This is a genomic window from Kosakonia sp. AG348, assembly GCF_003337365.1.
In the GTDB taxonomy this organism is placed as follows: Bacteria; Pseudomonadota; Gammaproteobacteria; order Enterobacterales; family Enterobacteriaceae; genus Kosakonia.
On record NZ_QPJR01000007.1, the window covers coordinates 172,469 to 227,305 of the forward strand.

Genomic DNA, 54,837 nt, shown 5'->3' on the forward strand with positions numbered 1-54,837 from the left:
GTTTTATCTCCCTTACGATGGTTAACGTCCATTTAACCCGTCACTCCTTAACGACTTCTTAACGGGAAAAAAGATTATTTTCCGCTGTACATTGTCGACCAGCAGCGGTTTTACTGCCAATAACACGGAGTGAAAGGAGGCAAAATGCGCATTTTACTGGTGGAAGATGACACGCTCATCGGTGACGGTTTAAAAGCCGGGCTGGGCAAAAAAGGCTTCAGCGTCGACTGGTTTACCGATGGCAAACAAGGCAAGGCCGCCCTGTTTAGCGCGCCTTATGATGCAGTGATCCTCGACTTAACGCTGCCCGGCATCGACGGGCTGGATATTCTGCGCGACTGGCGCGAGCAAAAGCGCGTGGAACCAGTGTTAATCCTCACCGCACGCGATGCCATCGACCAGCGCGTTGAGGGACTGCGGCTGGGCGCAGATGATTATCTGTGCAAACCGTTCGCGCTGGTTGAAGTGGCGGCAAGGCTCGAAGTGCTTATTCGCCGCCGCCACGGGCAGACGCAAAGCGTGCTGCGCCACGGCAATGTCACGCTCGATCCCGGTAATCTGGTCGCCACACTTGACGGCGAAACGCTGGCGCTAAAACCGAAAGAGTTCGCCCTGCTGGAGCTGCTGCTGCGTAATGCCGGGCGCGTGCTGCCGCGTAAATTAATCGAAGAGAAGCTCTATACCTGGGACGACGAGGTCACCAGCAACGCGGTGGAAGTGCATGTACACCATTTACGCCGCAAGCTCGGTACGACGTTTATCCGCACCGTTCATGGCATCGGTTATACCCTGGGAGACGCATGAAACTGACCCGCCCGCTGAGTTTACGCCTGCGCCTGACGATGCTCTTTTTACTGCTGTCGATGATCGCCTGGCTCAGCGCCAGTCTGGTTGCTTGGCAGCAAACCCGCGATAAACTCGACAAACTGTTTGATACCCAGCAAACGCTGTTCGCCAAACGGCTGAGCGTGATGGAGTTTGAGCCGCTGAAAAACGCCGCGCCGTCGCTCGGTAAAAAGAAGATCAAACACGGCCATCTGGATGATGACGCGCTGGCTTTCGCTATCTACTCAACCGACGGCAACATGCTGCTGCACGATGGCGAAAACGGCAAAGCGATCCCCTATAACTACCGGCGGGAAGGGTTTGAGAACGGACAGCTACGTGATGACGACAACCAATGGCGTTTTCTGTGGCTTACTGCGCCGAACGGGAAATTCCGTGTGGTGGTCGGCCAGGAGTGGGATTATCGCCACGAGATGGCGCTGGAGATCATCACCTCGCAGCTCACACCGTGGCTTATCGCCCTGCCTCTGATGCTGGTGCTGTTAATCGTATTGCTGAGCCTTGAATTGCGTCCGCTGAAAAAACTGGCGCAGGCGCTGCGCTCACGGGCGCCGGATCGTGCCGATCCGCTCAGTAACGAGGGCGTTCCCAATGAAGTGCGCCCGTTAGTGGATGCGCTGAACCAACTCTTTGACCGCACGCACAGAATGATGCAGCGTGAACGGCGCTTTACGTCTGATGCCGCGCATGAGTTACGCAGCCCGCTGGCGGCGCTGAAAGTGCAAACCGAGGTCGCACAGCTTTCCGATGACGATCCCGCCGCACAGCAAAAAGCCCTTGCCCAGTTGCACGTGGGTATCGATCGCGCCACGCGTCTGGTGGATCAATTACTCACCCTTTCGCGGCTCGACTCGCTTGATGATCTCGACGATCTGCAAACGGTTTCTCTGGCGGAGCTACTGCAATCGGCGGTAATGGAGATTTACCCGACAGCGCAGCAAGCAGGTATTGATATACGCCTGCATCTCAATGCCCCTGCTGTCAGCCGCCAGGCGCAACCGCTTTTGCTTAGCCTGCTGGTGCGTAATCTGCTGGATAATGCTCTTCGCTACAGCCCGCCAGGCAGCGTGGTCGATGTAACGCTGGACGACACCGCCTTTAGCGTTCGCGATAATGGCCCCGGTATTGACGATGAAGCGCTGGCGCGCATTGGCGAGCGTTTTTATCGGCCGCCGGGACAAACGCAAACCGGCAGTGGGCTGGGGTTATCAATTGTGCAACGCATTGCCCGCCTGCATCACCTGCGCGTCACATTTGGCAATCATCCGCCAGGCGGTTTTATAGCGCACGTGAGCTGGTAGCGGCGTTTATTGCGGCTCAAGCAAAAGTCTTTGCACGTTTTGCCAATTTTTCCGCACCGTTGATACGGTTAAAATCGCGGTCAAACGCATTTAACCAAGGATTACTAATGAGCAATATCTTAATTATCAACGGTGCGAAGAGATTCGCGCACTCTAACGGTCAACTCAATGACACCCTGACCGAGGTCGCGGAAAGTTTTCTGCGCGACGCCGGGCATGATGTTAAAACCGTACGTACCGACGGCGATTACGACATCAAAGCGGAAGTGGAAAACTTCCTGTGGGCCGACACCATTATCTGGCAAATGCCAGGCTGGTGGATGGGCGCGCCGTGGACCGTTAAGAAATATATGGACGATGTGTTTACTGAAGGCCACGGTTCGCTGTACGCCAGCGACGGTCGCACGCGTTCTGACGCTTCGAAAAAATACGGTTCCGGCGGTTTGATTCAGGGCAAAACCTATATGCTGTCGCTGACCTGGAACGCGCCAATGGAAGCATTTACGGATAAAGAGCAGTTCTTCCACGGCGTCGGGGTTGACGGGGTTTATCTGCCATTCCATAAAGCGAACCAGTTCCTTGGCATGGAAGCGCTGCCGACTTTTATCGTTAACGACGTGATTAAAATGCCGGATGTGCCGCGCTATATCGCAGAATATCGCAAGCATCTCGGTGAGATTTTTGCTTAACTGTGAAGCTGGACTTATAGGGAGTAGGTTAATCATGTTGACAGTTATTGCAGAAATCCGTACCCGTCCAGGACAGCATCACCGCCAGGCGGTACTCGATGAGTTCGCGAAGATTGTGCCGGTCGTGTTGCAGGAAGCGGGTTGCCACGGCTACGCGCCGCTGGTCGATCACGTCGCGAATGTGAGTTTCCAGGCGACCGCGCCGGACTCGATCATGATGGTGGAACAGTGGGAAAGCGTGGCGCACCTTGAAGCGCACCTGCAAACACCGCATATGAAAGCGTGGAGCGAAGCGGTAAAAGGCGACGTGCTTGAGACGCATATCCGCATCCTGGAAGCGGGTCTCTAAGCGTTTGTCCCTCTCCGTTTAAAGAGAGGGACACTGCTTTTACCAGTAGAGTTTCCAGCTCTGCGAAAAGCGCATCAGCGCTTCCACATAGAAGTAATCCCCCCAGCTACTACACTCATCAACGCCTTTATTGCTCGCCAGATGATATACGGAATGTTTCAGCAGCCCGTTGGTCGGTTCGTTTTTCCCCGCCAGATAGTGCTTATTAAGCGATGACATTATGCGCATTGCCCATTGCTGGTAGCGTTCTCTGTCCGGATCGGTAACGGGCAGATGCTTAACCAGCTCCAGTAGCCCGCAGACAGCAATCGCCGCCGATGACGAATCGCGCAGCGCATCGGTGCCGACCAGCGCCAGATCCCAGTGGCACACCGCATCTTCCGGCAAACGGTTGAGAAAGTAGTTCGTCAGCCGTTTCGACAGCGCTACCATCGTTTGATCGCCGGTGTAGATAAAGCTCAGCAGAAAACCGTAAATCCCCCACGCCTGCCCGCGCGACCAGCAGGAATCATCCGCGTAGCCCTGCTGCGTATTGCCGTAACGCGGCGCACCGGTGTTGATATCCATATAGTACGTATGAAACGTGGAGGCATCTTCGCGAATCAGGTATTTCGCCGCCTGCCGCACATGGGCTTGCGCCGCATCGGCAAAGCGCCGATCCCCGGTCTGTTCAGTTGCCCAGTAGAGCAACGGCAGGTTCATATTGCAGTCGATGATCATCCGTCCGGCTTGTTCGGGATCGCGCAGATCGCCCCATGCCTGGATGATCTGCGCTTTGTGGTGGAAGCGTTCCAGCAGCGCTTCTGCCGCCAGCAGGGCGAAACCGCGCGCATCACGATTGCCGGTCAGCCGCCAGCTTGCCACGCACGAAAGCGTATATAAGAAGCCGAGATCGTGGGTGTTGGTGTCGCTGCGCCCGGCAATGCGCAGGCCGAACGAGCGCACATGGCGCTCTGCCAGCGCGCGGAACTGCTCATCACCGCTCATTTCCCACGCCAGCCAAAGCTGCCCGGTCCAGAAACTGGTAGTCCACTCAACATTGTCGGTTAACGGGTAATAACCCTGCACGCAGGTTTCGGCGGGAAAGCGTTCACCGAATTCCGTTAAATGACGGCGAATCAGTTCAAGGGTATGGCTACGCGCCGAATCAAGTTCATCTTTAAAGACCTGCGCATCCACAGGTGCGCCGGGATAATCGCGTAACGTTTCCTCAACGATTTTACTTAACATATTTCGGTTCCTTTTTGGTGCGTAATTTAAAATAGCCGTTAACGCGCTAGTTATTTCCCGCGATATCCAGTGCGCGATGCTGACGCCATTTACTTTGGCAGGCCGATAACGTAAACAGCGAAATCAATGTGAAGGTCAGTGCCACGCAGCCCATAATAATATAGGTATTTTCAAAACCGATGCGGTCATACAAAATACCGGCCGGGGAAGAGACCACGACATTACCGACATATAACATTGCCTGGTAGCCTAATAAATACATGGTGGCATTAACGCGTTTATCGAAATGCTCAGCAATATATTTAAAGACTGACACCAGCAGCAGACAAATCTCAAGACCGTATAACGGTTTTAATACTGAAATAAGCAGATGCGATTCGCACAGTCCGGAAATAATCAACCGCGCACCCACCACCAGCCCAACAATCAATAATCCGCGTTTCGCGCCGATGAAATTCACAAACAGCGGGATCACCATATACATGACGAATTCCATGCCGGATTGCACCGTGCCCAGGTAACCAAACACGGCGTTGCCCTGATGAACATCATCAAAGAAGGTGACGAAATAGCGGGAGAACTGCTGCTCGGCGATAAACATCATCCACGCCACACCGGCGACATAGAGACAGAATGCCCAGAATTTGCGGTTACGCAGCAGGGCGTAGACATCCGCCGGGGCGATTTTCTCTTTGGTCAGCACCTCGCTGGCGTTGGCGGCGTTAACGTTGACTTTCAGGCTCAGCAGCACCGCCAGCATGATAAGCGACGCGACCGATCCCATGATGAAGTTATACGCCGGTGAGAGGTTAAACAGCAGGCCGGAGAACGAGGATGCCACCGCCCAACCGAGCGAGCCCCACATCCTGATTTGACCAAACTCCATGCCGTTTAAGCGGCTGTAGCGGTCGGTATAAGATTCACAGGCGGCGACGCCCGCATACCAGGCAAAACTTAAATAGATAGCGCCAACAATAATGCCCAGCAGGGTATTTGAAATTAATAACGGCTGGTAAACGTAGATAAAAAAGGGTGCCATTAATGCCGACATCAGCACTACAAAATAGAGCAAATATTTGCTCATGCCGATTTTATCCAGAATGTAACCGTAAATGGGTTTTAAAATAACGGAAAAGATCCCATTAATAGCAAACACCGTACCAATAACCGTACCGCTAAGATTGGCTTTTTGCCCTAGCCAGATAGCCAGTAAGCCGATACTTGCCGACCAGGTAAAAAAATAGAGAAAGATAAAGCTACTGATTTTGTAATATTCGGCTTTATTATTTATCGCGATCTTTTCCATACTATCCTCGACGAAAGCATGTAGGGTTCAGAGTTTATAGCCCGGCCGTAGCCGGGAATTAAAAGGCAATAACAATATTATTTTTCTGCCCCGGTTTTTTAATCACCAGCGCCTGTTCTTCGATATTCAACTGCGGTAAGACAAAATCAAAAGCCTGCTCGGTAATCGCCGCCTGAACTGCACAGGCCAGCCACTGCCTGCCCGGCGCAATATTTCCACGCAGCAGCGGAATTGACGCGCAAGGAGAAAACATAATGCTACTGTTGGGCGGTGTGACTACGCTGTCGGCTTCACGCGGCGCGGTGGGAAGTAATTCAAAGATGCCGCTGACACCATTTTCCGCGCACACCAGGCTACCGCCCTGCTCGTTGCGATGCGGCGCTTTCAGCACCGCAAACCCACCCTCCACGCTTTGCAAATGACGGGCGGAATCAATGCGATGTACGCGCAAATGCCAGTCGCCGCACGGTATAAGCCAGCTTGCGATATGCACGTCTGACCATGGCGACCAGCGCGAGAAAATCGCCTGTTCTGTCACAACGACGTCGTCACACTCGCGGCGGCCACGAAAATAGTTATCCCCGTCGCTGAGCAAAAGCATTGAGTCGCAAGCGGCGTGTTTAATTCCGTAGCGCCCGCGTTCAATGGTGAAACCAAAACGGCTTGAGTAGGCAAACTTAGTGTATTTCGCCTCGGTATTGACGTAATTGTTCAGCTCCAGTTGGCCGGCGGTGAGCATCCAGACATGCCGCGAGCGATCGCTGTGGACAATAATCTGTCCGGCAGGCGCAATCGTGCGCTGCGTGTTTAGCGCAGGCAACGGCAGTTCTGGTGCTTGCCAGAAATCGTCTGATTGCGGCAGCGCCAGAATCAGGAAAACTTTCAGCGCCCAGTATGGTGAGCCCGGCGAATTGTAGTCTTCACACATCACAAGGTTCGGGTAGGCGAAACCGAGCGTTAAAATACCGTCGCGATCGAAAATCGGCTGCTGTAACCACCAGCGCAAATGGCGCAGGATAATCCCTTTCACCACGCCAGGAGAAAACACCGCCAGCCCGGAAAAGGCAACCGCGCTCCAGAAAGCGACCATTGCGAAACGGTACGTCAGGCTGCGGCCAAAAGGCACGGATTCGCCCCCCGCCGCTGACATATAGATAAAATCTTCGGCAAAAAGCGTTGCCCGCTCGTGGAGCGTCGCCGCGCGCGCTGCATCGTCTTCCGCGTTCAGCGTGGCGTAAATCAGCCCGTAAAAATGGAATGCCATCGAGATGTAGTAATCTTTTGGTCGGCCCGGGCCATCGGAATACCAGCCGTCACCCAGGTAGTAGGCATCCATCATGCGAAAACGGCGTTCGATGGCTGCGGCATCCCAGGGTAATCCGGCGCGTTTAAAACCGAGCTGCACCATGATGGCGAAAAAATTCCAGTTGCTGTCGGGCATCTGCGCGTCGGTGATTTGGTTCAGCCACTGGTGCAGATTGCGGATATCAGCTTCGCTCATTAACGTAGTGAATTTATCGCCCAACAGCGCCAGCCCCAGACCATAAGCCGCCATCTCCACCAGCCGCTGATCGTAGGGTTCCGTTGCGCCCCAGTAGCCCGCGCTGTGTGGATCGACACCGCGTTTGATCGCTGCCAGATATTTGTGGCTGAACGGTTCTGCGTCGCCGTTGACCATTAACGGAAACAGCCCCCACAACGCACGGGACAGCCCTTCCATTTCAGCAATCGCATCGCTGTAATGCGCGCTGGTGGCTCCCAGCGAGAAATGCGACGCCCCTTCAGGAAACTGTTTATCCAGCGCCGCCAGCATCTGCTTCAGCGCGCCGACCACATCGTCGCGGGATGACAATGGATTTGATGTTTTCACTTCCGCCACCTGCATAGCGTTCTCTCCTTCATGGTGTGGCTGAAGGATAGTGAATGAACAACCGCCGGAAATGTTAGCTTTGTCACATCGGCACGCTTTGCCTGAACCCGTTGTTGAAAAAATTTAAAACCGTGGTTTATAAATGGACCCTGCGGGTTAAAAATTGAGATGGGTTGCACTATGACGACACCATTGCAGAACGAACGGCTTGAATTGATCACGTTAAACGATGCGGTGGTGTCGTTTAGCCGCCTGTTCGCCAATACCGTGCGTTATCACCACTGGCACCAGTGTCTGGAGGTGCTGTACGTTGAAGAGGGTTTTGGCGTGGTGATGGTTGATAACCGCCAGTACACCATGCGCCCTGGGCGGCTCTTTTTCTTTCCGCCTTTCACCATCCATAAAGTGATGGTGGATGAGCAAGCGCAGGCCATTTATCGGCGCACCATTATTCACGTTGATCACCATGCCGTGCTGCAAAACCTGCGCGCGTTCCCGCACAATCACCAGCGTTTGCAGCATCTCGCTTTACGCGGTGGCGCGGCGGTGGTGATGGATGTCGCGGCTATTCACCCGCATATCGACCACCTGTTTAGCAGCTACGCGAGGCTTGCCGAAAACCACAGTCTGAATGGCGAGCAGGTCGCCTGTTTGTTGCTTAATCTGTTGAGTATGTTGCCGGAAGATAAGCAGAAATTGCCGGATGAACGCAACGGCATTGCCACGCCGGTGATGTTCTGGCTGGAGGAGAATTACCGGCAGAAATTCAGTCTTGCGCAGCTGGCGCAGGAGTTAGGAAAATCCCGCAGCTATGTCTCGCGCCGTTTCCATTTTGAGACCGGCGAACCTATCCACCAGTATCTGAACACCTTGCGCTTGCGCAAAGCCTGCGACTTGCTACTGCATAGCGCGCTGGCCATTCATCATATCGCCAGCGAAGTGGGGTTTTCCGATGTGACTTACTTTATCAGCGCGTTTAAGAAAGGCATTGGCGAAACGCCGCTGCAATACCGGAAAAATCGGGCTGACTGTCGGCGTAACGAGGGGGGTTAACGAAGCGGTAAATCAGTTCAACGACTTTTTGCCTCAACGTATTCAGCAAGCGTTAATGAAACTGTCGCAGTTGAAAACTGCATTGTCAGATGGGTTGCTCCACGCCAGCCCGGACGGCGGTCATGCGTTGGTGAATATCTATCGCTACGAGAAGAGCAACTATCCCAAACTGAACTGATGTTGAAAGTGGCTTCGTTGCAAACTTAACTGACTTACCCGACCCGCGCATTCGCGAGCCGGGCAAGCCTTCCAGACGGGATCAGGCTTCAATGTCCGCCATATCGCCTTTTTCCTGCAGCCAGTTGCGGCGATCTTCTGAACGCTTCTTCGCCAGCAACATATCCATCATCGCGTTGGTCTGCTGCTCGTCTTCGTCGTTAATGACCAATTGCACCAGGCGACGGGTATTCGGATCAAGCGTAGTTTCGCGCAACTGCATCGGGTTCATTTCGCCCAGCCCTTTAAAGCGCTGCACGTTCGGTTTGCCCTTTTTGCGTTTTAACTGCTCCAGCACACCGGTTTTTTCTTCTTCCGTGAGCGCGTAATAAACCTCTTTGCCAAGGTCGATACGGTACAACGGCGGCAACGCCACGTAGACGTGGCCGTTTTTCACCACGGAGCGGAAGTGCTTCACGAACAATGCGCACAGCAAAGTAGCGATGTGCAGACCATCGGAGTCCGCATCCGCGAGAATACAGATCTTGCCGTAACGCAACTGGCTCAGATCGTCGCTGTCCGGATCGATGCCGATCGCCACCGAAATGTCGTGCACCTCCTGCGAGGCCAGCACTTCATCCGAAGAGACTTCCCAGGTGTTCAGGATCTTACCTTTCAGCGGCATGATCGCCTGGTATTCACGATCGCGCGCCTGTTTCGCGGAGCCGCCCGCCGAGTCACCTTCCACGAGGAACAGTTCGGTGCGGTTCAGATCCTGCGCGGTGCAATCCGCCAGCTTGCCAGGCAACGCCGGGCCGCTGGTCAGCTTTTTACGCACCACTTTTTTGGCGGCGCGCATACGACGCTGGGCGCTGGAGATCGCCATCTCCGCCAGCAGTTCCGCCGTTTGAATATTCTGGTTCAACCACAGGCTGAATGCGTCTTTCACCACGCCAGAAACAAACGCGGCGCACTGACGGGAAGATAATCGCTCTTTGGTCTGCCCGGCGAATTGCGGATCCTGCATCTTCACTGACAGCACATAAGCGCAGCGATCCCAGATATCTTCCGCCGACAACTTCACGCCACGCGGCAGAATATTGCGGTATTCGCAAAACTCGCGCATCGCGTCCAGCAATCCCTGACGCAGACCGTTAACGTGCGTGCCGCCCTGCATGGTGGGGATCAGGTTGACGTAGCTTTCCGTCAGCAGCTCGCCGCCTTCCGGCAGCCACAGCAGCGCCCAATCCACCGCTTCCGTTTCCGCAGAGAAATTGCCGATAAACGGTTTCTCCGGCAGCGTCGGCAGGCCATTTACCGCTTCGCACAGATAATCGTTCAGGCCATCCTGGTAGCACCAGCGCTGCTCGGCGTTGTTCACCTCATCTTTAAAGGTGATCTCGACGCCCGGGCAAAGCACGGCTTTGGCTTTCAGCAAATGCGTCAAACGGGAAACGGAAAAACGCGGGCTATCAAAGAAGGATTCGTCCGGCCAGAAATGCACGCTGGTGCCGGTATTGCGTTTACCGCAGGTGCCGATCACTTGCAGATCCTGCACTTTTTCACCGTTTTCAAACGCGATGCTGTAGACCTGGCCGTCACGCTTGACGGTCACTTCCACGCGGCGGGACAAGGCGTTAACCACCGAGATGCCGACGCCGTGCAAGCCACCAGAGAACTGGTAGTTTTTATTGGAAAATTTACCGCCCGCGTGCAGACGACAGAGGATCAGCTCAACGGCCGGAACGCCCTCTTCCGGGTGGATATCCACCGGCATACCGCGCCCGTCATCGATAACTTCCAGCGACTGATCGGCGTGCAGGATCACGTCCACGCGCTTAGCGTGGCCCGCCAGCGCTTCATCGACGCTGTTATCAATAACTTCCTGGCCCAGATGGTTAGGGCGCGTGGTATCGGTGTACATCCCCGGACGGCGGCGAACCGGCTCAAGCCCGGTGAGTACCTCTATGGCATCAGCGTTGTAGGATTGCGTCATGGTTTGTTCGTAGATAGTGACCGCATCGTTTCCCTGATGGCTCAATGCAGCCCAAGGAAATCGATAATCTGTGTGAAATGATTCTCAAAGCCCACAAAGGCATGGTTTCCGCCCTCTTCCACTGTCTGACGGCAGGCATCGTAATATGCCACCGCCTGGCGGTAATCCAGCACTTCGTCCCCGGTTTGTTGTAGCAGCCAGATTAAATCCGGCGCTTCGAGCGGGTCAACTTGCATCACTTTGAGCTCGTAAATATGGCGAGACTCTAGCACATATTGCTGCCCTGTGTAGGGGTTCTCGTTATTGCCAAGATAATCTGCCAGCAATTCAAATGGTCGTACCGCGGGATTCACCACCACCGCAGGCAACATGAAACATTGCGAAAGCCAGGTGGCGTAATAGCCGCCGAGCGAAGAGCCGACGATACCGAGCTGTTTTCCGCCCTGCGCCAGCACCAGTGATTCCAGCAATTCTGCCGCCGCAGCGGGATAAGGTGGCAGTTGCGGCACAATCACGTTGATCTCCGGGTGATGCTGCGCCAGCCATTGCGAAAGCAGCGTCGCCTTGGCGGAACGCGGCGAGCTGTTAAACCCGTGCAGATAAAGGAGCGTGGACATCAGTAACCTTCTGAAGCGGTATCCGGCCTGAACTGGGTGCTTTCCAGACGGCAAACTTCTGTGTGCAACGTTCCGTCCGGGTAGAGATCCAGCCAGCGCCAGCCGGGCGCGATGGTATCAAGCGTAAAGTTGGCGCAGTGCGGTTTAAACTGGACGCAGGTCGATGGCGTCGCCAGCAGACGGCGGCCGTTCCAGTCGAGATCCAGCTCCTGGTGAATATGCCCGCACAACAGATACCGCACCTGCGGAAAACGCTGTAGCACGTTATCCAGCTCACCCGCGTTACGCAGGCTGTGTTGATCGAGCCAACTGCAGCCGGAAGGGAGTGGATGATGATGGAGCAGCAATAAGGTGTGGCGCTGCGGGCTGTCGGTGAGTTTCTTTTCCAGCCAGTCAAGCTGGAACTCGCTCAATTCACCGTGCGGTACGCCAAACACCTGGCTGTCCAGCAACAGAATTTGCCAGTGCTCGCCGACAAAAACGCGTTTCGCTGGCGAGATCCCCGCATCCTGCAGCGTGCTGTACATGGCGGGCTGGAAATCGTGGTTACCCGGCAGCCAAACACAAGGCGCGTCAAAGCTTGCGATGCCATCAGCGAAAAGCTGATAAGCCGCAGCGGTATGGTCCTGTGCCAGGTCGCCAGTGGCGACAATAAGATCGCATTCACGCTGCTGAGAGCGGATAGCCTCCAGTACCGCCTGATAGCTTTCCCAGGTATTCACCCCTAACAACGTTTCATGCTTTTCGGCAAACAGGTGAGAATCAGTTATTTGTAATACCCTCACTCTGGGCTCACCCGCCAGAGAGAGGTTTAACAGGCTTTCCAAATGGTGTCCTTAGGTTTCACGACGCTAACAAACCGGAATCGCCATTGCTCCATGTGCTAAACAGTAACGCAGCCAATCGGCCAAAAACTGGTTAATTTGATGCTTTTCGTCGCGTTGATGCAACTTTTTATTCGGATAATCATAACGCGCTTTGAAACGAAAGATCTGCTGACTCGAACACACTTCAGCCACCATCGCATCGTGATAAAGGCGCACCGTCATTGACGGCAAGCTCCAGTAACTAATTGATGGCGCGGTCTGTTCAATTTCCACAAGCGTAGTGTAGCGGGTGGACTCGACTATCGTTAACCGGTACTGCGCGTTGGTCACCTGATAGCTCACCGTTTCGCCCGCTGCGTCATTACGCGGCAGCAAGCGGCGCAGCTGGGCGAAATTGGTTTCGCACAGGCGCATCATTTCTGGGAAGTCAGGTGTATAACGCTTCATTTTTTCCACTCGTTTCGTAAGCTCTCATGATGCAGTTGCAGCCATTGCAGGGCAATGACAGACGCTGCGTTGTCGATTTTCCCCTCTTCTACCCACTGGTAAGCCTGTTCCCGGCTCACCACATGAACACGAATATCTTCGTTTTCATCCACCAGACCATGAATACCCGAGGCCTGCGTGGCATCCACTTCGCCCACCAACACGGCGGAACGCTCACTGGTGCCGCCAGGGCTTGCCAAATAACTCAACATTCTTTTCACACGACCAACGTGCAGACCGGCCTCTTCGATGGCTTCGCGACGCACAACATCTTCATCGCTTTCGCCCTCTTCAATCATGCCGGCCACCATTTCGAGTAACCATGGGGTTTCGCTGGTATCAAACGCCGCAATGCGGATCTGTTCGATCAGCACAACTTCGTCGCGCACTGGGTCAAAGGGTAGCAAGACTGCGGCATGACCGCGTTCAAAAATTTCACGGCGGACTTCACCGCTCATTTCGCCATTGAATAAACGGTGGCGAAAGCGGTATAGATCGAGCGAAAAAAAACCGCTATAGAGTGTTTCCCGTGCAATAATTTCTACATCGTTTTTTGTGAAAGTCACTGCGGATGTTACTGGCTTACTCATGGGCGGCGTCTCTTTTGAAATAATGACAAAACAGTTGATTTCAAGCCTGTATAGCTATCGTTTCAAGTGCTATGTGATAGATTGATGCATATTTACGCCGATGGCACGTTACGCCAAGCTGAAGCGGTGCCACTATCTGGTAGAATCGGCGATTATTTTTTCTAATTTAGACCAGCGCTAATACTGCTTCACAACAAGGAATGCAAATGAAGAAATTGCTCCCCCTCCTTATCGGCCTGAGCCTGACCGGCTTCAGCGCCATGAGCCAGGCAGAAAACCTGTTACAGGTTTATCAGCAGGCGCGTTTGAGCAACCCGGATCTGCGTAAATCCGCCGCTGACCGCGATGCTGCTTTTGAAAAGATTAACGAAGCGCGTAGCCCGTTACTGCCTCAGCTTGGTTTGGGTGCAGATTATGACTATTCCAATGGCTACCGTGACAGCAAAGGTGTCAATTCGAATGTCACCAGCGCTTCCCTGCAGTTAACGCAAACCATTTTTGATATGTCAAAATGGCGCGCCCTGACGCTGCAGGAAAAAACCGCGGGTATTCAGGACGTCACCTGGCAGACCGATCAGCAAACGTTGATTTTGAATACGGCCACCGCCTATTTCAACGTATTGAGCGCCATTGATACGCTTTCCTACACTGAAGCACAGAAACAGTCTATCTACCGCCAGTTGGATCAAACGACCCAACGCTTTAACGTTGGCCTGGTCGCCATCACCGACGTGCAAAACGCCCGCTCGCAGTACGATACCGTTCTGGCGAACGAAGTGACCGCGCGCAACAACCTCGACAACATGGTGGAAGCGCTGCGTCAGGTCACCGGGAATTACTACCCGCAACTGGCCTCGCTGAACGTCGACAACTTCAAGACCGATAAACCGCAAGCCGTTAATGCGCTGCTGAAGGAAGCGGAAAACCGTAACCTGACGCTGTTGCAGGCGCGTCTGAGCCAGGATCTGGCGCGCGAGCAAATTCGCCAGGCGCAGGATGGTCATTTGCCAACGCTGAATTTAACCGCCTCTACAGGTGTTTCTAACACCTCTTACAGCGGCTCCAAAAGTGCGCAAAACCCGGATGTTGACGCCGGCCAGAATAAAGTGGGTCTGAGCTTCTCCCTGCCGCTGTATCAGGGTGGCCAGGTGAGTTCGCAGGTCAAACAGGCGCAGTACAACTTTGTTGGCGCAAGCGAGCAACTGGAAAGCGCGCACCGCAACGTGGTGCAGACCGTGCGCTCCTCCTTTAACAACGTGAATGCCTCCATCAGCAGCATCAACGCCTACAAACAGGCAGTGGTTTCTGCCCAGAGCTCTCTGGATGCGATGGAAGCGGGTTACTCCGTGGGTACGCGTACTATCGTCGATGTGCTGGACGCGACCACCACGCTGTATAACGCCAAGCAGCAGCTCTCCAGCGCACGTTACAATTACCTGATCAACCAGCTGAACATCAAAGCCGCGCTGGGTTCGTTGAACGAGCAGGATCTGCTGGCGCTGAACAGCACGCTGGGTAAACCGGTCGATACCTCGCCGGAAAGCGTCGCGCCTGAAAATGCGCAGCAGGCAGCCAGCGTTGATAACTTCAACGGCAACGCGCAACCTGCCGCCGCACGCACCAGCGTGAAACGTTAAGCAGTACTTTTCGACAACGGGGGCATCCAGCCCCCGTTTTTACGTAAGGCAACGTAAAGGCCTCCCCTCCTTGCTTTAACTTCCCCCCCGCATCCTCTATCCTGAGCGTTTACTCATGCCTTTGGAGTCCAGGAATATTACAATGAAACGGACAAAAAACATCCAACACGCGACGTTCCGCAAAAGCTGGAGCGCGCGCCATCTGACGCCTGTCGCGCTGGCGGTTACCGCCGTTTTTATGCTGGCGGGTTGTGAAAAAAGTGACGAGACAGTTTCCCTGTATCAAAACGCGGATGATTGCTCATCGGCGAACCCGGGGAAAAGCGCGGAATGTACCGCCGCATATAACAACGCGCTGAAAGAAGCCGAGCGTACCGCACCGAAATATGCCACGCGTGAAGATTGCGTTGCCGAGTTCGGTGAAGGCCAGTGCCAGGCTGCACCGGTGCAGGCTGGCGTAGCGCCGGAGAACCAGGCACAGGCGCAGTCCAGCGGCAGCTTCTGGATGCCGCTGATGGCCGGTTACATGATGGGCCGTATGATGGGTGGCGGCGCAGGCTTTGCGCAGCAGCCACTGTTCAGCTCGCGTAACCCGGCCAGCCCGGCTTACGGTCAGTACACCGATGCTTCCGGTAAAGGCTATGGCGCAGCGCAGCCTGGCCGTACCATTAACGTGCCGAAAACGGCGATGGCACCGAAACCGGCGACCACTACCACGGTAACGCGCGGCGGCTTTGGTGAGTCTGTGGCGAAACAGAACACCATGCAGCGTAGCGCCAGCGGTACAACCACCCGTTCAATGGGCGGCTAAGCGCCATGGAAAGAATCAGTATTACCGAGCGCCCGGACTGGCGCGAAAAAGCCACCGAGTACGGCTTCAACTTTCACACCATGTACGGCGAGCCGTACTGGTGTGAAGATGCCTATTACAAGCTGACGCTTGCACAGGTTGAAAAGCTGGAAGAGGTCACCGCAGAATTGCACCAGATGTGCCTGAAGGTGGTGGAGAAAGTCGTTGCCAGTGATGAGCTGATGGCGAAGTTTCGCATTCCTAAGCACACCTGGAGTTTTGTGCGCCAGTCATGGGCCACGCATCAGCCCTCTTTGTATTCGCGCCTCGATCTCGCCTGGGATGGCGTGGGCGAACCTAAGCTGCTGGAAAACAATGCTGATACGCCGACTTCGCTGTATGAAGCAGCGTTTTTTCAGTGGATCTGGCTGGAAGATCAGCTCAACGCCGGCAACCTGCCGCAAGGCAGCGATCAGTTCAATAGCCTGCAAGAGAAGCTGATTGAGCGCTTTGCCGAGCTGCGTGAGCAGCACGGTTTTCAGCTGCTGCATTTCACCTGCTGCCGCGATACGGTCGAAGATCGCGGTACGGTGCAATATTTGCAGGATTGTGCGGCCGAAGCAGAGCTGGCCTCCGAATTCCTTTATATCGAAGATATTGGTCTCGGGGAAAAAGGCCAGTTCACGGACTTGCAAGACCAGGTGATTGGTAACCTGTTTAAGCTCTATCCGTGGGAATATATGCTGCGCGAAATGTTCTCGACCAAGCTGGAAGACGCAGGCGTACGCTGGCTGGAACCCGCCTGGAAAAGCATTATTTCCAACAAGGCCCTGTTGCCGATGTTGTGGGAAATGTTCCCGGATCACCCGAACTTGCTGCCGGCTTATTTTGCCGAAGACGCGCACCCGGAGATGGAAAAATACGTTGTTAAACCTATTTTTTCCCGCGAAGGCGCTAATGTATCGATCATTGAAAATGGCAAAACGGTCGAAGCCGTTGAAGGACCGTATGGCGAAGAAGGCATGATCGTGCAACAGTTCTGCCCGCTACCCAAATTCGGCGACAGCTATACGCTGATTGGCAGCTGGCTTATCAACGATCAACCCGCCGGGATCGGCATTCGCGAAGATCGCGCATTGATAACGCAGGATCTCTCCCGCTTCTATCCGCATATCTTTGTGGAATAAGAGAAAACCCGGCAACGCAGGCCGGGTTTTTTATTGCCTTACAACACGCCAAACAGCTTCGGCAGGAACAGCGAGATCGCCGGAATATAGGTCACCAATAGCAATACAAGGAACAGGATCAGATAGAACGGCAACATCGCTTTTACCACCTGTTCGATCTTCTGCTTACTGACCGCACTGGCGACAAACAGCACCGATCCGACAGGCGGGGTGATCAATCCAATTCCCAGGTTCACCAGCATGATCATGCCAAAATGTACCGGATCGATGCCCAGCGCATTGGTCACCGGCAGCAGCACCGGCGTCAGGATCAAAATCAGCGGTGCCATATCCATCAGCGTGCCAAGCAACAGCAGCATGATGTTAATGCACATCAAAATAACGTATTTGTTATCCGAAATTTGGGTAAAGGCTTCCGTAATGCGAGCGGGCAACTGCATATAGGTCATTACCGCCCCGAACGCGGCCGCAAAGCCAATCAGGATCATCACGATCGTCACCGTTTTAACGGTGCGGTACATCAGTTTAGGCAGTTCCGACCATTTGTAATCGCGGTAAATAAACATGGTGACGAAAAAGGCCCACAGGCAGGCGATCGCCGCTGACTCTGTCGCAGTGAAAACCCCGGACAGAATGCCGCCCATGATGATCACCACAGTCATCAGCCCCCACAGCGTATCCACGAAGATCTTCAACGCCTGGCGAAACGGCACGCGCTCCCCTTTTGGATAGCCGCGTTTATGGGCGAATGCTACGCACATCACCATCAGTGTAAAACTGAGCAACAGCCCCGGCAGGATCCCGGCGATAAACAGCGCGGCAATAGAAACCGTACCGCCCGTCGCCAGCGAGTAGATCACCGAGTTATGGCTCGGCGGCGTTAAGATCGCCTGTACCGAGCCGCTGGCGGTGACCGCGGCGGCAAAATCACGCGGATATCCTTTTTTGTCCATTTCCGGGATCATCACCGAACCGATCGAGGCGGTATCTGCCACGGACGATCCGGAAATTGCGCCGAAAAATGTGGAAGCGACAATATTTACTAACGACAGCCCGCCGCGAATAAAGCCGACAAAGATATAGGCGAAATTTACCAACCGCCGGGCGATCCCCCCTTCGGCCATGATCGCGCCCGCGAGAATAAAAAACGGGATCGCCAGCAGCGAGAACTTATTCACGCCGTTCGTCAACTGGATCATCACCGCTTCCAGCGGAATATCGATATACCACGCGCCCAGCACCGCGCTAATGCCCACGGCGTAAGCCACCGGTACACCCACCGCCAGCATAATAGCCAGCGTAAAGAGCAGAATAAATGCATCCATAAACGTTCCTTACGGGATGTGATCGGGGATTAGCTCGACGAACCCAGCATCACCACCGGGCGGTGATATTGCGCGCCAAAAAGCATTTTTTCGATAATAAACAAGATGGTAATGGCAGAACCGACAGGCAGCGGCAAATAGCTTTCTCCTGCGGTAAAGAGCGGGAATTCGGCGACCGGTTGTTCCCATAATTCCGCGCATAACGCAGTGCTGTACCAGAGAATAAAAATGCTGATCGCCAGCAGCATCACCTCCGCAATCACAAAGCAGATTTTGCGCAGCGGTTCGCTTAAACGATCGGTAACCATACTGACTGCAATATGCGAACCCGCGCGGTAACTCACGGCGGCGCCAATAAAGGTAAAGGTCACCATGCAAATAATGGCGACCGGCTCCGGCCAGGATAAAGCGCTGTTCATGACGTAGCGGGCGAAAATGCCCACCGGAATAATCGCCACCATAATTAACAGCGCCAGACCTGCAATCCACATCGATATCCGGTACAGAATATCCATCAACAACGAATAGCGTTCAGCCATAGCAGTTTTCCCGGTGAAAGTTGCAAGTGGGCAGAACACAAAACGCGCCTGCCCGGCAAAAGTTATTGCACTTGTTGAATACGGGTAATCAGCTCCTGATGCTCTTTGCCGTATTTATCACGAACCGGTTGTGTCGCTTCAAAAAACGCTTTGGTATCGATGTCATGGAATTGCACGCCGCCCGTTTTCATCGCTTCCAGCGATTTTTCGTTATAGGTTTTCCATAATTCTCGCTGCTCAGCTTGGGCCTCTTTCGCCAGTTTCAGAATTAATTCCTGATCCTCTTTTTTCAGCTTGTCCCATTTGGCTTTTGAGAACAAAAACAGCTCGGGAATAATAAAATGCTTACTCCAGGTATAATTTTTGACGACCGGTAAATAGTTATGCGCAACGAAAGTAGGCGGGTTATTTTCCGTGCCATCGATCACGCCGGTTTGCATTCCGCTGAACACTTCACTAACCCCCATCGCCACCGAGTTAGCGCCCATCGCTTTCAGGGTATCGAGCGCAATTGGGCTGCCCTGCACGCGGATCTTCATACCCTTAAGATCTTCCGGCTTAGTGACTGGCGCTTTGGTGATCAGGTTACGCGTCCCGGCGTCCATCCAGCCCAGGAAGATCAGCCGTGATTTGCTGCTCTCCGACAGGCGGTTACCAATTTCCTGGCCAATCATGCCATCCAGCACTTTGTGCATATGGTCTTCATCGCGGAAAATATAGGGCAGCGTAAAGACATTTATCTCCGGTAATATCGCCGCCACTGGCGTCATAGAGACACGAATAATATCAATGGCGCCAATTTGTGCCTGTTCAATCACTTGCTTCTCATCGCCTAATACGCCGCCTGGAAAGGTCTTAATATCCAGCCGACCGTCTGTCGCCTTACTGAGCTTTTCCCCCATATGTTTTACCGCCACCACATTGGGGTAGTCGGCGGGGTGAACATCGGCAGCGCGAAAGGTTTGGGCGACAGAGGCGTGGGAGATAAACAGCAGAGCGGAACTAATACAGACTTTCAGTAAGGTTTTCGCTGAGTTCATATTTCCGTGTCTCCAGAGGGTTTATTTTTTAGGCGCAAAAGACCGACCGCGAACAGAATGTTCGTGGCATTGCACCGGATTGTTTTTATGGGTATGTCTGAAAAACAGACATTCTGAAGCGTAGTCACTCAGGTGGGTTATTGCGACGATGATGTTCACAAAAAGAGCCGAAATTCAGCACGGCGTTTCATTTTTGTAGCGAAGCTCTTTTTATTTTCAAAAAAACCGTATTTCAGGTGCTTTTTTTTGCGATCCTCCTCGAAGTTTTCCATTTTCAGGCAAAAAAAATGGCGCATAACGCGCCATTCATTTAGCCAACCTGCACCGAGAGCATACTGAGCGATCCCATCTCGAGACCATCAACCGGTATCGACACAGGTTCCCTGCCATCCCAGGCGCCAAGCACATACAGCAACGGCAGGAAGTGATCCGGCGTCGGGTTAGAGAGCGAACCACCTTCATGGTCAAGATAATTGACTAACGGATGCTGCTCGGCTGGCCCCTGCCAGGTCAGGTTCTCTTTCACATAATCATTGAACGCAATGGCCCACGGATACGGCGTATTTTCGCCATGCCAGCGCGCAGTACGCAGGTTATGTACCACATTACCGCTGGCCACCAGCATAATACCTTCATCGCGAAGTGCCGCCAGTTTGCGCCCCATTTCGAAGTGCCATGCCGCTGGTTTGGTGCTGTCGATACTGAGCTGCACCATCGGAATATCCGCGTTCGGGTACATTTTAATCAACACGCCCCATGAACCGTGGTCAAAACCCCAGGCTTCTTTATCCAGCGTTACCGGCACTGGCGAGAGTAATTCCACCAGGCGTTGCGCCAGTTCCGGCGAGCCCGGAGCAGGGTAATGCGTATCGTATAACGCCTGCGGGAAACCGCCGAAATCATGGATAGTTTTCGGCGCTTCCATAGCGGTCACGCCGGTTCCGCGAGTAAACCAGTGCGCGGATACCACCACAATCGCTTTCGGGCGTGGCAGCGTCTCGCCCAGAGCGCTCCAGGCGCGGGTATAAACGTTATCTTCCAGCACATTCATTGGGCTGCCGTGGCCCAAAAACAGTGCAGGCATGCGAGGTGCTGACATGGTGATATCCTTACTGAGTGTGTCTATTTTGATAAACGTAGATTACGCTTTTTCGGCGGGTGAAGAACTCAGATAACCATGATGAAGATCATCAGTAATTTTGAATGTAAGGAATGCGTAAAGGTCGCCACTCCGTCTCGCTTTTTTTGCAACAAAATCTTAGATTAATGAGAATGATTATCATAAAGGAGTAACTTATGTCAGTACCTTTGATTCTGACCATCCTGGCAGGCGCGGCGACGTTTATTGGCGCGCTTCTTGGTGTTATCGGCCAGAAGCCCTCAAACCGCGTACTGGCGTTTTCACTCGGCTTTGCCGCCGGGATCATGCTGCTTATTTCACTGATGGAGATGCTGCCCGCCGCGCTGGCAACGGAAAATATGTCGCCCATGCTCGGCTACGGCATGTTTGTGGTCGGGTTGCTGGGCTATTTCGCACTGGATCGCCTGCTGCCGCACGCGCATCCGCAAGATTTAATGCAGGGCACACAGCAAACTTTTCCGCGCGGCATTCGCCGTACCGCCATTTTGCTGACGCTTGGTATCAGCCTGCATAATTTTCCCGAAGGGATCGCCACTTACGTTACCGCCAGTAACGACCTGGAACTCGGCTTTGGCATCGCTTTTGCGGTCGCATTACACAATATTCCTGAAGGACTGGCGGTTGCAGGGCCGGTCTATGCGGCGACCGGGTCAAAACGCAGTGCGGTTTTCTGGGCGGGTATTTCAGGTATGGCGGAAATCCTTGGTGGGGTGCTGGCGTGGCTGATTCTGGGAAGCCTGGTATCACCGGTAGTGATGGCGGCGATTATGGCTGCAGTCGCCGGGATCATGGTAGCGCTGTCGGTCGATGAGCTGATGCCGCTGGCAAAAGAGATCGATCCCAATAACAACCCAAGCTATGGCGTGCTGTGCGGCATGTCGGTGATGGGATTAAGCCTGGTGGCGTTACAGGCGATGGGGTTTGGCGGGTAAGTCAGAGTGATGACGGGCAGCGGTGTATTAATCGCCCTGCCCAACGCGCCGGTGTTTTTTCAACTCCTCCACCACGCGTAAATAACCTTTATATATCGCTTCCCGATCATGACGGCAGGCTTTGCAATTACGTTTAAGCACGTGGATATAACCAAAGACAATCACAACAACAGCCACAATCCAATACCAGGAAATGAACACATTGCCTCCGTCATATATTCGGCAAAAATTGCTTCACAAATTAATTACAAAGCCGCTTAAATTGAACGAGTTAGAAAAATCTCAAATCCCTTTTAATACTCGCCGCAACGCTTACCACTTTATAAGTAGAACAATTCATTTTCAATGCGTGATGACCAGAAGCGCGCCAAACTTTGATGCAGGACAGGCAAAAAAAATCCGCAGCTCTTGGCTGCGGATTTTTACGGAGAAGGTTAACTGTTAGCTGGCTTTGCGCTCATGTTCCTGCCGATAAGCCACCAGGTCTTCAATCGTCACTACCGCCATATTGTGCTGTTTCGCAAACGCGATGCATTCCGGGGCGCGCGCCATTGAACCATCATCATTGGTTAATTCACACAGCACACCCGCCGGTTTGAAGCCTGCCAGCGTCACTAAATCGATAGTCGCTTCTGTGTGACCACCACGGGTCAGCACGCCACCCGGCTGCGCGCGCAGCGGGAACACGTGGCCTGGACGGTTCAAATCGGACGGTTTTGCGCCATCGGCAATCGCCGCACGAACAGTAGTAATACGGTCAGCCGCCGAAACGCCGGTGGTTACGCCATGCGCCGCTTCAATGGTCACAGTAAAACCGGTGCCAAATGCGCTGGTGTTGTTCTCTACCATCATTGGCAGATCGAGTTGTTTACGGCGTTCGTCGGTCAGGCACAGGCAAACAATGCCGCTACCGTGGCGAATGGTCAGTGCCATCTGCTCAACGGTCATGGTTTCGGCGGCGAAAATCATGTCGCCTTCGTTTTCGCGGTTCTCGTCATCGAGCACCATCACACCGCGGCCTTCGCGCAGCGCGGCAAGCGCGTGTTCAATACGTTGGAAAGGCGTGCCAAAAGAAGAAAGCAGCGTCTGATTCATGGTAAAAGACCTCAATAAAGTTATGGTTACCAGAATCAGGGCAGTCTTAGGAGTGTCGCAATGCGGCAAAAAAATAACGCGAGCGGGCGTCATTGCCCGACAGATTCGTTACTCTCTCCCATCCGGACTTTAACCGTCGGCCCCGGAATTACACCGGATCTGCTGACCTTCAGGCGTTAACCTGAAGCGCTCGCGGGCTTTCAGCATGCGCTGATTTACCGCCGGTGGGGAATTTCGCCCCGCCCTGAGAATAAGCGCGATAACTATAACGCCATTGATAATCTTCGGCAATGCATAAGCTTCAAACAATTCTGGTTTATCACCTGGGGTTATCACACTACAATAACCCTATGAGCCTATCCGAACAGGGACCCCAACATGATTGATCCGAAGAAAATTGAACAGATTGCGCGACAGGTTCACGAATCCATGCCGAAAGGGATCCGTGAGTTTGGGGAAGACGTTGAAAAGAAAATCCGTCAGACGCTGCAATCGCAGTTAACCCGCCTCGATCTGGTGAGCCGCGAAGAGTTTGACGTGCAGACGCAGGTTCTGCTGCGCACCCGCGAAAAACTGGCGTTGCTGGAACAGCGCCTCAGCGAGCTGGAAAGCCGCAGCAGCGGCAACGTCACCGAAGTGAAACCGGCCCCCGCCATTCCACCGGTTGATGAACAATAGTAAAAAGCCCTCATAAAGAGGGCTTTTTCTTTTCACCATTCACCAGCAGCGCCGTTATTGGCTGTCTTTCTGGATCTTTTTGATGATGTTGGTGGTTGAGCAGCCGTCTTCAAAGTTGAGCACCAGCACTTCCCCGCCGTTCGCCCACACCTCTTCGCTGCCCGCGATCTGTTCGGGTTTGTAATCACCACCTTTCACCAGCAGATCCGGCAGGATCCCGGCAATCAGGCGCTGCGGCGTATCCTCTTCAAACGATACCACCCAGTCCACCGCTTCCAGCGCGCTCAGTACAATCATGCGCTGCTCCAGCGGGTTCACCGGACGGGTTTCCCCTTTCAGGCGTTTGGTGGACGCATCACTGTTAACCGCAACAATCAGGCGATCGCCCAGTTTGCGCGCATTCGCCAGATAAGAGACATGCCCTGCATGCAGAATGTCGAACACGCCGTTGGTCATCACCACTTTCTCGCCGCGCTTACGCGCCGCCGCGACAGCGACTTTCAGTTCGTCTTCCGTCATCACACCGAAGCCGGTTTCCGCACGGCCACGCACGGCATTTTCAAGCTCGATTGGCGACACGGTTGAGGTACCGAGTTTACCGACCACCACGCCTGCGGCCGCGTTGGCGAAGTAGCACGCCTCTTCCAGCGAATTCCCGGCCGCCAGCGTCGCCGCCAGCACGCCAATCACCGTATCGCCCGCACCGGTGACGTCATACACTTCCTGCGCCTGAGTCGGCATATGCAGCGGCGCTTTGCCCGGCTGCAGTAGCGTCATCCCCTGCTCGGAACGGGTAACCAGCAGCGCAGAGAGCTCGTAATCGGCAATCAATTTCATGCCGCGTTCCACGATCTCATCTTCGCTTTTGCACTTCCCGGCCACCGCTTCAAACTCGGACAGGTTCGGAGTCAGCAGCGTGGCCCCGCGATAGCGTTCAAAATCCGTGCCTTTCGGATCGATAAGCACCGGCACACCGGCTTTGCGGGCCAGCGCGATCATCTGCTGAACACTTGCCAGCGCCCCTTTGGCGTAATCGGACAGCACCAGCGCGCCAATGTTGCCAAGCGCCTGGCTGATGCGTTCATGCAGCGGTTGCGGATCAACCCCTTCAAAACCCTCTTCAAAATCCAGGCGAATCAGCTGCTGGTTGCGCGACAGCACGCGCAACTTAGTGATGGTTGGATGCGTCGGAACAGAAACGAAGTCACATTTAACGTTAACATCCGCCAGCGCTTTGCTCAGCGCGCGCGCCGCATCGTCAATGCCAGTCAGACCAACCAGACGCGCCGTTGCGCCCAGCGAGGCAATGTTCATCGCCACGTTTGCCGCACCGCCCGGTCGCTCTTCAATGGTATCGACTTTCACAACCGGGACTGGCGCTTCCGGAGAGATACGGCTGGTTGGACCGTACCAGTAACGATCCAGCATCACATCACCCACCACCATTACACCGGCTTGCTTAAACTCTGGCAGCGTCACTTTCATTCCTGTCTCCTGAGAGATACAAAATTTGCGCGCGATGATATCACACTTACGCCGGGGCGCACGGTTCCACCAGCCACTTGTTCCAGCTGGTTTTGATAAGCGCACGCTCAGCGACAAAACAGGAGCGCGCCACATGTCCCGGCAACTCTTGCAGCGCCAGGTGGTGCAGCTCATCACGCAATGTGGTGTACGCCAGCGTCAATGCCTGCGCTTCCTGCTCATCCATGATGCCGTTTTGCGCCAGCCCTTCAAGGATGCGCACGTTATCCGACCAGCGCGTCAGTTTCGGCTTGTCATGGGCAAAACGCAGCACCAGATATTGGGCGATAAACTCAATGTCGGTGATACCGCCTTCATCGGCTTTCAGATCGAAGCGATCTTTGTGTTTGTTGCCAAGATGGGCACGCATTTTTTCGCGCATTTCGCGCACTTCAGTTTGCAGCGTAGTGGCGTCGCGCGGCGTCATCAGGATATCGCGGCGAATGGCATCAAACTCGGCGGTCAGTTGCGGATCGCCATACACCACGCGCGCGCGGGCCAGCGCCTGATGTTCCCACGTCCATGCTTCGTTTTTCTGATAATCAGCGAACGATTCCGCAGTGGTCACCAGCATTCCCGCAGCGCCAGATGGGCGCAAACGCGCGTCGACTTCATAAAGGATACCGGACGATGTGCGCGTGCTGAACAAGTGCATCACGCGCTGCGCAAGTCGCAGATAGAACTGGCGGCCATCGATTTCACGCTCGCCATCAGTCATCACATCCATCGGGCAGTCGTGCAGGAACACCAGATCCAGATCGGAACTGTAACCCAGCTCCCAGCCGCCCAGTTTGCCATAACCGACGACCGCGAAACCGCGCCCTTCGCGATCGTGCAGATGCGTCGGCTGGCCGTAACGCGCCACCATCTGCCCCCAGGCTTGCTGCACCACCGCATCAATAATCGCTTCCGCAAGCCAGGTTAAGTGATCGCTCACTTTCATTACTGGTAACGTACCGGCGATATCCGCCGCCGCCACGCGCAGCAACTGCGCCTGCTTAAACTGCCGCAGCGCCTCAAGCTGTTGCTCTTCATCCTCTTCCGGCACGCGCAGCAGGTATTGGCGCAGCTCATCGCGATAGGCGTTCATCGCCGTCGGTTGATAGAGCGTGTTCGGGTCGAGCAGTTCATCGAGCAGGATCGGGTAGCGCGCCAGTTGGCTGGCAACCATCGGCGACGCGGCGCACAGGGAAATGAGGTGTTTCAGTGCGCCGGGGAATTCACTCAGCAGCTCAAGGTATGTGGTGCGGGTAATAATCCCGGTAAGCAGCGGGGTCAGGCGCGACAGCGGCACTGGCGCATCGTCACGCGAGCATACATCGCTGAGCAGATGCGGCATTAAGTGATCGAGCACCTGCCGCCCGCGCGGGCCGATAGTGCGTTTATCCATCTCTTTGCGAAAATCGGCAATCAGCGCCACTACGCGGCGGCGATCGTCCTCTGCGAGATGCGCCAGCACAGGCGTAGAATCCTCTTCCTGCAACGCATCCTGCCACAGTTCGCGCCAGCTCTCAGAGAGGGCATCTTCCGGCGAATCCGTTTCATCATCGCCAATCAGTTCGTTAAAGATCCGGCGCACCGCCGACATATGCGCTTCCAGCGTTTCGTTCAGCGCTTCCCAGCTCTCTTTACCCATTCCCCAGGCGAGGCGCGCGCGATTCAGTTCATCGCCCGGCAGCGTCTGTGTCTGTTCGTCATTGATGCTCTGCAGCAGGTTTTCCAGCCGTCGCAGCCACAAATACGCCTCGCGCAGTCGGGTTGCATCACCATCCGGCAACAGATGCAGTTGATCAATGGCCGCAAGCGTCGGCAACAGCGAACGCGATTGCAGCGCAGGCTCGCGACCGCCGCGAATCAGCTGGAAAACCTGGACGATAAATTCAATTTCGCGGATCCCGCCCGCGCCAAGTTTTATGTTGTCCTTCAGGCCACGGCGACGCACTTCGCGGGCAATCATGCCTTTCATGTTGCGCAGGGACTGGATCACGCTGAAGTCGATATAGCGGCGGAAAACAAACGGGCGCAGCATTGCACGCAACTCTCGCGCATGGTCGCCGTCGTTGTCGCCCATAATGCGCGCTTTCACCATCGCGTAGCGCTCCCAGTCGCGCCCCTGCTCCTGGTAGTAATCTTCCAGCGCGGCAAAGCTCAGCACCAGCGGGCCGCTGTCGCCAAACGGGCGCAAGCGCATATCGACGCGGTAGACAAAGCCATCCTGCGTTGGCTGGTCGAGGACTTTAATCAGCCGTTGACCAAGGCGGGTAAAAAACTGTGCGTTATCCAGTTCACGGCGTCCGCCGCGCGTTGCGCCATTTTCCGGCCAGGCAAAAATCAAATCGATATCGGATGAGAAATTGAGTTCGCCGCCGCCCAGTTTGCCCATACCGAGCACCAGCATCGGCTGCGGCACGCCTTGCGGATTGCACGGCGTTCCCCACTCACGGCAGCAGGCGTCATAGAGCCAGTCGCGCGCGGCGACAATCAGGGTTTCCGCCAGCACGCTAAGCTGTTGCAGGATATCCTCTTCCGCCACCAACTGGAGCGCCTGGCTCCAGGCGATGCGCACCATGATGCGACGGCGAAACAACCGCAGCGCGCGCATCAGCGAGGCTTCATCGGTGATACCCTCCAGCGCCGTCTGCAGCCATTGCGCATAGTGTTGCCACTCATTCGCCGGCGGCGGCGCGCTTTCAAGCTCTGCCAGCCACTCAGGATGCGCGATGATGCTATCCTGAACAAAATCACTAAAAGTGAGCACTGACTGCGCCTGCGCGCTCAGTGGCTGCGCGGTGAGCGCTTCCGGCAGACGAGAAAAAACCGTTTGCCAGTGTTGCGACAATCCTGCGTGGTGCGGCATGCGAAATATCCTTTCGTTAACGTTTTCCGCTGTGCAACCAGAACGGCTCCTGGGTAATCGCGGTATTACGGAAATGTTCGATTTCGACTCTCTGGCGCGTTTCAATGGCGTGCTGAAGCCCCTGCCAGTTTTCCAGCCACTCCACGGCGCGTGCGCGATCGTAATGCCCGGCCATCAGTAACACGCTGTCGATATCACGTGCCAGGCGCGGCAACTGGTCGCGATAGCTGTCGCCCAGCGGTTGGGCAAAGGCTTTTTTCAGCTCGGCGGCGCAGCGTGACAGATGGACATCGGCAAAGCGTTTAAAGGAGTCGGCGAATTTGGCCTGCGCTTTTTCATCAAGGAAGGTTCGCCAGCCCTGCGTCACTAACCACTCGGTGAGCACCAGTTTCGCCAGGGCTGACTGCGCGCTCCACACCGCCGTATTCGCTGAAACGGCAGACGTAATGGTCGCTTCAGACTGGGTCAGCAGATCACGTAAGTGAGCGCTCGCTTTGCGTGGGACAATACCGCCAAACAGCGCCAGCGTGTGGCGCAGCAAGGCAATGGCGCTCAGAACATCGGCTTTCGCTTTCTCATTTCCTCGCACCCACAGCTCTTCATGGTATTGCCATTGCGACAACGCCAGTTCCAGCGCGGCGGCAAAAGCCTGCTCAACGCTGGCCTTGGCGGGGGTTTGCAGAATCGCTGTTGGGCGGCGTTCACGCACGGCATTGCCCTGCGCCAGGTGGTAACCGCGCGCCGCTTTGCTCAGGCTACCCTGACGCAGCCCGGAGACATTCACCAGCTGGCGCGCCAGCTTGAGGATATCCGCCGGAGAACCGCTCAGCAGTTCCAGCTCCAGTTCGCAAATCGGCTCAACAAATTCACCCGCTTTGACTTCGCCTAAATCAAGGCCAATCTCAATGCGGCTCTCGCCAACGTTAACCAGCCATTTTTCACGGTAAAAATCGGTGCTAAACAGCGGCTGCACTCGCGCCTGTAAATCTTGCGGAAGTACGCCATCAGGCCATACTTCCGCCGGGAAGCGCGCCAGATCGAGTTCCGGTTGGGTAAGCGGAATATTGTATTCAGGCCGCTGATGCAAACCGCCAATTACCCGCCCGGCGATTTTCATCGTCATCTCGTACTGACCGTCAAAACCGCGGATGCGCAGCCCCATATCGTGGCCGCGCAGCCAGTTATCCGGCGTCTCGTAATAGATGTTGAGTAACTGGCTGGACGCGATATGTTCTTCGGTCAGCGTGTGCAGATGTTGACGAAGCGTTTCCACGCTATCGCTCTTCACGATAAACTTTAATTCGATTTCCTGAGCCATGGCCTTGCACTTATGGTTATGTCACATCAGTGAAAATTTCGGCGAACTAACGCGCCCGATGTTTGTCAGTAGATAGTATTTTGCGTCAAATTGCCATGCAATGCGCAATCTGACGGGTGCAAAAGTTCGCGTAAGTGCGCAGTTTGACCTGGAAGATTCCGATTGATGCCAGCAGCCGGGTGTCGTCAGACTGTTGCCACTGTTTATCACTCACGTTTAATGAAAATAATGACTGCCTGATGCCAAAATTACGCCTGATTGGATTAACCCTTTTTGCACTTAGCGTGTCTGTTGGTACCCACGCCGAAGAAAAACGTTATGTTTCCGATGAACTGAATACCTGGGTACGTAGCGGCCCGGGCGATAATTATCGCCTTGTCGGCACGGTAAATGCCGGCGAGGAAGTCACGCTGTTGCAGGAAAACAGTGATTACGGCCAGGTGCGCGATAGCACCGGGCGTACCGCGTGGATCCCACTGAAAGAGCTGAACAGCCAGCCAAGTCTGCGCACCCGCGTGCCAGAGCTGGAAAACCAGGTGAAAACGCTGACCGATAAACTGAGCAATATCGACAATACCTGGAACCAGAAAACCGCTGAGATGCAGCAGAAAGTCGCCCAGAGCGATGGCGTGATTAGCGGTCTGAAAGATGAAAATCAAAAGCTCAAAAACGAGTTAATCGTGGCGCAGAAGAAGGTGAATGCCGCGAACCTGCAACTCGATGACAAACAGCGCACCATCATTATGCAGTGGTTTATGTATGGCGGCGGCGTGCTGGGCGCGGGCCTGATCCTCGGCCTGTTGTTACCGCATATGATCCCCACCCGTAAACGCAAAGATCGCTGGATGAACTAAGCAGATTCGCCATCTTCTCTACACTTACGTATTATCTGTCGGCAAATGTGTAGAGGAGAGTGGCGGCGTGAAGAGTTATCTGGTCGGTGGTGCAGTTCGTGATACGTTGTTGGGCCTGCCGGTCAAAGACAAAGATTGGGTTGTTGTCGGCACGACGCCGCAAGAGATGCTCGACGCGGGCTACCAGCAGGTAGGCCGCGACTTTCCTGTATTCCTCCACCCGCAAAGCCACGAAGAGTATGCGCTGGCGCGTACCGAGCGCAAATCTGGATCCGGCTATACCGGTTTCACCTGTTATGCCGCGCCAGATGTGACGCTGGAGCAGGATCTGCTGCGCCGTGATTTAACCGTGAACGCGCTGGCGCAAGATAGCCAGGGCGAGATTATCGATCCCTATGGCGGCCAGCAGGATCTGCGTAACCGCATTCTGCGCCACGTCTCCCCGGCTTTTGGTGAAGATCCGCTGCGCGTATTACGCGTCGCGCGCTTTGCCGCCCGTTACGCGCACCTTAGCTTCCGTATCGCCGATGAAACGCTGGCTCTGATGCGCGCGATGACCGATGCGGGTGAACTTGAACACCTGACACCCGAACGGGTGTGGAAAGAGACCGAGAGCGCGCTGCAAACCCGCAATCCGCAGGTTTATTTCCAGGTGCTACGCGATTGCGGTGCGCTGAAAGTGCTGTTCCCGGAGATCGACGCCCTGTTTGGCGTCCCGGCACCGGCGAAATGGCATCCGGAGATCGATACAGGTGTGCACACGTTAATGACGCTCTCGATGGCGGCGATGCTCAGCCCGCATGTTGATGTGCGCTTCGCCACATTGTGCCACGATTTAGGCAAAGCGCTGACGCCAAAATCGCTCTGGCCGCGCCATCATGGGCACGGCCCGGCGGGCGTTAAACTGGTCGAGGGGTTGTGCCAGCGGCTGCGCGTACCCAACGAGATCCGCGATTTAGCCAAACTGGTGGCGGAGTTTCACGACCTGATCCATACCTTCCCCATTTTGCAGCCGAAAACCATCGTCAAATTGTTCGATTCCATCGACGCATGGCGCAAACCGCAGCGTGTCGAGCAAATCGCACTGACCAGCGAAGCGGACGTGCGTGGGCGCACCGGTTTTGAAGCCTGCGACTATTCGCAGGGGCGTTTACTGCGTGAAGCCTGGGAAGTGGCGCGCGCCGTGCCAACGAAAGCAGTCATAGAGGCAGGGTTTACGGGAGCAGAAGTGCGGGAAGAGCTGACGCGTCGGCGGATTGCAGCGCTGGCGGTCTGGAAGGAACATCGTTGCCCTCAGCCGAAAGACTGAGGGCGCAAGTCTTAGAAGAAGACCAGATAAACCGCTGCTGCGACCACAAAACGGTAAATCGCAAACGGAATAAAGGAGATGTGTTTAATCAGCTCCAGGAAGGTTTTGATAGCGATCAGCGCAACGATAAATGCGGTGATAAAGCCCACGGCGAACATCGGGATATCACCCACGGTGAGAAAGCCCATGCTCTTGTAGAGATCCAGTACCGTCGCGCCCATCATCATCGGCACCGCCAGCAGGAAAGAGAACTCGGACGCCGCATAGCGGCTAACGCCCATCAACATGCCGCCGGAGATCGTCGCCCCGGAGCGGGAAAAACCCGGCCACAGCGCCAGACACTGGAAACAACCAATCATAAACGCCTGGCGATAGGTCATATCATCCACGCCCTGCGCGCGCGGGACTTTCGGCTTCAGCACTTCGGCGGCAATCAGCAAGAACCCCCCGACTACCAGCGCATAGGTCACATTGAGCGGGTTAAATAGCGATTTGATGGTATCGTGGAATACCAGCCCCAGCACCACCGCCGGGATCATGCCTAACAGGATATGAATCAGCGTCAGGCGGCCGGTGCCAGTCCCTTCATGCGGCTGCCTGCCGAAATGAATGCCAATCAGGCCAAACAAACGCCGCCAGAACATCACCACCACCGCGAGGATCGAACCTAACTGGATCACCACCTCGAACGTTTTTGCCGTATCACCTTCAAAGCCTAATAAATGCCCCACGATGATCATGTGGCCGGTACTGGATACGGGCAGAAATTCTGTGAGACCTTCAACGACACCCAGAATGGCTGCTACCAGCAATGAATGCATATCGCCCATCAAATAAACCCCTAAAAAGATATAAAAAACGGCTTATCCCGTGGAGAAGCCGCGAAAGACCGAGATCTATGACCTGAATACTAGCGCTTGGTTTAACTATTATGAATTTAAATACTTTCTTTCAGATTTAGGCCACGTTCGATAACCACACCCACATTCAGCGCGCGCGCAACCGCGCCTGGTTTACTCAATTTGATACGTACCCAGGGCGAATTAAAACGAGCCAGCAACAGCTCAGCGACTTCCTCCGCAACGCGTTCAACCAGTGCAAAACGCCCGCCTTCGACGTGGCCGATAATCACATCAGCGATATCCGCGTAGCTCAGACAATCATTCACATCGTCGCTTTTCGCCGCCACGCGGTTATCCCAGGCCATTTCGATATCGAACACCAGCTTCTGCTCAATGGTCTGTTCCCAGTCGTAAACACCAATGGTGGTGATAACCGAAAGTTGCTCTATAAATACAATGTCCATTTCACCTCGCCTGCTATATGCCCCGCCATTGCCGCCGCCAGGCCGCATCTTTATTGGCTACCTGTCAGATTTTGCGCAAAACCTGGATACCACTTTCCATCATTTATGCGTATTATCCATGGATGCAGAGAATAAAACGACATTTTCACAACGGAACAGCGTTATGAGTGCAATCGCGCCTGGGATGATTCTCCTTGCATACCTTTGTGGCTCTATTTCCAGCGCCATTCTGGTCTGCCGCATCGCCGGTCTGCCCGATCCGCGCGAGAGTGGCTCCGGTAATCCCGGAGCGACCAACGTATTACGCATTGGTGGCAAAGGTGCCGCGCTAAAGGTACTGATTTTTGACGTCTTAAAAGGCATGCTGCCAGTGTGGGGCGCGTATGCGCTTGGCGTCACACCATTCTGGCTCGGCCTTATCGCGATTGCCGCCTGTCTGGGTCATATCTGGCCGGTTTTCTTTAAGTTTCAAGGCGGTAAAGGCGTGGCGACGGCATTCGGCGCTATCGCACCTATCGGCTGGGATTTAACGGGCGTGATGGCGGGAACCTGGCTGTTAACAGTACTGCTGAGCGGCTATTCATCGTTGGGGGCGATTGTCAGCGCGTTGATCGCGCCATTTTACGTCTGGTGGTTCAAACCGCAGTTCACTTTCCCGGTCGCGATGCTGTCCTGCCTGATCCTGCTACGCCATCACGACAATATTCAGCGCCTGTGGCGACATCAGGAAGGCAAAATCTGGTCGAAGCTGAAGAAGAAAAAAGAAGAGAAAGGAAAAGCGTCATAATATCGCCCGGCGCACAGTGTGCTACCGGGCCATCACGGTTTACGCCGCAGGCAACTCCGCCAGTGGCCAGCGTGGACGCACAGTCACCCCCAGCCCTGCATCATTACCCGCTTTCAGACGCACCATTCCCGCATAGGCGATCATCGCGCCGTTATCGGTGCAAAACTCCGGGCGTGCATAGAATACTTCGCCACGACGCTTGTGCATCATTTCCGCCAGTTTCGCGCGCAGCGTACGGTTGGCGCTCACGCCACCGGCCATAACCAGACGCGTAAAACCGGTTTGATCCAGCGCACGCTTGCATTTGATCATCAGCGTATCGACTACGGCGTCTTCAAACGCACGCGCAATATCGGCGCGGGTTTGATCGTCAGAACCGTTGTTACGAATGGTGTTCGCCGCGAAAGTTTTCAGACCGGAGAAGCTAAAATCCAGCCCCGGACGATCGGTCATCGGACGCGGGAAAACAAAACGGCCTTCCGTGCCCTGAGCCGCCAGTTTTGAGAGCATCGGCCCGCCCGGGTAATCAAGCCCCAGCAGCTTAGCCGTTTTATCAAAAGCTTCCCCGGCGGCATCATCAATCGACTCACCAAGCAGCTCATAATGTCCGATGCCGGTTACGCTGATAAGCTGCGTATGCCCACCGGAAACCAGCAGCGCAACGAATGGAAACGCCGGTGGATTCTCTTCCAGCATTGGCGCCAGCAAGTGCCCTTCCATATGGTGAACCGGGATGGCGGGAACGTCCCAGGCGAAAGCGAGCGAACGACCAACCGTCGCGCCAACCAGCAGTGCACCGACAAGACCAGGCCCTGCGGTGTAAGCCACTGCATCGATATCTTTCGCAGTTAATCCGGACTCTTTCAACGCGGCCTGAATCAGCGGTACGGTTTTACGCACGTGATCGCGCGAAGCCAGCTCTGGCACAACACCGCCGTAATCGGCGTGAAGTTTTACCTGACTATACAGTTGGTTGGCTAACAGCCCTTGTTGATCGTCATAGATTGCGATGCCGGTTTCATCGCAGGATGTTTCAATGCCCAGTATGCGCATGACTCTGTTTACCTCTTTGCAATAGCGCGCAGTGTAGGGCGAATGCGGGTCGAAGTAAAACTTTGCTCACTCCTGCAGCGGAGTTCGTGTATACTCCTCACCCTTACAAAAGTCCCCTTTCAAAAAGGGCGGCGGTGCTTTACAAAGCAGCAGCACTTGCAGTAAAATTCCGCACCATTTTGAAATAAGCTGGCGTGAACGCCAGCGGCAAACCGAATTAATCAAAGGTGAGAGGCACATGCCGGTAATTAAAGTACGTGAAAACGAGCCGTTCGACGTAGCTCTGCGTCGCTTCAAACGTTCCTGCGAGAAAGCAGGTGTTCTGGCGGAAGTTCGTCGTCGTGAGTTCTATGAAAAACCGACTACCGAACGTAAACGCGCTAAAGCATCCGCAGTGAAACGTCACGCGAAGAAACTGGCTCGCGAAAACGCACGCCGTACTCGTCTGTACTAATCTGTCAGGGCAAGCGCCCTTTCGTTTAGACCGAGTTGTAGTTGTAAGGCCGTGCTTCCGAAAGGAATGCGCGGCTTATTTTCGTTTATAACCTGATATAACCTGCGGATTTCGGTCGCATTATGTTGGCCCGGAAAACAACGGCTATAAAAGATCAAAACGGGGCTTATGGCTGGACGAATTCCACGTGTCTTTATTAATGACCTGCTGGCGCGCACCGACATCGTCGATCTCATCGACGCGCGTGTAAAGCTGAAAAAGCAGGGCAAGAACTATCACGCGTGTTGTCCTTTCCATAACGAAAAAACGCCCTCTTTCACCGTGAACGGTGAAAAACAGTTTTACCACTGCTTTGGCTGCGGCGCGCATGGCAACGCCCTCGACTTCCTGATGAACTACGACAAGCTCGAGTTTGTCGAAAGCATCGAAGAACTGGCGGCAATGCACAACCTTGACGTGCCATTTGAAGCAGGCAGTGGACCCAGCCTGATAGAGCGCCATCAACGGCAAACGCTCTATCAATTAATGGATGGGCTAAACGCGTTTTATCAGCAATCGTTGACACAACCTGCCGCAGAGCCTGCACGCCAGTATCTGTCCAGACGCGGTTTGAGCAGCGAAATCATTGAGCGGTTCGCCATTGGTTACGCGCCACCCGGCTGGGACAACGTATTAAAGCGTTTTGGCGGCAACAGCGAAAACCGTAAATCATTGATTGATGCGGGCATGCTGGTCACAAACGATCAGGGACGCAGTTACGATCGTTTCCGCGAACGGGTCATGTTTCCCATTCGTGACAAACGTGGCCGGGTGATTGGTTTTGGTGGGCGCGTTCTGGGTAACGATACGCCTAAGTACCTGAACTCCCCGGAAACAGATATTTTCCATAAGGGCCGTCAGCTGTATGGCCTTTATGAAGCGCAGCAGGACAATGACGAGCCTCAGCGACTGCTAGTCGTCGAAGGCTATATGGACGTGGTGGCGCTGGCGCAATACGGCATCAACTACGCGGTGGCGTCGCTTGGAACGTCAACAACGGCGGATCATATTCAGTTACTTTTTCGCGTAACTAAAAATGTTATCTGTTGTTACGACGGTGACCGTGCTGGCCGTGATGCCGCATGGCGAGCGCTGGAAACCGCGCTGCCTTATATGAGCGATGGCCGTCAGCTGCGTTTTATGTTTTTACCGGATGGCGAAGATCCGGACACGCTGGTGCGTAAAGAGGGCAAAGAGGCGTTCGAAGCGCGGATGGAGCAGGCACTGCCGCTCTCCACGTTTCTGTTCAACAGCCTGTTGCCGCAGGCGGATTTAACCACACCGGATGGTACAACGCAGCTTGCCGCATTAGCGCTGCCGTTAATCAACCAGGTGCCGGGTGAAACGCTACGCATCCAGCTGCGCCAGCTGTTGGGGAATAAAATTGGCATATTCGACGATGCGCAACTTGATCGATTAATGCCAAAACAGGTGGAAAGCGCAACGCCGCGCCCCGCTCCGCAGCTAAAACGCACAACCATGCGTATACTGATAGGGTTATTGATCCAGAACCCGGAACTGGCTCCGAAGGTGCCGCCGTTAGAGGGTTTGGATCACTCAAGGCTTGCCGGGCTTGGCTTATTTACAGAACTGGTCAACACTTGTTTGTCACAGCCAGGCCTGACTACGGGCCAGTTGCTTGAGCACTATCGCGGCACAAAAGAGGCCGCAACCCTTGAAAAACTGTCGATGTGGGACGATATAGCAGATAAAGACATCGCTGAAAAAACGTTCACCGACGCGCTCAATCATATGTTTGATTCGATGCTTGAACGGCGGCAAGAAGAGTTAATAGCTCGTGACCGCACACATGGTTTAAGCAGCGAAGAACGCCGGGAACTCTGGCAATTGAACCAGGAACTGGCAAAAAAGTGAATTCAACGGCTTAAGTGCCGATAACCGATCGGGAAGATCCCGACAGCCGCGATGAGGGCCAGCGGCAAAAATATAAATACACCCTCGCGTTAAATGTTGGCGGTTTATTTCGCCGACCGACACCAACCCTCATGAATTAAGTGTGGATACCGTCTTATGGAGCAAAACCCGCAGTCACAGCTGAAGCTTCTTGTCACCCGTGGTAAGGAGCAAGGCTATCTGACCTATGCCGAGGTCAATGACCATCTGCCGGAAGATATCGTCGACTCCGATCAGATCGAAGACATCATCCAAATGATCAACGACATGGGCATCCAGGTGATGGAAGAAGCACCGGACGCCGATGATCTGTTGCTGGCCGAAAACTCCAACAACACTGACGAAGATGCGGAAGAAGCCGCCGCACAAGTGCTTTCCAGCGTTGAATCTGAAATCGGGCGAACCACTGACCCGGTGCGCATGTACATGCGCGAAATGGGCACCGTTGAGCTGCTGACCCGCGAAGGCGAAATCGACATCGCTAAACGCATCGAAGACGGCATCAACCAGGTTCAGTGCTCCGTTGCCGAATACCCGGAAGCGATCACCTATCTGCTGGAGCAGTATGATCGCGTTGAAGCTGAACAGGCTCGCCTCTCAGATTTGATCACCGGCTTTGTCGATCCAAACGCTGAAGAAGACATGGCGCCAACTGCGACCCACGTCGGTTCTGAACTCTCCAGCGAAGAGATGGATGATGATGAAGACGAAGAAGATGAAGAAGACGACGACAGCGATGATGACAACAGCATCGATCCTGAACTGGCGCGTGAAAAATTCGCTGAGCTACGTACCCAGTACGAACTGACTCGCGACACTATCAAAGCCAAAGGACGCAGCCACGTTGCCGCACAGGAAGAGATCCTGAAGCTGTCTGAAGTTTTCAAACAGTTCCGTCTGGTGCCAAAACAGTTCGATTACCTGGTCAACAGCATGCGAGTCATGATGGATCGCGTACGTACCCAGGAACGCATCATTATGAAACTGTGTGTTGAACAGTGCAAAATGCCGAAGAAAAACTTCATTACGCTGTTCACCGGCAACGAAACCAACGAAACCTGGTTCAACGCTGCGCTGGCCATGAACAAACCGTGGTCGGAAAAACTGCATGAAGTGGCAGAAGAAGTTCAACGCAGCCTGATGAAACTGCAACAGATTGAAGAAGAAACCGGCCTGACCATTGAGCAGGTAAAAGACATCAACCGTCGTATGTCTATCGGCGAAGCGAAAGCGCGTCGTGCGAAGAAAGAGATGGTGGAAGCGAACTTGCGTCTGGTTATTTCTATCGCCAAGAAATACACCAACCGCGGTCTGCAGTTCCTCGATCTGATTCAGGAAGGCAACATCGGTCTGATGAAAGCGGTTGATAAGTTCGAATACCGCCGTGGTTACAAATTCTCCACCTATGCAACCTGGTGGATCCGTCAGGCGATCACCCGTTCCATCGCGGATCAGGCGCGCACCATTCGTATTCCGGTACATATGATTGAGACTATCAACAAGCTCAACCGTATCTCCCGCCAGATGTTGCAGGAAATGGGCCGTGAACCCACGCCGGAAGAGCTGGCTGAGCGTATGCTGATGCCGGAAGATAAGATCCGTAAGGTGCTGAAAATCGCGAAAGAGCCTATCTCCATGGAAACACCAATCGGTGATGATGAAGATTCGCATCTGGGTGATTTCATCGAGGATACCACCCTCGAGCTGCCGCTGGACTCTGCAACCACTGAAAGTCTGCGCGCCGCAACGCACGACGTTCTGGCTGGCCTGACCGCTCGTGAAGCGAAAGTTCTGCGTATGCGTTTCGGTATCGATATGAACACCGACCACACGCTGGAAGAAGTGGGTAAACAGTTTGACGTGACCCGCGAACGTATCCGTCAGATCGAAGCGAAAGCGCTGCGTAAACTGCGCCATCCGAGCCGTTCTGAAGTGCTGCGTAGCTTCCTCGACGATTAATTCGTCAGGCGATAAAAAAGCTCCCGCACGGGAGCTTTTTTTTGCCCGCTAGTTGCCGTTACAGGCCGCGCGTCACCAGTGCCTCGTCCAGTTCACGATACGCTTCCACCAGCTTATCCAGCGTTGCACGATTAAGCCCACTGGGATTTGGCAGCACCCAGACCTGCGTCACGCCGATCGTCATATTTTGCTTACCCCAGTTAGCACCGCGTACACTAAACGCCTGCTCAAAGGCTTGCTTTCCTAACACCGCCAGCGCAGCGGGCTGATAATCCTCAATTTTCTTGACCAGTTCCCTGCCGCCGTTCCGCAGCTCATGCAACCCGACTTCCGTGGCCTGCACTGTTGGGCGCTCAACCAGCATAGTGATACCACAGCGGGTATCCAGCAGATGCCGCTCATCTTCGGGGCGCAGTTGCTGGTCGGTAAAACCGGCCTGATGGATAACTTTCCAGAAACGATTCCCCGGATGGGCAAAATGGAAACCGGTATGGGCAGATGATTTACCCGGATTGATGCCACAAAACACCACCCGCAGTCCCGGCGCCAGAATATCGTGGATCATGCTTAACTCCCGAACAAAAGCGATAAACTCCAGTATAAGAGATTGAAAATGCGTTGTTTATAAAAACATCAGCCAGGTGATTCCTGCTGGATTGCAGGGGTAAGTTACTTTATAATTCCCCGCCACGGCCCCTTAGCTCAGTGGTTAGAGCAGGCGACTCATAATCGCTTGGTCGTTGGTTCAAACCCAACAGGGGCCACCAAATTTTAGCCTTAAAATCATGTAATTAGGCCACTTTCGCGAGTGGCTTTTTTGTTTTCAGATCACTGAGTGTCGCAAAAGTGTCGCACCAGTTTTTTGGCAATCCCGCGATAGGTACGATTTCGAGGTTTTTTGCGATATAAAAAAACCCGCGCGAGGCGGGTAATTTTAGAGCCATAACTGGCGTTGTCCGGTTTGATTTGGATGGGGTGGCGCAGGATCAATTTTGCCAGGCGTCACAATGTAGCGCTCTATTGATTCCATTGTCACAAAGGTACAACTGCAATTGATATTGGTGCATTGGTGATAGCGTTCTTTTGTGTTCTCGCTTAGATAGCGGCTTGTACGTGCATGTGCAGCATGCTTGCATTGTGGACAATGGAACATGATCGCCTCTAATTTCTCTAAAAGAGAATTTATTATATCTATAAATTCGCATAATGAGAATTACAAAAATTCACTTAGTGCGAGACATCATCTATCACTCCATCGTCGTCGGACTCCGCATCATACTCAACATCAGAAAGTTTAACCTCCAGTTCTAACGCTGTCGTATAGCCGCTGCTGCTGAGCGCGTGGGTCACTTTGGTAATTATCCATGCCTGCTCATCGATAATGCTCTTAAACCCTGAGACTTTCACCGGCGTTTCCGGGTAGAGATCGGCGCGCCCGACGGCCAGATTTATCGAGAACTCCGCCACCCCGCGCTGTAACTTGTCCCACTTTGCTTTTGCTGCCCGCATCGCCTGGGCTTTTGTTGAATAGACCGTGGTTAGGGCGAATACGTTATCAGCCTCACCGGCCATGTATTCCCCTTCGCGTGCTTCCGGCTCTTTGGCCTCTTTCTTTTTCGCTGCCTTGGCTTTCGGGTGTTGCAGTGCGCGCAGGTGCTGCTCTTTCGGCTTGCGCTTCACTTTCACTTTTTTAGGCTTCGGCTCTTTGGTATGCAGCCATTGCGCCGTTACGCCGGTATAAGCGCCCCGGTCGGCAATCGCAAACTGATGCCGGTCGCCGTCGCTGCGGATAATGGTCACCTGCGGGATGGGTTTACCGCTGGCGCTGACCGCATTGCCCGGTTTGAGAAACAGCAGTTTCCCCGCTTTGACAGACACCTCGCCGCCGTTCCGGTCGGCCAGCCGGGTCAGGAATTTGGCGTCGGATTCCTGCGACTGGTCGATGTGCGGGATCACGATTTTTGCCAGCTCCGGCGCAACGGCCGCCGTCAGTTTGTTGCGCGTCGCGATGGTCTCGACAATCATACCGAGCGTTTTGGCGTGCCATGACTCCTCGCGTCGGGAATTCAGGGAGCCACGAAAATCGGCGCTCCGTGCCCGGATGGTCACGGTATCCGGTGCGCCCCGGTGTTCAACCTCATCCACGGTGAAACTGCCCTTGCCGATAAGCGCCGAACCTTTCCACCCCAGAAACAGCGTCAGCACCGCCCCGCGCACCGGCAGGACGACACGCCCGTCGGCGTCGTTGAGCTCGATATCGAGCTGGTCGGCTTCAAACCCCCTGTTATCGGTCATGGTCAGGCTAATCAGGCGGTCGCTGATATTGCCGGTAATATCTTTGCTGTCAATTTTCAGCATAAACGCGGGGGTGAGCGTGCTCCCCGCTTCGCTATACAGTATTTCTGACATCAGAACCCCAGGCTTGACGTTAATTTTGTAGCGGCTTCTTTTGCCTTACCGACGAGACTGTCGGCCTGTTTATTCAGGTCGCCATACACCGCCGCGAGCGACTCATCGACGCGGGTCAGTGTCATGGTGAAGGTGATTTTCCGGGGCGAGCCGTCCGCAAAAAACTCGGTGCCGGTCTCGCTGATGCTGTTGATAACGTACATCCCGTAAATTAGGCCAGTTCCTGCCAGTAACGGCCAGGCACGCCCCTCCTCCGCCATCAGGCGCAGCGCGGTCAGCGTCAGATGCCCGCCGGTGAGCTCCGGGAACAGCTCGCCGCTGAGCGTGATTTTCTCCTCACCGACACCGAGAAACTGAAAGGCATCGCGCTTGCCGACGCGGTTGTTTGACGGCCAGCGGTATTCCGCGTCGCGCTGCATATTCTGAAACGGCAGCGTCTGACGCATAAAAACGAAAAAGCCAAGTGCAAGCATCATTTCAGTGTTTCCTTATCCGTCGGTTCGCATACTGGCGCGTTCGCGGGCGCGCTTCTCCCGGTCGGCTTTCTCAACGGCATCCTGCAACTGACGTCCGAGGTCGCCGCCCGGTGCGCCGCCGTTTTGTACCGTGATGTTGTAATGGCTCTGCCGGTTGTCGGTGTACGCTTTCCCGGCACCGGGAGCGGTAACAGGCTGATACGCCTGATAACCGCCGTACGTGCTGGTTGCAGGGATATACCCGCCATTACTGATGGCCGGGTTTTGCGTTGCACCGGCTTTCGCAGCACCGGCTTTTTCCGCCGTTTTATCGAGGTCGCCCGATTCCTTGTTAATGACGCCGAGCTTTTCCAGTACCCACTCGATCCCCGCGCGCAGCTTGTTGAACGCCTTAAGCGGAAACATCAGCGCATCAGCCAGCCCCTGGCCGAATCGCATCCCGGCATCCTTACAGGCGTTGAGTTGCTCCTGAGACGATTTCACCGGCTCAAGCAGGTTGGTAAACCAGTCCCACGCGGCTTTGAGTTTTTCCCCCAGCCAGTCAAACATCGGTTTCAGCGGTGAGAACAGTTCCCCGACCGGCGCAAACGCCGCCTTAAGCCCTTCGATCACCCCTTCAAAAAATGCCGAAATCGGCTCCCAGTATTTGCGAATCAGCAATGCCCCGGCGACGATGGCGACGCCAATCGCGACAATCGGCCAGGTGAGCGCGCCGAGTACCGTCATGATCGCGCCACCCACGACGCTGAAGACAGTGCCGAGCACCCCGGCAATCGCAATGATGGCGTTGATGCCGCTGATAACCGGGAACGCCACCAGGCCGATTGCACCAACGACACCAATAACCCCGACGGCCACCGCCGCAATGGTGCTGATGGTCTGTGCCAGTCCCTTGTTTTTCTGGATCCAGCCGTCGAGCTTGAGCACGTACCCGGTCGCGGTTTGTACCAGTTTGCGAAGAGAGGATTCCTGCTGGTCAAAAAGGTCGGTGCCGACCGCCTCATAAGCCGACTGGAATTCTTTGAAGTCGCCGCCGAGGTTGTCCTGCATGACTTTGACCAGTTCCTCGGTTTTGCCATCGGACGCCTTTAATGCCGCTGTCAGCGCGTCGAGTCTGCCGGATGCCGCGCCCTGCAACAGGGCGTTGGCGGATTTCAGCGCCTCCTCGCCAAAAATGGTTTTCAGGTATTCACCCTGCTGGGCGTTACCCAGCTTGTGCTTAGCAAAGCTGGCGCTGATTTCTTTCAGAATGGTAAAGACAGGCCGCATATTGCCTTTGCTGTCTGACGTCTTGATGCCAAGCTCTTTCAGGGCGGTGAAAGCCTGCCCGGTGGGAGCCTGTAAACGACTGACAACCGCCGAGCTGCCCGTCCCCGCCATTGACCCGGTGATGTTGTTATCGTGCAGAACACCGGTCATCGCTGCCGCTTCTTCGAGGCTTACGCCCGCCGCGCGGGCAACGGGCGCCAGATACGTCATGGCGTCACTGAGACCCTGAAAATCGGCGGCTGATTTATTCATCGTCGCTGACAGGACATCCCCGATGTGACCCACTTTGTCATTGGATAGCTGAAAGGCGCTTTTCGTCCCCAGGAGTAATTTTGCGTTCTCCTCCATCGTCTGCCGGTTGGCGAGCGACATATTCAGCGTGACGGGGGTCGCTGCCTGAATGGCTGCCGCATCGCCGCCCGCTTTGGCGATGATGATTTGCGCCCCGGCGGCATCGTCAGCCGAGGCGGCAGTATTGTCGCCGAGCTGACGCGCCTGTTTGCGCAGGGCGGTCATTTCTGCCGAATCTTTCGTTACACCTAACGTCGCCTGAAGCTCAGAGTTTTTCTGCGCAAAATCAAATCCCGGTTTTAACAGCGCCGTACCGGCCAGCGTGGCGGTCGTCGCAATCCCGACACCGGCAGCGCCGACCGCCGCCGATTTACCGGCGAGCTCTTTTCCCGCCTGATAACGCTGCTTGACCGCGCTCAGTTTGGCCTGTTGCGCACTGACGCGCGCCAGCGCCCCGCGCTGCCGGTGCAACTGCGAGGTCGTTTCACCAATACTGGTTTTCAGGCGGCGCTCATCAGCGGCCAGCGTGCGCGTGTTGATGCCCGCCCGGCTGAGTTCCTGCCGTGTCCGCTGTACCGCTTCACGCAGGCTGTTATGTTTAAGCTGGAGCGCGGCAGCATTTTTGCGCGCGGCTTCCATTGCGGCGGCCTGTGCGCGGGTCGGGCTTTCGGTCTGTTTAAACGCCACGGCCAGCGCAGCGGCTTCCTGTTTCGCTTTCGCCAGCGACTGGCTGGTCACGGCAAGCTGTGCGCTGGTCTTGCGAAACCCCTCGATTCTGGATGCCTGGCTGTTGAGCTCACGTAATGTGGTTTGCGTCGCCCGGATATCGCCGGCCAGCGTTTTGCTGGCCTTTTCGATGGATTTTAACGGGCGGGTCGCCTGGTCAACAGCCCTGAGCAATACCTGTAATTTCACATCACTCATTCGTGTTTCCGCTTCGCTGGAGCGCTTTTTCGCGCCATGTAACGAGCTCGGTCAGGCTCAGGGGAAATAACTCCGATGGCGGCCAGTGAAAAATCACCGCGATATCCGCCATCAGGTCATCGACTGAAAGATTTGGCGGGAAGGTTACTGCGCCGAATTCGGCGACAAAAAACCAATCACCTTACCGGCCAGCGCCACAAGGTCAGGCAGCTCCAGCGCGGCGACTTCCTGCTCGGTCAGTGACGGCGCAGTCACGCGCGGCAGCACTTTAATCAGCGCGTCGACGTCGGAGTTTGCCACCGAGGCCAGGCTGACGCCGCGCAGCGTACCGGCGTTAGGTTTCATCAGCGTAATCTGGTCGATGACCTGCTCGCCGCGTTTGACGGGGTTTTCCAGGGTGATCACATTTTCGTTTTTCATGGTGTTCTCGTCTTAATCGGGAATGGGGTTAACCGGCCAGCCTCGCTGACCGTGTGAAAATTACAGACCGATATTGCGGCGGTGCTGTTCGAGGCGGTCGGTGCCGTTCACTTTCTCAATCATGTTGAGCGTATCGATTTCAACCAGCTCTTTACCGTCCATCGTCAGTTTGAAGTACGTGCAGATAACCGAGATTTTTGACTCGCTGTCTTCGCCCTGCTTACCTTCGCCGGTGTCGATCTCTTTCTGACGTCCACGCATGACCACTTCGACGGCGACCGTTTCGCCGGTGTCGTCGCGCTGGTAGGATCCCGCAAAACGAATTGGCACAGCATCGACGCTGGTTGCGCCGTACAGCTCCCAGATAGCGGAATCCGGGAAACCGCCGAGCGACCATTCCATCGACAGGGCATCATCATCGAGCCCCATATCAATCGGCGCGACGCCGTTCATTCCCGCGCCGCGATAGTTCTCCAGCTTACGGGTCAGCTTCGGCAGGGTGATGGATTTGGCGATCCCCTGATAGCTGTAGCCATTCAGGAACACATTCATGTATTTGAGCTTGCGCGGCATTGCCATTTAATCAGGCTCCTTATTTGCTGTTGACCGAGGAAACCAGCGTCGCCAGATATTTATCGGTGATGCGCTGGCGTAAGGTCAGGTTTTCCAGTGGGGGAACCGGCGTGTAGTCGTAATCGATATACAGTTTTCCGGCTTTCAGGGTCTCTTTGTCGTTGGCTTCTTCGTCAAACCAGCAGGTCGCATCGACGATGTAACCATTCGTTTTGAGTTCGCGGAATTTGGCGTTGATGCCGTCGACGATATCGCGGATAAGCGTCGCGGTGATGGGCTTGTCGACCGCCCACATGTGCGCGGCGGCCATCGTGTCGGCAATCACCTGCGCGGTGCGGGTGTAGTTCTCAAACAGGAAAAGCGGGTCATCCGAACAGGTGCGGTTACCCCAGAAACGAAAACCATCCTTGCGAATCAGCGTCGTGATGCCCGCCTCGTTAAGTAAATCCGCATCGGTGCCGGGCTCCTGCAAATCCCAGAACACCGACGCGCTGATGCCGGTCACGCCATTAACGCCGACGTTAGACAGGGTTTTGTGCCAGCCGACCGACTGGTCGATGTACGCACGCAGACCGAGCGCGCGGGCGGTGGCGTATGCCGTGGAGGTTGCATTTTTCACGGTGTCCCAGGCGAGAAAATCCGGCCAGATAATCATCAGCTCGCGCTGGCTGAAATTGTCGCGGTATTTGATGGCATCAGATACCGTCTTGCAGCCCCACGCGCTGACATAACCGAACGCACGCAGCTTCTGACAAACCGGCGCAAGGGCGGTCGCCACCTCCAGCGTGTCGAAACCCGGCACACCGAGAATGCGCGGTTTCACGCCAGTGACGGCTTCGGCGGTGAGCAGTGCCTTTAGGCCGGTGTATTTGCCGTTCTCGTCCGTGGTGCCGATGATATTGGAAATGGTCTGCGCGAGCGCCTCCTCTTCATCATCGCCGGTTCCCTCCGCGACACGCACAACGACAATCACCGGTTTTGCCTGGTCGGCGATGGCCTGGAGGGACGCGGCCAGCGTGCCTTTTTTACCGGCCTTTGCGATGGCGCTTTGCACGCTGGTAATCAGTACCGGCTCGTTAAGAGGAAAGGTCGCGGCATCGGCATCGCTGGCGGTGCATACCATGCCGACAATGGCGGTCGAGACGGTGGAAATGACGCGCGTGCCGTCGTTAATTTCGACGACCTGCACGCCATGATGAAAATCACTCATCCGTTTAACTCCGTGGTGTTGGGGTGAGTGTTATTTTCCAGGGTGCGCGGGCGCGGGGCTATTTATTGGGGTTGGGATGGATCTGCAACAACGAGTTGTGGAAACCTGTAAAAGCAGAACCTCCCCCTCGCTGCACACTTTACCCGTGAAAGAATGCATTTTGCATCTTCCGGGACATTCCCACTGCCATATATTTTTATACCCAACGCAGCAAGGAAGCATATAATGCTTTCAATAACAACGATGCACTAAATTATCCTTTGAGGTGATAAATGGATGCAGGTAAACGCCTTGCGTTAAAATGTAAGAAAATCATCAGTACCATACGGGATAGCGAGATAGTTTCATCTTTAGAATGGGAATTCTCTCTACTCACAGACGCAATAACAGAAAACAAAGTAGTGCTATCGTTAGTTTTATTATATACAACCCTCACTGCCTTTTTAATTTATATTGGACACCTGGCATGGCAGGCCTTATTTATAACAAAAGAAGCCACTGTGCAGGGCAGCAAAGGATTAACAGAACTTGGGCCATTTGGTGATTTTTTTGGCGGGGTGACAAACCCGGTTATTGGTGCAATTGGTTTCATTGCATTAACCATCACCATTATAATGCAAACAAAGCAAAATAATGAAACAGCCAAACAAAACTTTGAGTCATCATTCTACAACCTACTCAACTTACAAAACAACATCATTGAAAACCTGGAATTTAACGAATCAAGAGCCCGACTGAGCTTTACGAAATTCCTCACAGAGAATAGCAAGGTGTTATACCCCTGCGCCACCTACAGCAAGAGCGTAAAAATAAAAAAGAGTTCCGCATACATATTTTATAAAAACTTCAATTCTGAGAGCAATGATCGATTTGGTCATTACTTCAGAAATCTCTACCGCATATTAAAAATGATTGACGATTCAAAATACGCTTATGAAACCAAAAAAAATCTCGCTCGCGTACTACGTGCGCAATTGTCAATGGATGAGTTAACAGTCCTTTTTTTAAATTGTCTTCCCGGAATTTGTGATGAAGGTGAGTTTGCAAGTCTTTTAATTGAATATCAGATGCTGGAGCATTTAAGCATACAGAGGCATGGTGCAGAAAGCATCACCAGAAAAAACTTCCGGAACACAGAGTTTATAATGGGAGGAAAGATTAGAGTAAGCTGCCAGGAAATTTCACGTTATTTGAGCATGGATACTAAAAGATATTCTTATAAAACTACATCAGGCGCTTTCGGCAGGAATACATCAAATGACCTGAAGCTTTTAAAACTCTGTCTTTGGGCAAATGATGAGGCTACCAAATGATGTTGTCCCGCCAGCGCCGATAGTATGTCTGATGTCTCATCACCGCTGGCTGAAGAGTTGTCGAACCTGTTGCGCAGATGGGGTCAACTCCCACCCGCGCATGACTGCGAAACAGGTTATCAGTGGCAGGTATGGCGCGCAGTCTGAAGTGGTAATAACTCCTGGCGGCACAAGAAACCGGCCAGCAAATTTACAGGCATTTACTAACCCCACGTTCAGGCAGGAATTTCAGGCCAGACAATCACCGGTGCTGTCGTAGTATCTACCCGCATCAACAGCACCCGGTATTTTTTCCACTCAGTCAGCACGGCGCTTTCCTCCTCCGTCGCTATTTCCGCATCAAGCGCATCCTGTCGCCATGAGATTTCAGCATCAGCGATTGCACGTAGTGACGTTTTTTTTTGCTCAGCCAGGGCGATCATCTGCTCTTTAGTCAGCTCTGGCGCAGGACGGTCAACCCAGTAAAGCGCGCCGTTCTGGTAGTCAACCATTTTTCCAGTAGGCTCATTGCGACCATTAAACGTAACGGCATCCTCGTCGCTCACTTCAATCCCATCCGCTGGCCATGTCCCGGCGCGCTGATAATCGGCATAAAAGGCGGCGTTATAAATTATGTGCTCTGAAGGTGAGTAAACAGATTTCATATCAGTATCCTATTGCAATATAACCGACGGGAATACCAGGAATACCGTTCCCGTTCTGGTCTACAAAATTCATGTTTGCAGCAGTACGGTCTGATGTATTTGTTGAGACAGAAACGCGATAGCCTAGCGTGCCATACGCAACACCAACCAGTACCAGACACGCGTGAGGAAATGGTGTCGGGTACGATTTCGTAAAACCTCCGCCTGTGCCTGTGCCTGTTGTCGTTGTGCCGCTATCAAACTGCACAATATGCCCGGCGGGTAACCTGAAGGCGTTGACCGTTCCGGTGATGAAACTCGACATGTCCGGGATTTGATTAACGCCTGTTCCGACATCCCGTTTTGCGGCTTCTCCTAAACCGAGGTTTTTGAGAACGTCACCAACGAGACTGGCCGAGACCAGCTCTTTTAATGCGTTACTGGTCATGAGGTATTGATCGTGAGGATTGGCTGATGAAAGGTGCTTTTTCATCACCGCGTCGGCATACCCTTTAACCTCAATGGCAGTGTTGTCCACATACTGACGTGTTGCCAGCACGACCGACGGGTCAATTTTCAGCGTGACGGCGGCGGTCGAGGAGACTATCAGCACCATACGGATGGTCTGCGTTCGCCCGCTTCCTTCCTGGAGCTGCGGCTTGTACGTTTCCGGGCAGTTCGCCACGGCAATTAACACGCCGTTATCGTCATACAGTCCGATTTCGCGGATCCAGAAACCGCCCTCGTTTTCGGGGATAACCTGCTCGGCAATAATCTGACTGGTGTTATTCGCGTCAACGCTCAGCATATTCAGCGGCGCGATGCGTTTCTGGTTAACCAGCTTCGTTTGCGTGGCGTCCGGCGTCGGCAGTGTGCCGTTGCCATCCCCTACGGCCATTTGCGTGATGTTGAGCTTAGTACCGAGCGCGGTGGCGTTTGCCAGCAGTGCCGCGCCCTGGTTGGTCAGAATGGCAAAGAATTTCGCGGTCATGCGCTTACTCTCACGTTGTCGATAAAATGAATGGCCGAGGCCGGGAAATATTCCCCGCCGCCGGTGATGTCCTCAGGTAAGTACGGATAAACGACCAGCGCGTCACCGGTATAGCTTCCCGCGTCGACGTAACACTCGCCCGATGTGCTCAGGCTGATGGCAAGCCCGGTCAGGTGGCGACTGGCCGGTTTGGCGTCATTGATAAGCCGCTCCAGCTCCTGATACATCTCGTCGGTGATACCGCCGTCGAGCACGCCCACCACCAGGCGAAACGTGCCGGGCTCCTCGTTAAGCTCCCACCACTCGCGCACCTCGATAAGAAAACCGAGCGGCTCTACCACGCGGCGCAGGGCGCTGATGGTGCCTTTGTGCTGATGGACAAAAAACGAGGAGGCAATCACCCGGCGTTTCGTGGCTTCCGGCCAGTCAGCGCCCCACCGGTCGACAGAGAGCGCCCACGCCAGATAGGGCAGCAGGTCAGTCGGGCAGGTCTGCGGGTTCCACAGGGTACGCAGCGGCACCGGGACACGGGCAATCTCAGCCGCTGCGGCTGCGGCGGCCACTTCCAGCGGCGACGAGCCAACGGGTAACAGCCGGTCACTATTCATCGTTACCCCCGGCAGTGATGATGTACCCGGTGCAGTAAGACGCCTGGTGTTTGCCGAGCACGATGTCGCCTTGCGGCGCGCTCAGCTCCACGCGCTGGACACCTTCAACATGCAGCGCGGCATAAATGGCTGACCGGCGAACGTCACGCCCCAGCCGGTGCTGCGCAGTGATATAGGCTTTCAGTTTCTGCTCAGCCGTGGCGCGAATGGGCTCTGCTTCGGGGCCAGGGTAAAACCAGAGTGTGGCGGCCACCTCATACGGCACAATCTCTGCCGCCTGCACCGTCACGCGGTCGCCGACCGGGCGCACGTCATCAGCGTTAAGCGCCTTTTCCACCACCGCCAGCAAATCACCGGTAGCAGTGCCGTCACCCTCGCGGGCAAGCACGGTGATGGTCACACAGGCCGGTGTCGGGCTCTCAACAGAAATATCGGCGACACGCCCGTCGGCGCTGCGTCCGTGGTATTCATAGGCACCGACCGGACCGGCCACGCTCAGCCCCTCAAACGCCTGTTGCGCGCGCAGACGCAAATCAGCATCGGACTCCATCACCGCCGCCACCGGCGGGATGGCGGTATCGTCTGCCGGGGTGACGGTCAGCCGTGCGGTGTTGTTGTTCGCGGCCATCACATCAAGGTCGCGCCCCTCAGCACTTGCCAGCGTGACCGCGCGGGCGGCTTCGTTGACGCGCTGACGCCAGATAACCTCCCGGTAGGCGTTCTCTTCCAGAAACTTGGTCAGCGGCTCGGATTCCAGCGCCAGCGTACGGGCGACGGCGCCCTGTTGCTCCGCCGGAAACAGCGAAACCAGTGTCGCCTTGCGCTCGGCGAGGATGCTCTCGTAATCCAGCGCCTCAACCACATCCGGCGCGGGGAGCTGGCTTAAATCAACAATCGGCATGGTGTTAGCTCACAGGGATGGTTAACGAAAAGGCGTCGCCGGTGCTGGCAATCTCGCCGGTCAGGCTGACCACCATGCGGCCATCAGGCTGACGCTCCGTGGTCACTGCGCTTAAGGTGATGCGCGGCTCCCATTTCAGCACCGCGAAATAACAGGCGACCCTGATTTGCAGCTCCAGCGCCGGGGTCTGCGGCTGGTCAATCATGGAAGACAACAGCGAGCCGTAATCCCGGCGCATGATGCGCGAGCCGACCGGCGTTCGCAGGATATCGCTGAGGCTCTGGCTGATGTGCTCCGCGTCTGTGACTGTCCCGCCGGTGCTGCGGCTCAGTCCGATGTAACTGGCTGTCATAGTGGCGCTCCTGTCGTGCCGCCGCTGTCGCCGGGGTGTTTGTGGGTATGCAGCACTTTGCCGTTAGACGACAGCGCACCGCCGCTGTGCTCGATGTCGCCGCGCATCGTGCCGCCTTTCTGCACTTCCAGCGACCCGGTGATGAGCTTATTCGTGCAAACCACCTCCGGCGTATCGAGAGTGATGCGCGTTGAGGCTTTGACCGTTACCAGAGGCGCGGTGGCGGTGAGTGACCCGGATGCGGTGACGTCGGCGGTTTTAATGCCGCTGACGGTCAGGGCGCTGGTCTCGGGTTCGTACTCAATAACCGCGCCATCGGGGAAAGCAATATGCAGGGCATCCGCCGAAGTCGACGGGGCGGGGTTCTCATCGGAGAAAATACCGGGCAGCACAAACGCGGTATCGAGCTCACCGCCGACGGCCAGGATTAACACCTGTTCGCCGACAGACGGAGCCCACCACGTACGCGAACGACCGGCACGCCGGGTCAGCCAGTTGAGCCACGTCGTGTGCATTTCGCCGGTCTGGACGCGGCAAAGCCCTTCTACGAGGTCAACTTCAATCACAATGCCGGTGCGAATGAGGTTGCGAATCGCGCGAGCGATTTCCTGAAGCGAATTTAAAGTTTTCATGGGGAAAAAGGATGCCGCTGATAATCATCTGTAGCAATCAAAGGGGGTTCTGTTGTGCAGGATACAATCGCATTTCAATAAGTTGATGACGTTTCATATATCAGAGTAAAGATGACCATAGCCAAGAAACGGACTTTGTACGCTATGCAATTTTTAAGCCTAAAATTTTCGCACAATAACTTCCTTTGTCGTCTGATGACTAGTTACATGATTAACGATAGACTCCTAATATGCTTTCAATAGATTTCTATAGTTTTAGAATTAAAAATCAAAAAAGGGGGACAGAATGTTTGATTCAATAGTATTAAATCGTTCTATTGATGGGCCATCTCTTACTGTTGGAGAAATCGCAGAAGCATTGCTCTTCTATCAAAACGTTCACATCGTCATGGACACTTCAACATTGTTAGGGCTTATTCGCTCCATAGGTCATAATAATGTAATCAAACTATTATCATTACCTGATATAAAGACGACTTTCATTGAAGAGTTTTTAGGGGTATATACTCAAGAATCAAAAAATGGCGCGGAACATGCATTACTCAGTGCCTTTATTTCTGGCAGTGACAGTGGTGCTCAGTTGAAAAGCTGGAAGAAAAGATTAAATTATATGATCTCGCGACAAGGACTAACCAAGTCTGAGACCGAAGTCTTCATTGAAAGGTTTAAAAAATTAGTAGTTATAAGAAAATTAGCTAGCGATCATTTTATTAGTGGTGGTGTCATATCAACAGCAAAAGAAGATTTGAACGATGAAGCTTATATTTCCGCAGCAGCGCGTATAATTGTTAGCGATTTGCTCGTTGGTCAAACACCGCCTGAAAACCTCTTTTATAAGATATATAATAACAAGGACAGTTTTCTAATAGATACAAATATCAACTTCACTGAAATCAATCAGCTTAATTTAAACAGAATAAAAACAATTGGCGAGACAACTCCAGCAAGTATTGCCGCGGGTATATTGGGAGCCTCTTATGGACTAATCCTTGCTGCACATTACGGGGGAGATTTTTACACATCCAATACAGTATCTGAGATCATTCAGTACAGAAACAAACAAATCCTAGCCCGAGCAAATATTAATCGCAAAGAGCTCAACTCCTTCCATAATATAGTGCTAGAAGGTAGCCCCAACATCTCCTCAATTATTAATGAGAAAGAACGATCTTTTGAGGAATTTCTTGAACTTTTTAGCCGTGCTAAAAAGTTCAAATCTTGGCTTAAAAACAAGTCACCTGATAAAAACCTTGTTTCAGCTTATCTTGAGGAAATAACAACAACAGGCTGGTTGGGTAGCGGCTATGGAAAAGCCTTACGTTATATTGCAAGCACCGGCGCAGGTTTTATTGGTCCAATTACCGGCATAGCAGTATCGGCAATAGATGCTTTTTTCCTTGATAGATTAAGCCTTGGGTGGAAACCTAATCAATTCATAAACGAAAGGGTGAAGCCTTTCATTGATATCAATGGTCATTTGTAATTTAATTGGGATTTGATATTTTAGAACCTCAATTAAAAATTAATATTTAACCTTTGGTTAAGGCTAGTATTAACCAAGACATTGAACTATTAACATTTCAATATACATCTTTTCATCTTGGCTTATCCCGAGTAATGGGCGCTCTGGATAATGTACATTCTTGCTGTGCGGGTTTGGCCGATCTTTCAGGCCGTACTGATGCACCCGCGCGATGCGCTGCACCTTCCCGGTAAATTCCACCACAGCCGCGCTGTCGTTGCCGCTGGCTTTCAGATAGCGATTAGTGCGCAGCTTCGCGAACATCTCCCGCTTAATCCGGCCTTTCTTTGCACGCAGTGGCTGTCGTTTGCGCGGGGTATATGCCGTCCCGTCAGGGGCTTTTTGCGATTTAATCCGCTGTTGCTGGCGCTGGCGCAGCTTCTTCGCAATATCGACAGTCAGTCGCCGACGGCCAGTAGGCGAAAGGGCAGCAAGCAGTCCCGCAAGCTTATCGTCGAAGGGCTTAAATTCATTCATGCCACTGACTCACCAGCTCGCCATTGATATAAAACTTATCCGGGCGCGTCACCGGCTCCGGTGGTGGCGGTTCCGGGATGCACCGCACATGCATAGCCGCGCCGACTTCCTCAACGAGCGTTCGCTCGGTGAGTAACAGGCTGATACTGATATCGAAACTGCTGTCGTTATTGATATCAGCCTCAAAGACAAAGCCTTTTTTCTGCCCGGTGTCGGTGCTGAGGATATCGGGCTGATGCTCACGCAGCCAGGCCAGCACCGGCACGAGGATCAAATCAAAATCGCCGGTAAAATCGGTCACCACCACATTCAGCGTGTACTGTTTTTCAAACGACAGCGACGTCGCCAGCGTGGCGGCAATATTGCCGCTGTCCACATACAGGCGCAACATGTCGGGGTTAGTCGCCAGCACCGGCGCGGCATTAATCAGGGCTTTTCGCAGACTGTCGGGTTTGAGCATCGATATCATCCTGGCATTGTTTGACGGTTTCAACCTGAAGCGCACAGTTTTCCAGCGCCCGCTCAAGGTTGCGGATATCCGCGCTTAAATCGCCGTTGGTACGCGGATCACTTCCCGGCATCGGGCAAAGGCTCACCTTCGGGCAGCCGTTGTAAACAGTCACCGGCGCTGGCGCAGGCGGCGCGCTTGTGCAACCGGCGCACAGCATCAGGCAAATCAGCGCTGTACCAGCGGCGAAAGGCTTCGTTTTCATTGAGCAACCTCGTTATGGTCTGTTCCCGTCGGGCTTCCCGCTCACCGGCGGCATTCAGCTTCTGGCGTAAATCAACCTG

58 protein-coding genes, 1 tRNA gene and 1 riboswitch (1 of these 60 running past the window's edge) are annotated in these 54,837 nt (G+C 54.3%); of the genes, 20 read left to right on the forward strand and 39 right to left on the reverse strand.

The features are described from left to right. Positions 1-144: 144 nt before the first annotated feature. From qseB to DFO56_RS17605, 4 genes are all read left to right on the forward strand, one after another. The gene (gene qseB, locus DFO56_RS17590) at positions 145-804 is read left to right on the forward strand and encodes a quorum sensing response regulator transcription factor QseB (RefSeq protein ID WP_045512112.1); all 660 of its coding nucleotides are present in this window, start codon (positions 145-147) and stop codon (positions 802-804) included. After that, positions 801-2,147: a quorum sensing histidine kinase QseC gene (qseC, locus tag DFO56_RS17595; protein ID WP_045512109.1), complete on the forward strand. Its 1,347-nt coding sequence runs from the start codon at positions 801-803 to the stop codon at positions 2,145-2,147. Before qseB ends, qseC begins: the two co-directional genes overlap by 4 nt. Positions 2,148-2,254: 107 nt before the next feature. Next, positions 2,255-2,836, forward strand: a complete 582-nt coding sequence (locus DFO56_RS17600; RefSeq protein ID WP_045512106.1) for an NAD(P)H-dependent oxidoreductase — start codon at positions 2,255-2,257, stop codon at positions 2,834-2,836. A 34-nt stretch (positions 2,837-2,870) separates the two neighbouring features. Further along, positions 2,871-3,185, forward strand: coding sequence for a putative quinol monooxygenase (locus tag DFO56_RS17605; protein WP_020455276.1), 315 nt, complete (start codon positions 2,871-2,873; stop codon positions 3,183-3,185). Between the two features lie 39 nt (positions 3,186-3,224). On the opposite strand, the gene DFO56_RS17610 is transcribed toward DFO56_RS17605, so the two are convergent. From DFO56_RS17610 to DFO56_RS17620, 3 genes are read right to left on the reverse strand one after another with little or no spacing between them, the layout of a single operon-like run. Next, positions 3,225-4,415, reverse strand: a complete 1,191-nt coding sequence (locus DFO56_RS17610; protein WP_045512103.1) for a glycoside hydrolase family 88 protein — start codon at positions 4,413-4,415, stop codon at positions 3,225-3,227. A 46-nt stretch (positions 4,416-4,461) separates the two neighbouring features. Next, a complete protein-coding gene (locus DFO56_RS17615) occupies positions 4,462-5,721 on the reverse strand; it encodes an oligosaccharide MFS transporter (RefSeq protein WP_045512101.1) in 1,260 nt (419 codons plus the stop codon). Positions 5,722-5,779: 58 nt separating this feature from the next. Next, entirely contained in the window at positions 5,780-7,606 is a 1,827-nt protein-coding gene (locus DFO56_RS17620; protein WP_045512098.1) for a DUF2264 domain-containing protein, read from the reverse strand. A gap of 165 nt (positions 7,607-7,771) precedes the next feature. On the opposite strand from DFO56_RS17620, the gene DFO56_RS17625 reads away from it, so the two are divergent. Both DFO56_RS17625 and DFO56_RS24760 read left to right on the forward strand, forming a co-directional pair. Beyond that, the gene (locus DFO56_RS17625) at positions 7,772-8,644 is read left to right on the forward strand and encodes an AraC family transcriptional regulator (protein WP_045512095.1); all 873 of its coding nucleotides are present in this window, start codon (positions 7,772-7,774) and stop codon (positions 8,642-8,644) included. 28 nt (positions 8,645-8,672) lie between these two features. Next, positions 8,673-8,822 (forward strand): hypothetical protein, encoded by a 150-nt coding sequence (locus DFO56_RS24760; RefSeq protein WP_158539534.1) that lies wholly within the window; start codon positions 8,673-8,675, stop codon positions 8,820-8,822. A gap of 81 nt (positions 8,823-8,903) precedes the next feature. Here the strand turns inward: DFO56_RS24760 and parE are convergent, their stop codons facing one another. Genes parE through nudF form a run of 5 tightly spaced genes read right to left on the reverse strand, consistent with a single transcriptional unit; the run spans position 8,904 to position 13,316 of the window. Further along, complete coding sequence (parE, locus tag DFO56_RS17630) at positions 8,904-10,796, reverse strand: DNA topoisomerase IV subunit B (protein ID WP_020455282.1); 1,893 nt, start codon at positions 10,794-10,796, stop codon at positions 8,904-8,906. 41 nt (positions 10,797-10,837) lie between these two features. Next, entirely contained in the window at positions 10,838-11,413 is a 576-nt protein-coding gene (gene yqiA, locus DFO56_RS17635; protein ID WP_020455283.1) for an esterase YqiA, read from the reverse strand. Further along, a complete protein-coding gene (gene cpdA, locus DFO56_RS17640) occupies positions 11,413-12,240 on the reverse strand; it encodes a 3',5'-cyclic-AMP phosphodiesterase (protein WP_044489489.1) in 828 nt (275 codons plus the stop codon). Before cpdA ends, yqiA begins: the two co-directional genes overlap by 1 nt. A gap of 24 nt (positions 12,241-12,264) precedes the next feature. Beyond that, a complete protein-coding gene (locus DFO56_RS17645) occupies positions 12,265-12,687 on the reverse strand; it encodes a DUF1249 family protein (RefSeq protein WP_020455285.1) in 423 nt (140 codons plus the stop codon). After that, entirely contained in the window at positions 12,684-13,316 is a 633-nt protein-coding gene (gene nudF / locus DFO56_RS17650) for an ADP-ribose diphosphatase (protein ID WP_020455286.1), read from the reverse strand. Before nudF ends, DFO56_RS17645 begins: the two co-directional genes overlap by 4 nt. Positions 13,317-13,522: 206 nt before the next feature. On the opposite strand from nudF, the gene tolC reads away from it, so the two are divergent. From tolC to DFO56_RS17665, 3 genes are all read left to right on the forward strand, one after another. Then, complete coding sequence (gene tolC, locus DFO56_RS17655; protein ID WP_020455287.1) at positions 13,523-14,953, forward strand: outer membrane channel protein TolC; 1,431 nt, start codon at positions 13,523-13,525, stop codon at positions 14,951-14,953. A gap of 142 nt (positions 14,954-15,095) precedes the next feature. Next, the gene (locus DFO56_RS17660) at positions 15,096-15,764 is read left to right on the forward strand and encodes a DUF1190 family protein (protein ID WP_020455288.1); all 669 of its coding nucleotides are present in this window, start codon (positions 15,096-15,098) and stop codon (positions 15,762-15,764) included. 5 nt (positions 15,765-15,769) lie between these two features. Then, positions 15,770-16,930: a glutathionylspermidine synthase family protein gene (locus DFO56_RS17665; RefSeq protein ID WP_020455289.1), complete on the forward strand. Its 1,161-nt coding sequence runs from the start codon at positions 15,770-15,772 to the stop codon at positions 16,928-16,930. Positions 16,931-16,968: 38 nt separating this feature from the next. On the opposite strand, the gene DFO56_RS17670 is transcribed toward DFO56_RS17665, so the two are convergent. The 4 genes from DFO56_RS17670 to ygiD form a co-directional block, all read right to left on the reverse strand. Next, positions 16,969-18,255 carry a TRAP transporter large permease gene (locus DFO56_RS17670; protein WP_020455290.1) on the reverse strand — a complete coding sequence of 429 codons (1,287 nt, stop codon included), beginning with the start codon at positions 18,253-18,255 and terminating at the stop codon, positions 16,969-16,971. 29 nt (positions 18,256-18,284) lie between these two features. Further along, entirely contained in the window at positions 18,285-18,794 is a 510-nt protein-coding gene (locus DFO56_RS17675) for a TRAP transporter small permease (RefSeq protein ID WP_045512092.1), read from the reverse strand. A gap of 62 nt (positions 18,795-18,856) precedes the next feature. Further along, complete coding sequence (locus DFO56_RS17680; RefSeq protein ID WP_020455292.1) at positions 18,857-19,834, reverse strand: TRAP transporter substrate-binding protein; 978 nt, start codon at positions 19,832-19,834, stop codon at positions 18,857-18,859. A gap of 310 nt (positions 19,835-20,144) precedes the next feature. Next, complete coding sequence (gene ygiD, locus DFO56_RS17685; protein ID WP_020455294.1) at positions 20,145-20,933, reverse strand: 4,5-DOPA dioxygenase extradiol; 789 nt, start codon at positions 20,931-20,933, stop codon at positions 20,145-20,147. Positions 20,934-21,130: 197 nt separating this feature from the next. Between ygiD and zupT the strand changes: the two genes are divergently transcribed. Next, a complete protein-coding gene (gene zupT / locus DFO56_RS17690; RefSeq protein WP_020455295.1) occupies positions 21,131-21,907 on the forward strand; it encodes a zinc transporter ZupT in 777 nt (258 codons plus the stop codon). A 27-nt stretch (positions 21,908-21,934) separates the two neighbouring features. Here the strand turns inward: zupT and DFO56_RS24765 are convergent, their stop codons facing one another. Then, positions 21,935-22,084: a hypothetical protein gene (locus tag DFO56_RS24765; RefSeq protein ID WP_158539535.1), complete on the reverse strand. Its 150-nt coding sequence runs from the start codon at positions 22,082-22,084 to the stop codon at positions 21,935-21,937. A gap of 264 nt (positions 22,085-22,348) precedes the next feature. After that, positions 22,349-23,002: a 3,4-dihydroxy-2-butanone-4-phosphate synthase gene (ribB, locus tag DFO56_RS17700; RefSeq protein ID WP_020455297.1), complete on the reverse strand. Its 654-nt coding sequence runs from the start codon at positions 23,000-23,002 to the stop codon at positions 22,349-22,351. Positions 23,003-23,108: 106 nt separating this feature from the next. Continuing rightward, positions 23,109-23,258, reverse strand: a riboswitch (FMN riboswitch). Between the two features lie 122 nt (positions 23,259-23,380). Here ribB and ubiK point away from each other — a divergent pair. Next, positions 23,381-23,680, forward strand: a complete 300-nt coding sequence (gene ubiK / locus DFO56_RS17705) for a ubiquinone biosynthesis accessory factor UbiK (protein ID WP_020455298.1) — start codon at positions 23,381-23,383, stop codon at positions 23,678-23,680. Between the two features lie 54 nt (positions 23,681-23,734). Here the strand turns inward: ubiK and hldE are convergent, their stop codons facing one another. The 3 genes from hldE to DFO56_RS17720 are packed head-to-tail and all read right to left on the reverse strand — an operon-like array spanning position 23,735 to position 29,379. After that, positions 23,735-25,165 carry a bifunctional D-glycero-beta-D-manno-heptose-7-phosphate kinase/D-glycero-beta-D-manno-heptose 1-phosphate adenylyltransferase HldE gene (gene hldE / locus DFO56_RS17710; RefSeq protein WP_020455299.1) on the reverse strand — a complete coding sequence of 477 codons (1,431 nt, stop codon included), beginning with the start codon at positions 25,163-25,165 and terminating at the stop codon, positions 23,735-23,737. 46 nt (positions 25,166-25,211) lie between these two features. Further along, entirely contained in the window at positions 25,212-28,061 is a 2,850-nt protein-coding gene (gene glnE, locus DFO56_RS17715) for a bifunctional [glutamate--ammonia ligase]-adenylyl-L-tyrosine phosphorylase/[glutamate--ammonia-ligase] adenylyltransferase (RefSeq protein WP_045512088.1), read from the reverse strand. A 16-nt stretch (positions 28,062-28,077) separates the two neighbouring features. Further along, complete coding sequence (locus DFO56_RS17720) at positions 28,078-29,379, reverse strand: inorganic triphosphatase (protein WP_020455301.1); 1,302 nt, start codon at positions 29,377-29,379, stop codon at positions 28,078-28,080. 239 nt (positions 29,380-29,618) lie between these two features. Between DFO56_RS17720 and DFO56_RS17730 the strand changes: the two genes are divergently transcribed. Beyond that, on the forward strand, positions 29,619-30,233 hold the full coding sequence (locus DFO56_RS17730) for a TIGR04211 family SH3 domain-containing protein (RefSeq protein WP_020455302.1): 615 nt from the start codon (positions 29,619-29,621) through the stop codon (positions 30,231-30,233). Between the two features lie 67 nt (positions 30,234-30,300). Next, a complete protein-coding gene (locus DFO56_RS17735) occupies positions 30,301-31,542 on the forward strand; it encodes a multifunctional CCA addition/repair protein (RefSeq protein WP_045512084.1) in 1,242 nt (413 codons plus the stop codon). Between the two features lie 11 nt (positions 31,543-31,553). On the opposite strand, the gene bacA is transcribed toward DFO56_RS17735, so the two are convergent. Then, the gene (gene bacA / locus DFO56_RS17740; RefSeq protein ID WP_020455304.1) at positions 31,554-32,372 is read right to left on the reverse strand and encodes an undecaprenyl-diphosphate phosphatase; all 819 of its coding nucleotides are present in this window, start codon (positions 32,370-32,372) and stop codon (positions 31,554-31,556) included. 107 nt (positions 32,373-32,479) lie between these two features. Next, positions 32,480-32,848 carry a bifunctional dihydroneopterin aldolase/7,8-dihydroneopterin epimerase gene (folB, locus tag DFO56_RS17745; protein ID WP_020455305.1) on the reverse strand — a complete coding sequence of 123 codons (369 nt, stop codon included), beginning with the start codon at positions 32,846-32,848 and terminating at the stop codon, positions 32,480-32,482. 163 nt (positions 32,849-33,011) lie between these two features. Here folB and plsY point away from each other — a divergent pair, with 163 nt between their 5' ends. Beyond that, entirely contained in the window at positions 33,012-33,635 is a 624-nt protein-coding gene (plsY, locus tag DFO56_RS17750) for a glycerol-3-phosphate 1-O-acyltransferase PlsY (protein ID WP_045512243.1), read from the forward strand. Between the two features lie 39 nt (positions 33,636-33,674). On the opposite strand, the gene tsaD is transcribed toward plsY, so the two are convergent. After that, positions 33,675-34,688, reverse strand: coding sequence for a tRNA (adenosine(37)-N6)-threonylcarbamoyltransferase complex transferase subunit TsaD (gene tsaD / locus DFO56_RS17755; RefSeq protein WP_020455307.1), 1,014 nt, complete (start codon positions 34,686-34,688; stop codon positions 33,675-33,677). Between the two features lie 238 nt (positions 34,689-34,926). Here tsaD and rpsU point away from each other — a divergent pair, with 238 nt between their 5' ends. From rpsU to rpoD, 3 genes are all read left to right on the forward strand, one after another. Then, positions 34,927-35,142 (forward strand): 30S ribosomal protein S21, encoded by a 216-nt coding sequence (rpsU, locus tag DFO56_RS17760; RefSeq protein WP_001144069.1) that lies wholly within the window; start codon positions 34,927-34,929, stop codon positions 35,140-35,142. A 168-nt stretch (positions 35,143-35,310) separates the two neighbouring features. Continuing rightward, positions 35,311-37,056: a DNA primase gene (gene dnaG / locus DFO56_RS17765; protein ID WP_045512077.1), complete on the forward strand. Its 1,746-nt coding sequence runs from the start codon at positions 35,311-35,313 to the stop codon at positions 37,054-37,056. A gap of 156 nt (positions 37,057-37,212) precedes the next feature. Next, positions 37,213-39,054: an RNA polymerase sigma factor RpoD gene (rpoD, locus tag DFO56_RS17775; protein ID WP_020455309.1), complete on the forward strand. Its 1,842-nt coding sequence runs from the start codon at positions 37,213-37,215 to the stop codon at positions 39,052-39,054. A 58-nt stretch (positions 39,055-39,112) separates the two neighbouring features. On the opposite strand, the gene mug is transcribed toward rpoD, so the two are convergent. Continuing rightward, positions 39,113-39,619 carry a G/U mismatch-specific DNA glycosylase gene (gene mug / locus DFO56_RS17780; protein WP_045514273.1) on the reverse strand — a complete coding sequence of 169 codons (507 nt, stop codon included), beginning with the start codon at positions 39,617-39,619 and terminating at the stop codon, positions 39,113-39,115. Between the two features lie 126 nt (positions 39,620-39,745). On the opposite strand from mug, the gene DFO56_RS17785 reads away from it, so the two are divergent. Next, a tRNA-Ile gene (locus DFO56_RS17785) sits at positions 39,746-39,821 on the forward strand. A 167-nt stretch (positions 39,822-39,988) separates the two neighbouring features. Here the strand turns inward: DFO56_RS17785 and DFO56_RS17790 are convergent. The 8 genes from DFO56_RS17790 to DFO56_RS17825 all read right to left on the reverse strand — a co-directional run bounded on the left by DFO56_RS17790 (position 39,989) and on the right by DFO56_RS17825 (position 46,626). Beyond that, positions 39,989-40,207, reverse strand: coding sequence for a DNA-binding transcriptional regulator (locus tag DFO56_RS17790; protein WP_072051669.1), 219 nt, complete (start codon positions 40,205-40,207; stop codon positions 39,989-39,991). 74 nt (positions 40,208-40,281) lie between these two features. Then, positions 40,282-41,463, reverse strand: coding sequence for a phage late control D family protein (locus DFO56_RS17795; protein ID WP_045514274.1), 1,182 nt, complete (start codon positions 41,461-41,463; stop codon positions 40,282-40,284). Continuing rightward, complete coding sequence (locus DFO56_RS17800; protein ID WP_045514275.1) at positions 41,463-41,939, reverse strand: phage tail protein; 477 nt, start codon at positions 41,937-41,939, stop codon at positions 41,463-41,465. The genes DFO56_RS17795 and DFO56_RS17800 overlap by 1 nt, the downstream gene beginning before the upstream one ends. A gap of 12 nt (positions 41,940-41,951) precedes the next feature. Further along, complete coding sequence (locus DFO56_RS17805; protein WP_045514276.1) at positions 41,952-44,423, reverse strand: phage tail tape measure protein; 2,472 nt, start codon at positions 44,421-44,423, stop codon at positions 41,952-41,954. Continuing rightward, positions 44,416-44,535 carry a GpE family phage tail protein gene (locus tag DFO56_RS17810; RefSeq protein WP_020455315.1) on the reverse strand — a complete coding sequence of 40 codons (120 nt, stop codon included), beginning with the start codon at positions 44,533-44,535 and terminating at the stop codon, positions 44,416-44,418. The genes DFO56_RS17805 and DFO56_RS17810 overlap by 8 nt, the downstream gene beginning before the upstream one ends. Positions 44,536-44,567: 32 nt before the next feature. Beyond that, positions 44,568-44,843 carry a phage tail assembly protein gene (locus DFO56_RS17815; protein WP_045514277.1) on the reverse strand — a complete coding sequence of 92 codons (276 nt, stop codon included), beginning with the start codon at positions 44,841-44,843 and terminating at the stop codon, positions 44,568-44,570. Between the two features lie 60 nt (positions 44,844-44,903). Then, positions 44,904-45,422, reverse strand: a complete 519-nt coding sequence (locus DFO56_RS17820; protein ID WP_045514278.1) for a phage major tail tube protein — start codon at positions 45,420-45,422, stop codon at positions 44,904-44,906. Positions 45,423-45,435: 13 nt separating this feature from the next. Further along, positions 45,436-46,626 (reverse strand): phage tail sheath protein, encoded by a 1,191-nt coding sequence (locus DFO56_RS17825; RefSeq protein WP_045514279.1) that lies wholly within the window; start codon positions 46,624-46,626, stop codon positions 45,436-45,438. Positions 46,627-46,898: 272 nt separating this feature from the next. On the opposite strand from DFO56_RS17825, the gene DFO56_RS17830 reads away from it, so the two are divergent. Further along, positions 46,899-47,939: a putative phage abortive infection protein gene (locus DFO56_RS17830; protein ID WP_045514280.1), complete on the forward strand. Its 1,041-nt coding sequence runs from the start codon at positions 46,899-46,901 to the stop codon at positions 47,937-47,939. 215 nt (positions 47,940-48,154) lie between these two features. On the opposite strand, the gene DFO56_RS17835 is transcribed toward DFO56_RS17830, so the two are convergent. The 6 genes from DFO56_RS17835 to DFO56_RS17860 are packed head-to-tail and all read right to left on the reverse strand — an operon-like array spanning position 48,155 to position 52,046. Beyond that, the gene (locus tag DFO56_RS17835; RefSeq protein ID WP_045514281.1) at positions 48,155-48,583 is read right to left on the reverse strand and encodes a tail fiber assembly protein; all 429 of its coding nucleotides are present in this window, start codon (positions 48,581-48,583) and stop codon (positions 48,155-48,157) included. Position 48,584: 1 nt separating this feature from the next. Next, a complete protein-coding gene (locus DFO56_RS17840; RefSeq protein WP_045514282.1) occupies positions 48,585-49,553 on the reverse strand; it encodes a phage tail protein in 969 nt (322 codons plus the stop codon). Beyond that, positions 49,550-50,161, reverse strand: coding sequence for a phage tail protein I (locus DFO56_RS17845; protein ID WP_045514283.1), 612 nt, complete (start codon positions 50,159-50,161; stop codon positions 49,550-49,552). The genes DFO56_RS17840 and DFO56_RS17845 overlap by 4 nt, the downstream gene beginning before the upstream one ends. Then, positions 50,154-51,062 (reverse strand): baseplate assembly protein, encoded by a 909-nt coding sequence (locus DFO56_RS17850; RefSeq protein ID WP_045514284.1) that lies wholly within the window; start codon positions 51,060-51,062, stop codon positions 50,154-50,156. The genes DFO56_RS17845 and DFO56_RS17850 overlap by 8 nt, the downstream gene beginning before the upstream one ends. A 4-nt stretch (positions 51,063-51,066) precedes the next feature. Continuing rightward, complete coding sequence (locus tag DFO56_RS17855; protein WP_045514285.1) at positions 51,067-51,414, reverse strand: GPW/gp25 family protein; 348 nt, start codon at positions 51,412-51,414, stop codon at positions 51,067-51,069. Next, positions 51,411-52,046 (reverse strand): phage baseplate assembly protein V, encoded by a 636-nt coding sequence (locus DFO56_RS17860; RefSeq protein WP_045514286.1) that lies wholly within the window; start codon positions 52,044-52,046, stop codon positions 51,411-51,413. Before DFO56_RS17860 ends, DFO56_RS17855 begins: the two co-directional genes overlap by 4 nt. Positions 52,047-52,332: 286 nt before the next feature. Between DFO56_RS17860 and DFO56_RS17865 the strand changes: the two genes are divergently transcribed. Continuing rightward, complete coding sequence (locus DFO56_RS17865) at positions 52,333-53,529, forward strand: hypothetical protein (RefSeq protein WP_045514287.1); 1,197 nt, start codon at positions 52,333-52,335, stop codon at positions 53,527-53,529. A gap of 69 nt (positions 53,530-53,598) precedes the next feature. Here DFO56_RS17865 and DFO56_RS17870 read toward each other — a convergent pair whose 3' ends face one another. The 4 genes in view from DFO56_RS17870 to lysB are tightly spaced (each overlapping or abutting the next) and all read right to left on the reverse strand, a layout consistent with a single transcriptional unit that may run on beyond the window. Beyond that, the gene (locus tag DFO56_RS17870) at positions 53,599-54,045 is read right to left on the reverse strand and encodes a phage virion morphogenesis protein (RefSeq protein WP_045514288.1); all 447 of its coding nucleotides are present in this window, start codon (positions 54,043-54,045) and stop codon (positions 53,599-53,601) included. Continuing rightward, positions 54,038-54,505, reverse strand: coding sequence for a phage tail protein (locus DFO56_RS17875; RefSeq protein ID WP_045514289.1), 468 nt, complete (start codon positions 54,503-54,505; stop codon positions 54,038-54,040). Before DFO56_RS17875 ends, DFO56_RS17870 begins: the two co-directional genes overlap by 8 nt. Then, the gene (lysC, locus tag DFO56_RS17880) at positions 54,468-54,713 is read right to left on the reverse strand and encodes an Rz1-like lysis system protein LysC (protein WP_082071824.1); all 246 of its coding nucleotides are present in this window, start codon (positions 54,711-54,713) and stop codon (positions 54,468-54,470) included. Before lysC ends, DFO56_RS17875 begins: the two co-directional genes overlap by 38 nt. Further along, positions 54,613-54,837 carry the 3' portion of an Rz-like lysis system protein LysB gene (gene lysB, locus DFO56_RS17885; protein WP_045514291.1) on the reverse strand. 189 nt of this gene lie beyond the right edge of the window, so 225 of the gene's 414 nt are visible here — the last part of the coding sequence; its start codon lies off the right edge, out of view; its stop codon occupies positions 54,613-54,615. Before lysB ends, lysC begins: the two co-directional genes overlap by 101 nt.

What these genes read in the sequence shown, in the direction of transcription:
- qseB (WP_045512112.1), top strand. Translation starts at nt 145, where the DNA reads ATGCGCATTTTACTGGTGGAAGATGACACGCTCATCGGTGACGGTTTA.
- qseC (WP_045512109.1), top strand. Translation starts at nt 801, where the DNA reads ATGAAACTGACCCGCCCGCTGAGTTTACGCCTGCGCCTGACGATGCTC.
- DFO56_RS17600 (WP_045512106.1), top strand. Translation starts at nt 2,255, where the DNA reads ATGAGCAATATCTTAATTATCAACGGTGCGAAGAGATTCGCGCACTCT.
- DFO56_RS17605 (WP_020455276.1), top strand. Translation starts at nt 2,871, where the DNA reads ATGTTGACAGTTATTGCAGAAATCCGTACCCGTCCAGGACAGCATCAC.
- DFO56_RS17610 (WP_045512103.1), bottom strand. Translation starts at nt 4,415, where the DNA reads ATGTTAAGTAAAATCGTTGAGGAAACGTTACGCGATTATCCCGGCGCA.
- DFO56_RS17615 (WP_045512101.1), bottom strand. Translation starts at nt 5,721, where the DNA reads ATGGAAAAGATCGCGATAAATAATAAAGCCGAATATTACAAAATCAGT.
- DFO56_RS17620 (WP_045512098.1), bottom strand. Translation starts at nt 7,606, where the DNA reads ATGCAGGTGGCGGAAGTGAAAACATCAAATCCATTGTCATCCCGCGAC.
- DFO56_RS17625 (WP_045512095.1), top strand. Translation starts at nt 7,772, where the DNA reads ATGACGACACCATTGCAGAACGAACGGCTTGAATTGATCACGTTAAAC.
- parE (WP_020455282.1), bottom strand. Translation starts at nt 10,796, where the DNA reads ATGACGCAATCCTACAACGCTGATGCCATAGAGGTACTCACCGGGCTT.
- yqiA (WP_020455283.1), bottom strand. Translation starts at nt 11,413, where the DNA reads ATGTCCACGCTCCTTTATCTGCACGGGTTTAACAGCTCGCCGCGTTCC.
- DFO56_RS17645 (WP_020455285.1), bottom strand. Translation starts at nt 12,687, where the DNA reads ATGAAGCGTTATACACCTGACTTCCCAGAAATGATGCGCCTGTGCGAA.
- nudF (WP_020455286.1), bottom strand. Translation starts at nt 13,316, where the DNA reads ATGAGTAAGCCAGTAACATCCGCAGTGACTTTCACAAAAAACGATGTA.
- tolC (WP_020455287.1), top strand. Translation starts at nt 13,523, where the DNA reads ATGAAGAAATTGCTCCCCCTCCTTATCGGCCTGAGCCTGACCGGCTTC.
- DFO56_RS17660 (WP_020455288.1), top strand. Translation starts at nt 15,096, where the DNA reads ATGAAACGGACAAAAAACATCCAACACGCGACGTTCCGCAAAAGCTGG.
- DFO56_RS17665 (WP_020455289.1), top strand. Translation starts at nt 15,770, where the DNA reads ATGGAAAGAATCAGTATTACCGAGCGCCCGGACTGGCGCGAAAAAGCC.
- DFO56_RS17670 (WP_020455290.1), bottom strand. Translation starts at nt 18,255, where the DNA reads ATGGATGCATTTATTCTGCTCTTTACGCTGGCTATTATGCTGGCGGTG.
- DFO56_RS17675 (WP_045512092.1), bottom strand. Translation starts at nt 18,794, where the DNA reads ATGGCTGAACGCTATTCGTTGTTGATGGATATTCTGTACCGGATATCG.
- DFO56_RS17680 (WP_020455292.1), bottom strand. Translation starts at nt 19,834, where the DNA reads ATGAACTCAGCGAAAACCTTACTGAAAGTCTGTATTAGTTCCGCTCTG.
- ygiD (WP_020455294.1), bottom strand. Translation starts at nt 20,933, where the DNA reads ATGTCAGCACCTCGCATGCCTGCACTGTTTTTGGGCCACGGCAGCCCA.
- zupT (WP_020455295.1), top strand. Translation starts at nt 21,131, where the DNA reads ATGTCAGTACCTTTGATTCTGACCATCCTGGCAGGCGCGGCGACGTTT.
- ribB (WP_020455297.1), bottom strand. Translation starts at nt 23,002, where the DNA reads ATGAATCAGACGCTGCTTTCTTCTTTTGGCACGCCTTTCCAACGTATT.
- ubiK (WP_020455298.1), top strand. Translation starts at nt 23,381, where the DNA reads ATGATTGATCCGAAGAAAATTGAACAGATTGCGCGACAGGTTCACGAA.
- hldE (WP_020455299.1), bottom strand. Translation starts at nt 25,165, where the DNA reads ATGAAAGTGACGCTGCCAGAGTTTAAGCAAGCCGGTGTAATGGTGGTG.
- glnE (WP_045512088.1), bottom strand. Translation starts at nt 28,061, where the DNA reads ATGCCGCACCACGCAGGATTGTCGCAACACTGGCAAACGGTTTTTTCT.
- DFO56_RS17720 (WP_020455301.1), bottom strand. Translation starts at nt 29,379, where the DNA reads ATGGCTCAGGAAATCGAATTAAAGTTTATCGTGAAGAGCGATAGCGTG.
- DFO56_RS17730 (WP_020455302.1), top strand. Translation starts at nt 29,619, where the DNA reads ATGCCAAAATTACGCCTGATTGGATTAACCCTTTTTGCACTTAGCGTG.
- bacA (WP_020455304.1), bottom strand. Translation starts at nt 32,372, where the DNA reads ATGGGCGATATGCATTCATTGCTGGTAGCAGCCATTCTGGGTGTCGTT.
- folB (WP_020455305.1), bottom strand. Translation starts at nt 32,848, where the DNA reads ATGGACATTGTATTTATAGAGCAACTTTCGGTTATCACCACCATTGGT.
- plsY (WP_045512243.1), top strand. Translation starts at nt 33,012, where the DNA reads ATGAGTGCAATCGCGCCTGGGATGATTCTCCTTGCATACCTTTGTGGC.
- tsaD (WP_020455307.1), bottom strand. Translation starts at nt 34,688, where the DNA reads ATGCGCATACTGGGCATTGAAACATCCTGCGATGAAACCGGCATCGCA.
- rpsU (WP_001144069.1), top strand. Translation starts at nt 34,927, where the DNA reads ATGCCGGTAATTAAAGTACGTGAAAACGAGCCGTTCGACGTAGCTCTG.
- dnaG (WP_045512077.1), top strand. Translation starts at nt 35,311, where the DNA reads ATGGCTGGACGAATTCCACGTGTCTTTATTAATGACCTGCTGGCGCGC.
- rpoD (WP_020455309.1), top strand. Translation starts at nt 37,213, where the DNA reads ATGGAGCAAAACCCGCAGTCACAGCTGAAGCTTCTTGTCACCCGTGGT.
- mug (WP_045514273.1), bottom strand. Translation starts at nt 39,619, where the DNA reads ATGATCCACGATATTCTGGCGCCGGGACTGCGGGTGGTGTTTTGTGGC.
- DFO56_RS17790 (WP_072051669.1), bottom strand. Translation starts at nt 40,207, where the DNA reads ATGTTCCATTGTCCACAATGCAAGCATGCTGCACATGCACGTACAAGC.
- DFO56_RS17795 (WP_045514274.1), bottom strand. Translation starts at nt 41,463, where the DNA reads ATGTCAGAAATACTGTATAGCGAAGCGGGGAGCACGCTCACCCCCGCG.
- DFO56_RS17800 (WP_045514275.1), bottom strand. Translation starts at nt 41,939, where the DNA reads ATGATGCTTGCACTTGGCTTTTTCGTTTTTATGCGTCAGACGCTGCCG.
- DFO56_RS17805 (WP_045514276.1), bottom strand. Translation starts at nt 44,423, where the DNA reads ATGAGTGATGTGAAATTACAGGTATTGCTCAGGGCTGTTGACCAGGCG.
- DFO56_RS17810 (WP_020455315.1), bottom strand. Translation starts at nt 44,535, where the DNA reads ATGGCGGATATCGCGGTGATTTTTCACTGGCCGCCATCGGAGTTATTT.
- DFO56_RS17815 (WP_045514277.1), bottom strand. Translation starts at nt 44,843, where the DNA reads ATGAAAAACGAAAATGTGATCACCCTGGAAAACCCCGTCAAACGCGGC.
- DFO56_RS17820 (WP_045514278.1), bottom strand. Translation starts at nt 45,422, where the DNA reads ATGGCAATGCCGCGCAAGCTCAAATACATGAATGTGTTCCTGAATGGC.
- DFO56_RS17825 (WP_045514279.1), bottom strand. Translation starts at nt 46,626, where the DNA reads ATGAGTGATTTTCATCATGGCGTGCAGGTCGTCGAAATTAACGACGGC.
- DFO56_RS17830 (WP_045514280.1), top strand. Translation starts at nt 46,899, where the DNA reads ATGGATGCAGGTAAACGCCTTGCGTTAAAATGTAAGAAAATCATCAGT.
- DFO56_RS17835 (WP_045514281.1), bottom strand. Translation starts at nt 48,583, where the DNA reads ATGAAATCTGTTTACTCACCTTCAGAGCACATAATTTATAACGCCGCC.
- DFO56_RS17840 (WP_045514282.1), bottom strand. Translation starts at nt 49,553, where the DNA reads ATGACCGCGAAATTCTTTGCCATTCTGACCAACCAGGGCGCGGCACTG.
- DFO56_RS17845 (WP_045514283.1), bottom strand. Translation starts at nt 50,161, where the DNA reads ATGAATAGTGACCGGCTGTTACCCGTTGGCTCGTCGCCGCTGGAAGTG.
- DFO56_RS17850 (WP_045514284.1), bottom strand. Translation starts at nt 51,062, where the DNA reads ATGCCGATTGTTGATTTAAGCCAGCTCCCCGCGCCGGATGTGGTTGAG.
- DFO56_RS17855 (WP_045514285.1), bottom strand. Translation starts at nt 51,414, where the DNA reads ATGACAGCCAGTTACATCGGACTGAGCCGCAGCACCGGCGGGACAGTC.
- DFO56_RS17860 (WP_045514286.1), bottom strand. Translation starts at nt 52,046, where the DNA reads ATGAAAACTTTAAATTCGCTTCAGGAAATCGCTCGCGCGATTCGCAAC.
- DFO56_RS17865 (WP_045514287.1), top strand. Translation starts at nt 52,333, where the DNA reads ATGTTTGATTCAATAGTATTAAATCGTTCTATTGATGGGCCATCTCTT.
- DFO56_RS17870 (WP_045514288.1), bottom strand. Translation starts at nt 54,045, where the DNA reads ATGAATGAATTTAAGCCCTTCGACGATAAGCTTGCGGGACTGCTTGCT.
- DFO56_RS17875 (WP_045514289.1), bottom strand. Translation starts at nt 54,505, where the DNA reads ATGCTCAAACCCGACAGTCTGCGAAAAGCCCTGATTAATGCCGCGCCG.
- lysC (WP_082071824.1), bottom strand. Translation starts at nt 54,713, where the DNA reads ATGCTGTGCGCCGGTTGCACAAGCGCGCCGCCTGCGCCAGCGCCGGTG.